This window comes from Miniimonas arenae (assembly GCF_006351005.1).
Taxonomy (GTDB): Bacteria; Actinomycetota; Actinomycetes; order Actinomycetales; family Beutenbergiaceae; genus Miniimonas; species Miniimonas arenae.
Map to the genome: position 1 here is coordinate 1 of NZ_VENP01000008.1, position 57,449 is coordinate 57,449.

Annotated in this window: 50 protein-coding genes, 1 other RNA gene and 1 pseudogene (1 of these 52 running past the window's edge); 33 read left to right on the plus strand and 19 right to left on the minus strand. The window is 74.7% G+C overall.

The window, feature by feature from the left end; genetic code table 11:
• From FH969_RS03560 to FH969_RS03620, 13 genes and pseudogenes are all read left to right on the plus strand, one after another.
• Positions 1-1,304, plus strand: a pseudogene (locus tag FH969_RS03560) (hypothetical protein); the annotation flags it as partial.
• Positions 1,304-2,362 (plus strand): HAD-IIA family hydrolase, encoded by a 1,059-nt coding sequence (locus tag FH969_RS03565; RefSeq protein WP_108719727.1) that lies wholly within the window; start codon positions 1,304-1,306, stop codon positions 2,360-2,362. The pseudogene FH969_RS03560 and the gene FH969_RS03565, both read left to right, overlap by 1 nt.
• Complete coding sequence (locus FH969_RS03570) at positions 2,359-2,634, plus strand: hypothetical protein (RefSeq protein WP_108719728.1); 276 nt, start codon at positions 2,359-2,361, stop codon at positions 2,632-2,634. The genes FH969_RS03565 and FH969_RS03570 overlap by 4 nt, the downstream gene beginning before the upstream one ends.
• The gene (locus tag FH969_RS03575) at positions 2,634-3,470 is read left to right on the plus strand and encodes a TlyA family RNA methyltransferase (RefSeq protein WP_108719729.1); all 837 of its coding nucleotides are present in this window, start codon (positions 2,634-2,636) and stop codon (positions 3,468-3,470) included. The genes FH969_RS03570 and FH969_RS03575 overlap by 1 nt, the downstream gene beginning before the upstream one ends.
• Positions 3,470-4,339, plus strand: coding sequence for an NAD kinase (locus FH969_RS03580; RefSeq protein WP_108720293.1), 870 nt, complete (start codon positions 3,470-3,472; stop codon positions 4,337-4,339). The genes FH969_RS03575 and FH969_RS03580 overlap by 1 nt, the downstream gene beginning before the upstream one ends.
• Positions 4,336-6,078 carry a DNA repair protein RecN gene (gene recN / locus FH969_RS03585; RefSeq protein ID WP_108719730.1) on the plus strand — a complete coding sequence of 581 codons (1,743 nt, stop codon included), beginning with the start codon at positions 4,336-4,338 and terminating at the stop codon, positions 6,076-6,078. The genes FH969_RS03580 and recN overlap by 4 nt, the downstream gene beginning before the upstream one ends.
• Positions 6,075-7,253 (plus strand): putative cytokinetic ring protein SteA, encoded by a 1,179-nt coding sequence (steA, locus tag FH969_RS03590; RefSeq protein WP_139986166.1) that lies wholly within the window; start codon positions 6,075-6,077, stop codon positions 7,251-7,253. Before recN ends, steA begins: the two co-directional genes overlap by 4 nt.
• A gap of 3 nt (positions 7,254-7,256) precedes the next feature.
• Positions 7,257-8,507 carry a copper transporter gene (locus FH969_RS03595; protein ID WP_139986167.1) on the plus strand — a complete coding sequence of 417 codons (1,251 nt, stop codon included), beginning with the start codon at positions 7,257-7,259 and terminating at the stop codon, positions 8,505-8,507.
• Entirely contained in the window at positions 8,504-9,328 is an 825-nt protein-coding gene (locus tag FH969_RS03600; RefSeq protein ID WP_139986168.1) for a hypothetical protein, read from the plus strand. Before FH969_RS03595 ends, FH969_RS03600 begins: the two co-directional genes overlap by 4 nt.
• A gap of 16 nt (positions 9,329-9,344) precedes the next feature.
• Complete coding sequence (murJ, locus tag FH969_RS03605; RefSeq protein ID WP_139986169.1) at positions 9,345-11,060, plus strand: murein biosynthesis integral membrane protein MurJ; 1,716 nt, start codon at positions 9,345-9,347, stop codon at positions 11,058-11,060.
• Positions 11,060-12,166, plus strand: a complete 1,107-nt coding sequence (locus FH969_RS03610; protein ID WP_139986170.1) for a glycosyltransferase family 4 protein — start codon at positions 11,060-11,062, stop codon at positions 12,164-12,166. Before murJ ends, FH969_RS03610 begins: the two co-directional genes overlap by 1 nt.
• A gap of 14 nt (positions 12,167-12,180) precedes the next feature.
• A complete protein-coding gene (locus FH969_RS03615; RefSeq protein ID WP_234417993.1) occupies positions 12,181-13,884 on the plus strand; it encodes a CTP synthase in 1,704 nt (567 codons plus the stop codon).
• Positions 13,881-14,537 carry an NUDIX domain-containing protein gene (locus tag FH969_RS03620; protein WP_139986171.1) on the plus strand — a complete coding sequence of 219 codons (657 nt, stop codon included), beginning with the start codon at positions 13,881-13,883 and terminating at the stop codon, positions 14,535-14,537. The genes FH969_RS03615 and FH969_RS03620 overlap by 4 nt, the downstream gene beginning before the upstream one ends.
• 16 nt (positions 14,538-14,553) lie before the next feature.
• Here the strand turns inward: FH969_RS03620 and FH969_RS03625 are convergent, their stop codons facing one another.
• From FH969_RS03625 to FH969_RS03650, 6 genes are all read right to left on the minus strand, one after another.
• A complete protein-coding gene (locus FH969_RS03625; RefSeq protein ID WP_139986172.1) occupies positions 14,554-15,789 on the minus strand; it encodes an alpha/beta fold hydrolase in 1,236 nt (411 codons plus the stop codon).
• Between the two features lie 69 nt (positions 15,790-15,858).
• A complete protein-coding gene (locus FH969_RS03630) occupies positions 15,859-18,129 on the minus strand; it encodes a glycoside hydrolase family 3 N-terminal domain-containing protein (protein WP_139986173.1) in 2,271 nt (756 codons plus the stop codon).
• A 2-nt stretch (positions 18,130-18,131) separates the two neighbouring features.
• Entirely contained in the window at positions 18,132-19,160 is a 1,029-nt protein-coding gene (locus FH969_RS03635; protein WP_139986174.1) for a COX15/CtaA family protein, read from the minus strand.
• 191 nt (positions 19,161-19,351) lie between these two features.
• Positions 19,352-23,251, minus strand: coding sequence for a S8 family serine peptidase (locus tag FH969_RS15925; protein WP_139986175.1), 3,900 nt, complete (start codon positions 23,249-23,251; stop codon positions 19,352-19,354).
• Positions 23,252-23,468: 217 nt separating this feature from the next.
• Complete coding sequence (locus FH969_RS03645) at positions 23,469-24,209, minus strand: ABC transporter permease (protein ID WP_139986176.1); 741 nt, start codon at positions 24,207-24,209, stop codon at positions 23,469-23,471.
• Positions 24,206-25,192, minus strand: coding sequence for an ABC transporter ATP-binding protein (locus FH969_RS03650; RefSeq protein WP_108719741.1), 987 nt, complete (start codon positions 25,190-25,192; stop codon positions 24,206-24,208). Before FH969_RS03650 ends, FH969_RS03645 begins: the two co-directional genes overlap by 4 nt.
• Before the next feature lie 286 nt (positions 25,193-25,478).
• Between FH969_RS03650 and FH969_RS03655 the strand changes: the two genes are divergently transcribed.
• The 8 genes from FH969_RS03655 to FH969_RS03690 all read left to right on the plus strand — a co-directional run bounded on the left by FH969_RS03655 (position 25,479) and on the right by FH969_RS03690 (position 32,423).
• Entirely contained in the window at positions 25,479-26,354 is an 876-nt protein-coding gene (locus FH969_RS03655; protein ID WP_218975254.1) for a helix-turn-helix transcriptional regulator, read from the plus strand.
• Positions 26,351-27,811, plus strand: a complete 1,461-nt coding sequence (sufB, locus tag FH969_RS03660) for a Fe-S cluster assembly protein SufB (protein ID WP_218975255.1) — start codon at positions 26,351-26,353, stop codon at positions 27,809-27,811. Before FH969_RS03655 ends, sufB begins: the two co-directional genes overlap by 4 nt.
• Positions 27,811-29,004, plus strand: coding sequence for a Fe-S cluster assembly protein SufD (sufD, locus tag FH969_RS03665; protein ID WP_139986177.1), 1,194 nt, complete (start codon positions 27,811-27,813; stop codon positions 29,002-29,004). The genes sufB and sufD overlap by 1 nt, the downstream gene beginning before the upstream one ends.
• 7 nt (positions 29,005-29,011) lie before the next feature.
• Entirely contained in the window at positions 29,012-29,365 is a 354-nt protein-coding gene (locus FH969_RS03670) for a non-heme iron oxygenase ferredoxin subunit (protein WP_108719744.1), read from the plus strand.
• 63 nt (positions 29,366-29,428) lie between these two features.
• Entirely contained in the window at positions 29,429-30,187 is a 759-nt protein-coding gene (gene sufC / locus FH969_RS03675) for a Fe-S cluster assembly ATPase SufC (protein ID WP_108719745.1), read from the plus strand.
• A 35-nt stretch (positions 30,188-30,222) separates the two neighbouring features.
• Positions 30,223-31,542: an aminotransferase class V-fold PLP-dependent enzyme gene (locus tag FH969_RS03680; RefSeq protein WP_139986178.1), complete on the plus strand. Its 1,320-nt coding sequence runs from the start codon at positions 30,223-30,225 to the stop codon at positions 31,540-31,542.
• The gene (gene sufU, locus FH969_RS03685; protein ID WP_139986179.1) at positions 31,539-32,027 is read left to right on the plus strand and encodes a Fe-S cluster assembly sulfur transfer protein SufU; all 489 of its coding nucleotides are present in this window, start codon (positions 31,539-31,541) and stop codon (positions 32,025-32,027) included. Before FH969_RS03680 ends, sufU begins: the two co-directional genes overlap by 4 nt.
• Before the next feature lie 48 nt (positions 32,028-32,075).
• Positions 32,076-32,423, plus strand: coding sequence for a metal-sulfur cluster assembly factor (locus FH969_RS03690; protein ID WP_218975258.1), 348 nt, complete (start codon positions 32,076-32,078; stop codon positions 32,421-32,423).
• A gap of 67 nt (positions 32,424-32,490) precedes the next feature.
• Here the strand turns inward: FH969_RS03690 and FH969_RS03695 are convergent, their stop codons facing one another.
• A complete protein-coding gene (locus FH969_RS03695) occupies positions 32,491-33,162 on the minus strand; it encodes a VOC family protein (RefSeq protein ID WP_108719749.1) in 672 nt (223 codons plus the stop codon).
• Between the two features lie 147 nt (positions 33,163-33,309).
• Here FH969_RS03695 and FH969_RS03700 point away from each other — a divergent pair, with 147 nt between their 5' ends.
• A complete protein-coding gene (locus tag FH969_RS03700; protein WP_139986181.1) occupies positions 33,310-34,197 on the plus strand; it encodes a Nif3-like dinuclear metal center hexameric protein in 888 nt (295 codons plus the stop codon).
• Positions 34,194-34,928, plus strand: coding sequence for a zinc ribbon domain-containing protein (locus FH969_RS03705; protein ID WP_139986182.1), 735 nt, complete (start codon positions 34,194-34,196; stop codon positions 34,926-34,928). Before FH969_RS03700 ends, FH969_RS03705 begins: the two co-directional genes overlap by 4 nt.
• Positions 34,929-35,006: 78 nt before the next feature.
• Here FH969_RS03705 and yaaA read toward each other — a convergent pair whose 3' ends face one another.
• From yaaA to ppgK, 6 genes are all read right to left on the minus strand, one after another.
• Positions 35,007-35,738 carry a peroxide stress protein YaaA gene (yaaA, locus tag FH969_RS03710; protein WP_139986183.1) on the minus strand — a complete coding sequence of 244 codons (732 nt, stop codon included), beginning with the start codon at positions 35,736-35,738 and terminating at the stop codon, positions 35,007-35,009.
• A gap of 22 nt (positions 35,739-35,760) precedes the next feature.
• Positions 35,761-36,150, minus strand: an RNA gene (gene rnpB, locus FH969_RS03715) — RNase P RNA component class A.
• A 42-nt stretch (positions 36,151-36,192) separates the two neighbouring features.
• Complete coding sequence (locus FH969_RS03720) at positions 36,193-36,495, minus strand: hypothetical protein (RefSeq protein WP_139986184.1); 303 nt, start codon at positions 36,493-36,495, stop codon at positions 36,193-36,195.
• Positions 36,496-36,695: 200 nt separating this feature from the next.
• A complete protein-coding gene (locus FH969_RS03725) occupies positions 36,696-36,905 on the minus strand; it encodes a CsbD family protein (protein WP_139986185.1) in 210 nt (69 codons plus the stop codon).
• Positions 36,906-36,974: 69 nt separating this feature from the next.
• Complete coding sequence (locus FH969_RS03730) at positions 36,975-37,403, minus strand: hypothetical protein (RefSeq protein WP_139986186.1); 429 nt, start codon at positions 37,401-37,403, stop codon at positions 36,975-36,977.
• A gap of 7 nt (positions 37,404-37,410) precedes the next feature.
• Positions 37,411-38,172, minus strand: a complete 762-nt coding sequence (gene ppgK, locus FH969_RS03735) for a polyphosphate--glucose phosphotransferase (RefSeq protein ID WP_139986187.1) — start codon at positions 38,170-38,172, stop codon at positions 37,411-37,413.
• Between the two features lie 93 nt (positions 38,173-38,265).
• Here ppgK and FH969_RS03740 point away from each other — a divergent pair, with 93 nt between their 5' ends.
• Positions 38,266-38,487, plus strand: coding sequence for a hypothetical protein (locus FH969_RS03740; protein WP_180359652.1), 222 nt, complete (start codon positions 38,266-38,268; stop codon positions 38,485-38,487).
• A 19-nt stretch (positions 38,488-38,506) separates the two neighbouring features.
• Here FH969_RS03740 and panB read toward each other — a convergent pair whose 3' ends face one another.
• On the minus strand, positions 38,507-39,358 hold the full coding sequence (panB, locus tag FH969_RS03745; protein WP_139986188.1) for a 3-methyl-2-oxobutanoate hydroxymethyltransferase: 852 nt from the start codon (positions 39,356-39,358) through the stop codon (positions 38,507-38,509).
• A gap of 132 nt (positions 39,359-39,490) precedes the next feature.
• On the opposite strand from panB, the gene glnA reads away from it, so the two are divergent.
• Together glnA and FH969_RS03755 are read left to right on the plus strand one after the other, a co-directional pair.
• On the plus strand, positions 39,491-40,828 hold the full coding sequence (glnA, locus tag FH969_RS03750; protein WP_139986189.1) for a type I glutamate--ammonia ligase: 1,338 nt from the start codon (positions 39,491-39,493) through the stop codon (positions 40,826-40,828).
• Between the two features lie 146 nt (positions 40,829-40,974).
• Complete coding sequence (locus FH969_RS03755; protein WP_139986190.1) at positions 40,975-44,094, plus strand: bifunctional [glutamine synthetase] adenylyltransferase/[glutamine synthetase]-adenylyl-L-tyrosine phosphorylase; 3,120 nt, start codon at positions 40,975-40,977, stop codon at positions 44,092-44,094.
• A 72-nt stretch (positions 44,095-44,166) separates the two neighbouring features.
• Here the strand turns inward: FH969_RS03755 and FH969_RS03760 are convergent, their stop codons facing one another.
• The 3 genes from FH969_RS03760 to FH969_RS03775 are packed head-to-tail and all read right to left on the minus strand — an operon-like array spanning position 44,167 to position 47,699.
• Positions 44,167-45,249 carry a threonine aldolase family protein gene (locus tag FH969_RS03760; protein WP_139986191.1) on the minus strand — a complete coding sequence of 361 codons (1,083 nt, stop codon included), beginning with the start codon at positions 45,247-45,249 and terminating at the stop codon, positions 44,167-44,169.
• Between the two features lie 4 nt (positions 45,250-45,253).
• Positions 45,254-46,123: an SDR family NAD(P)-dependent oxidoreductase gene (locus tag FH969_RS15615; RefSeq protein ID WP_246071687.1), complete on the minus strand. Its 870-nt coding sequence runs from the start codon at positions 46,121-46,123 to the stop codon at positions 45,254-45,256.
• 40 nt (positions 46,124-46,163) lie between these two features.
• Positions 46,164-47,699 carry a DUF6421 family protein gene (locus FH969_RS03775; protein WP_246071688.1) on the minus strand — a complete coding sequence of 512 codons (1,536 nt, stop codon included), beginning with the start codon at positions 47,697-47,699 and terminating at the stop codon, positions 46,164-46,166.
• 271 nt (positions 47,700-47,970) lie between these two features.
• Here FH969_RS03775 and FH969_RS03780 point away from each other — a divergent pair, with 271 nt between their 5' ends.
• Positions 47,971-48,708: an alpha/beta fold hydrolase gene (locus tag FH969_RS03780; protein WP_234417572.1), complete on the plus strand. Its 738-nt coding sequence runs from the start codon at positions 47,971-47,973 to the stop codon at positions 48,706-48,708.
• Positions 48,709-48,855: 147 nt separating this feature from the next.
• Here FH969_RS03780 and pip read toward each other — a convergent pair whose 3' ends face one another.
• Together pip and FH969_RS03790 are read right to left on the minus strand one after the other, a co-directional pair.
• A complete protein-coding gene (gene pip / locus FH969_RS03785; protein WP_139986192.1) occupies positions 48,856-49,815 on the minus strand; it encodes a prolyl aminopeptidase in 960 nt (319 codons plus the stop codon).
• Positions 49,816-50,529: 714 nt separating this feature from the next.
• Positions 50,530-51,450, minus strand: a complete 921-nt coding sequence (locus FH969_RS03790) for an alpha/beta fold hydrolase (RefSeq protein ID WP_139986193.1) — start codon at positions 51,448-51,450, stop codon at positions 50,530-50,532.
• 196 nt (positions 51,451-51,646) lie between these two features.
• On the opposite strand from FH969_RS03790, the gene FH969_RS03795 reads away from it, so the two are divergent.
• From FH969_RS03795 to FH969_RS03820, 6 genes are all read left to right on the plus strand, one after another.
• Positions 51,647-52,324: a hypothetical protein gene (locus FH969_RS03795; protein WP_108719764.1), complete on the plus strand. Its 678-nt coding sequence runs from the start codon at positions 51,647-51,649 to the stop codon at positions 52,322-52,324.
• 145 nt (positions 52,325-52,469) lie between these two features.
• Entirely contained in the window at positions 52,470-54,545 is a 2,076-nt protein-coding gene (locus FH969_RS03800; RefSeq protein ID WP_139986194.1) for a sensor histidine kinase, read from the plus strand.
• A gap of 155 nt (positions 54,546-54,700) precedes the next feature.
• On the plus strand, positions 54,701-55,342 hold the full coding sequence (locus tag FH969_RS03805) for a response regulator (RefSeq protein ID WP_246071689.1): 642 nt from the start codon (positions 54,701-54,703) through the stop codon (positions 55,340-55,342).
• Between the two features lie 21 nt (positions 55,343-55,363).
• Entirely contained in the window at positions 55,364-56,146 is a 783-nt protein-coding gene (locus FH969_RS03810) for a 2,3-bisphosphoglycerate-dependent phosphoglycerate mutase (RefSeq protein ID WP_139986195.1), read from the plus strand.
• A gap of 60 nt (positions 56,147-56,206) precedes the next feature.
• Positions 56,207-56,629, plus strand: coding sequence for an organic hydroperoxide resistance protein (locus FH969_RS03815; protein WP_108719766.1), 423 nt, complete (start codon positions 56,207-56,209; stop codon positions 56,627-56,629).
• An 80-nt stretch (positions 56,630-56,709) separates the two neighbouring features.
• Positions 56,710-57,449: the 5' portion of a glucose-1-phosphate adenylyltransferase family protein gene (locus FH969_RS03820; RefSeq protein WP_139986196.1), read on the plus strand. It continues 412 nt past the right edge of the window; the window shows 740 of its 1,152 coding nt (coding positions 1-740); its start codon is at positions 56,710-56,712; its stop codon lies off the right edge, out of view.

The window sequence follows — 57,449 nt, forward strand, 5'->3', positions numbered from 1 at the left end:
AGCGTGACGGTGAGCGTCGGCCGTACCAGTCCCGTGGTGAGCGTGACGGCGACCGGCGTCCCCCGTACGAGAAGCGCGACGGCGACCGTCGCCCATACCAGTCCCGCGGCTCGGGCGATGGCGAGCGCCGCCCCTATCAGCCGCGTGGTGAGCGCCCCAGCGGATCGAGCGCACGGTCGTCGTTCGCGCGCTCGGGCGAACGCGCGGTGCGTCCCGGTCAGGACCGGCGCGCGGAGCGCCCGCAGGAGCCCTTCCTCCCGGAAGAGATCGAGTTCTCGATGCTCGACCGCGAGGTGCGACGCTCCCTGCGCGGGCTGACGAAGGAGAACGCCGAGCGCGTCGGCCTGCACCTCGTGATGGCTGGGCGCCTGCTCGACGTCGACCCCGAGCTTGCGTACGAGCACGCCCAGGCCGCGGGTCGGCGCGCGGCGCGAATCGACGTCGTGCGCGAGGCGATGGCGCTGACGGCCTATGCCACCGGTCGCTACGCCGAGACGCTGCGCGAGATCCGCACGGCTCGTCGCCTCAGCGGGGTCGACGGGCATCGGGCCCTCGAGGCGGACGCCGAGCGTGGCCTCGGACGCCCCGAGCGGGCGATCGCCATCGTCCGTGAGGCCGCGGGCAAGGTCACCACGGCGGAGTCCATCGAGCTGACGATCGTGGAGGCGGGGGCCCGGATCGACATGGGCGAGGCCGAGGTCGCGCTGCTGCTGCTCGACGAGCTGACGGTGCCCGCCCGCTTCGGTGAGCTCGCCGCACGGGTCGAGGCGGCGAAGGAGCCGGCGCTGCGCGCGCTCGGTCGTGCGGACGAGGCCGACGCCGTGGCCGCAGCGACCGAGGACGTCGGCGTGATCGAGGTCGACGAGGACGTCGAGGTGTTCGACCTCGACGAGTCGGAGGACGCGGACGGCGACCAGATCGACGACGTCGACGCGTCGGAGGACGAGTCCGACGAGGTCTTCGAGCCCGTGGCCGTGTCGGCCGACGAGCCCGACGACGCCAGCGGCGTCGCGGGCGAGCCCGATGAGGCGGACGACAGCGCCGGCGAGCCCGATGACACGACCGACGCGGACGACGAGCTCCACAGCGCCGACTCCGCGTCCGACCTCGCTGACGCTCCGGTGGAGGTGCTGGAGGTGGACGAGGAGTCGGAGGATGTCCCTGACGACGTCGACATCTCCGTGGCCCCCGGGACGGACGATCCCGACCCCGTCGAGGCCCAGGCCACCGAGGACGTGCCCGAGTCGGCGGACGTCTCCGCCGAGGGCCCGGTCACGGAGGACGAGGAAGGGCGACTGTTCTGATGGTCGAGTCCACGCTCGCCTCGAGCGAGATCCCCCTCGTCCGGGCGCACGACGCGGTTCTGCTCGACCTGGACGGCGTCGTGTACCGCGGCGCGCTCGCCGTCGAGCATGCGGCTGGCGCGATCGCCGCGGTCGCCGCGGCGGGCGCCTCGCCCGTCTACGTCACGAACAACGCGGCACGCCCGCCGTCGGTCGTCGCGGACCAGCTCACCTCGCTCGGCATCCCGACCGATCCCGCGCACGTCATGACGGCGTCGCTCGCCGCCGCAGCGATGCTGCGCAAGACGCTGCCCGCGGGCGCGACGGTGCTCTGCGTCGGCGGCCCCGGCCTGCACGAGGCCGTCGGCTCGGCGGGGTTCCGCGTGGTCACGTCCGCGCAGGAGAGGCCCGACGCCGTCGCGCAGGGCTTCGGACCGCAGGTCGGCTGGGCCGAGCTGACCGAGGCGGCGTACGCCGTCGCCGCCGGTGCGCGCTACGTGGCGACGAACCTCGACGCGACCCTGCCGACCGAGCGCGGGATGGCCGTGGGCAACGGCTCGCTCGTCGCCGCCGTCGTCAACGCCACCGGTGTCCGCCCGACCAGCTCGGGCAAGCCGGAGGCCGGCATCTTCCACGAGGCGGCCGATCTCGTGCGGGCGACCCGGCCGATCGCCGTCGGCGACCGGCTGGACACCGACCTCGCCGGCGCCCGCGCCGCCGGGATTCCCGGACTGCACGTCCTCACGGGCGTCAGTCAGGTCCCGGACCTGCTCGTGGCCGGAGCGCACGAGCGCCCGGCGTACCTCGCCACGGACCTGCGTGGCCTGCTCGAGGTGCACCCCGCCGTCGTGCGCGACGGCGAGGGGTACCGCTGCGGCGACGCCCGCGCCATCGCGGTTGGTGACGCCTGGGGTGTCGTGCGCGAGGGCACGCTCGTGCCGGGCGAACGACTCGCCGACCTGACGCTCGACGAGCTGCGTGCGCTGTGCGTCGCGGTGTGGGCGGCCGCCGACGCCGGGACGCCGGTCGAGCGGTCCGCGCTCGCGGCGGTGCCCGCCACGGTGACGCCGGCGCCATGACCGAGCCCGGCGAGGTCGAGCGGCCGAGGCCGGGGGACTGGCTCTCCCGACCCAGGCCGCCGCGCGCTCTCGACCCCGGCGGTGACGCGCTCGAGTCGGACGGCGGCGACGCCCTCGATCTGGACGACGCGGACCTGACGCAGCGCGCCGACGTCGCCGAGCTCGTCCCCACCCCGGAGTCGCTCGAGGAACGACCGGTGCGCGAGCACGTCGCCGTGTTCGAGGAGGTCCACCGCTCCCTCGTCGAGCTGCTCGACGACGCGGAGCGCTGATGGCGCGGCTCGACGTCGAGCTCACCGAGCGCGGGCTCGCCGCCTCGCGCTCGATGGCGCAACGGCTCGTCGCCGAGCGCCGGGTGCACGTCGCCGGACGCGTCGCCGAGCGAGCCTCCGCCCGGGTCGACCCCTCGACGCCGATCACGGTCGAGGCGGGGGAGGACTACGTCTCGCGCGCCGCCCACAAGCTGGCCGGCGCGCTCGACCGGCTCGCCGAGGCGCCGTGCGGGGCGCCGGTGCTCGCGGGTCGCCGCGTGCTCGACGCGGGCGCGTCGACCGGGGGCTTCACGCAGGTGGCGCTCCGGCGCGGAGCGGCGCACGTGGTGGCCGTCGACGTCGGCTCGGGGCAGCTGGACGCCCGGCTGCGTGGCCGGCCCGACGTGAGCGTGCTCGAGCACACCAACGTCCGTACGCTCGACCCCGCCCTCGTGGCGCCCGCGCCCGACGTGCTCGTCGCGGACCTCTCCTTCATCTCGCTCACCCTCGTGCTCGCTCCGCTCGCGGCGGCGCTCGCGCCCACCGCGGACGCGCTGCTGCTGGTCAAGCCCCAGTTCGAGGTCGGCCGCGACCGGCTCGGCAGCGGCGGGGTCGTGACGGACGAGGCGGCGCGCGCCGACGCCGTGGAGCGCGTGCTCGCCGCCAGCTCGGCCGAGGGCCTGCGCGCCCTGGCCGCGTTGCCGAGCCCGCTCGCCGGCACGCACGGCAACCACGAGATCGTGGTCTGGCTGCGCCGGGACGAGGCCGGGGTGCCGCTCGAGGCCGACGCCGAGCACCGTCGCCTGGCGCTCGGTGCCGCGGCCGGGGAGCTCGTGGTCGCAGAATGGGGGTCGTGATGTCTTCACCGCGCCGGGTCCTCGTCGTGTCCCACACCCACGAGCGCGCACTCGCCGCGCGGGCGGAGCTCGAGGGACAGCTCGTCGAGCACGGCCTCAGCGCGCTGCGCGAGGAGGACCTCGACACCGGGCCCGACGGCGCCGTCGTCCTGCCCGAGGGGGTCGAGGTCGCCGTCGTGCTCGGCGGGGACGGCACGATCCTGCGGGCCGTCGAGCTCGTCCGGGGGACCGGCGTCCCGGTCGTGGGTATCAACCTCGGGCACGTCGGGTTCCTCGCGGAGCTGGACGAGTCCGAGATCGGCGACGCGGTCGCGCAGATCGCCCGCCGCGACTACACGGTGGAGCACCGGATGACGGTCGACGTCCTCGTGCGCACCGCGGACGGCACGGAGCACCGGACGTGGGCCATCAACGAGGCGTCGGTCGAGAAGGACCGCCCCGAGCGCATGATCGAGCTCGCCATCGGGGTCGACGGGCGTGGCCTGGAGACCTTCGGGTGCGACGGGATCGTGCTCGCGACGCCCACGGGCTCGACCGCCTACGCGTTCTCCGCGGGTGGGCCGGTGGTCTGGCCCGACGTCGAGGCGCTGCTGCTCGTCCCGCTGAGCGCGCACGCGCTGTTCGCCCGGCCGCTCGTCGTCGGGCCGGACAGCGTGCTGGAGGTCGAGCTCCTCGAGCGGACCGGGACGTGGGCCACCATGTGGTGCGACGGTCGGCGCACCGTGCCCGTCTCCCCGGGCAGCCGGGTCGAGGTGCGCCGCGGCGCCGAGCCGGTCGCGCTCGCCCGCCTGCGCCCGGGCCCGTTCACCTCGCGCCTGGTGCGCAAGTTCGCCCTCCCCGTGGTCGGCTGGCGCGGGAGCCGGCCGTGATCGAGGAGATCGCGATTCGCGACCTCGGCGTGATCGCGAGCGCGCGCCTCGAGCCGACCGCCGGGTTCACCGCCGTGACGGGCGAGACCGGGGCGGGCAAGACGATGCTGCTCACCGCGCTCGGTCTGCTGCTGGGCGGGCGCTCCGACGCCGCCCTCGTGCGCGCCGGCGCCGAGCGCGCCGAGGTCGAAGGTCGGTTCGTCAAGTTGCCGCAGGCCGTGGTGGAGCGCACCGCCGACGCCGGTGGCGAGCTGGACGACGGCGCGCTCATCCTGGCCCGGACGGTGTCGGGCGGCCGGTCGCGCGCCCACCTGGGCGGTCGCAGCGTGCCGCAGGGCGTGCTCGCCGAGCTGGCCGAGCACCTCGTCACCGTGCACGGTCAGTCCGACCAGGTGCAGCTGCGCTCGCCGAGCCGGCAGCGCGAGGTGGTCGACGCCTTCGCGGGACCGGACCAGCCCGAGCTGCTCGCCCAGGTGCGCGCCGCGCACGCCCGCGTGCGCGAGCTCGCCGCGGCGGTGCAGGACGCACGTGCCGGCGAGCGGACCCGCACCCTGGAGATCGCGACGCTGCGCAGCGCGCTCGAGGAGATCGACGCCGCCGAGATCCTGCCCGGCGAGGACGAGGAGCTGCGGTCGGAGGCGAGCCGGCTCGACAACGTCGAGACGCTCCGGCTCGCCGCGCACGACGCGGCCACCGCGCTGGGCGGGGATCCGAGCGAGGGGGCGGACGGCGCCGTCGTGCTCCTCGAACGCGCCGCCCGCGCGCTGCAGCGGGCTGGTGAGCACGACGGGACGCTCGCCCTCCTCGGTACCCAGGTTCTGGACGCCGCCTACGCCGCGGCCGAGCTCGACGCCGAGGTCGGCCGGTACGTGGGCGGCCTCGAGGCCGACCCCGCGCGGCTGGACGCCGTGCACGCGCGCCGCGCGCAGCTCGCCCAGCTCGCCCGCAGCTACGGCACGGCGTTCGGCGACCCGCACCCCGACGACCCGCCGCCGGGCAGCAGCGATGCCGTGCTCGCCTGGGCCGAGGGCGCGCGGGCCCGGCTCGCCGCCCTCACCGGACCCGGCCACGACCTCGACGCCCTCGGCGCCGCGCTGCAGGAGGCCGAGCGGGAGCGCGCGGAGGTGAACGCGCGGCTCACGGCCGCACGTCGCGCCGCGGGCGTCGCGCTCGCCGGCGCCGTGACCGAGGAGCTGCACGGGCTCGCGATGCCCGACGCCGAGGTGTCTGTCGCCGTCGAGCCAGCCGACCCCGGCGCCACCGGCGCCGACGCGGTGACGATCCTGCTCGCCCCGCACCGCGGCGCACCCCCGCGGCCCCTGGGCCAGGGTGCCTCCGGCGGCGAGCTCTCCCGGGTGATGCTCGCGCTCGAGGTCGCGCTCGCGGAGCACCGCGGGACGGCCGACGGCGCCACGTTCGTCTTCGACGAGGTCGACGCCGGCATCGGGGGCCGCACGGCCGCACAGGTCGGCGCTCGTCTCGCGCGGCTGGCCCGGACGGCGCAGGTGCTCGTGGTCACCCACCTCGCGCAGGTGGCGGCGTACGCCGACCGCCAGGTCGTCGTCGCGAAGGACCCGGCCGCGGCCGACGGCGCCGTGACGACCGTGCGGGTCGTGGCCGGCGAGGAGCGCACCGAGGAGCTGGCCCGGATGCTGTCGGGAGAGACGAGCGCCACGGCACGTCAGCACGCCGCCGACCTGCTCGCACGCTCGGACGTGGGACGATGGGCGACGCCATGAGACTCTCCGTACGCCGCGAACCCGTCGCCGAGGACGTGGTCGCCGGACCGGCACGCGTGGACCGACGCACCAAGTCCCTCACGAAGCGCCTGGCGGAGGGCGACGTCGCCGTCATCGACCACCAGGACATCGACCGCGTCTCCGCCGAGGCGCTCGTGGCCTGCCGTCCCGCGGCCGTGCTCAACGCGGCCGCCTCGACCTCCGGGCGCTACCCGAACCTCGGCCCGCAGATCCTCGTCGACGCCGGTGTGGTGCTCGTCGACGGCCTCGGACCGGACGTGATGGCGGTCAAGGACGGCACGCGGCTCACGATCCACGACGGTGAGGTGCGCCACGGCACCAAGCTGGTGGCGCAGGGGGTGCGCCAGGACGAGCAGACGGTGGAGACCGCGATGGCGGCCGCCCGTGAGGGTCTCTCGGACCAGCTCGAGGCGTTCGCGGCGAACACGCTCGACTACATGGTCAAGGAGCGCGACCTGCTGCTCGACGGCATCGGCGTTCCGAAGGTCAGCACGCCGATCGAGGGCCGCGGGGTGCTCATCGTGGTGCGCGGGTACCACTACAAGGAAGACCTCGCGATGCTGCGGTCGTGGATCCGGCAGAGCCGGCCCGTCCTCGTGGGCGTCGACGGCGGTGCGGACGCGATCCTCGAGGCCGGCTGGACCCCGGACCTCATCGTGGGCGACATGGACTCCGTGTCGGACAAGGCGCTGACGTGCGGTGCGGAGATCGTGGTGCACGCCTACCGGGACGGGCGCGCCCCCGGCCAGGCGCGGGTGGAGCGGCTCGGCGCACCGCACGTCGTGTTCCCGGCGACCGGTACGAGCGAGGACGTCGCGATGCTCCTCGCGGACGACATGGGCGCCGAGATCATCGTCGCGATCGGCACGCACGCCACCCTCATCGAGTTCCTCGACAAGGGCCGCAACGGCATGGCGAGCACGTTCCTCACCCGGCTCCGGGTCGGCGGCAAGCTCGTGGACGCCAAGGGCGTCTCGCGGCTCTACCGGCCCTCGATCTCGACGTGGCAGCTCGTGCTGCTCGTCCTGGCCGGCCTCGCGGCCCTCACCGTCGCCCTCGCGGTGACCCCTGCGGGCCAGGCCGGCCTGGAGATCCTCCTGGCCCGCTGGGACGACTTCACGTCCTTCGTCCGATCCCTGTTCTCTGGAGGCTGAGGCGTGGTCGACTTCCGCTACCACCTCGTGTCGCTCATCTCGGTCTTCCTCGCGCTCGCCGTCGGGATCGTGCTCGGTGCCGGGCCGCTGCGCGACACCATCTCCGACCAGCTCACCGGCCAGGTGGAGCAGCTGCGCTCGGAGAAGGACGCGCTGCGCGTCCAGCTCGACGAGGCGCAGGGTCAGCTCGCCGACGACGAGGCCTTCCTCGCCGCGTCCGCCCCGGACCTGCTCGCCGAGCGGCTGCCGTCCTACCGGGTGGCGCTCGTGCTGCTCCCGGACGTGCCGCAGGCGAGCGTCGAGACCGTCACGGAGCGGCTGGGCCAGGCGGGCGCAAGCGTGACCGCCCGCGTCGAGCTGACCTCGCTCTGGGCGGACCCGAGCCAGACCGCGGTGCGCTCCCAGGTCGCCGGGGCCGTGCGGGACGAGGTGAGCGCCGTCGCGCCCGTCGACACCGACGCCGACGACGCCCACGTGCTCGCGGCGGCCCTCGCCGTCGCCCTCACGGACGCGGACGCGCTCGACCCGAGCTCGCCGTCGCAGGCCGCGAAGGACGTCCTCACGCGCCTGACCGGGGGGTCGGAGCCGCTCGCGACCGCGCCGGAGGCAGGCACCGCCGACCTCGTCCTCGTGCTGACCCCGCAGGCGGTGCAGCAGCCCGCCGACGCGACGCCGGACCCCGAGATCACCGCGATGAGCACGGGGTGGGGCGGCGCGCTGGCGCCGCTCGGCTCCTACGCCGACGCCGTGGTGGCCGGCTATGCCACGCTGCCCGACGACATCGTGCCCGCCGTCCGGTCCGCCGGCGGCGTCACCACCGTCGACGGCCTCGACACTCTGGTCGGTCAGCTCACGGTGCCGCTCGCACTGGCCGCGGTGGCCGCGGGCGAGGAGGACGGCGACTACGGCTTCGGCACGGGCGCGACGTCGGTCGCGCCGCCGTCGGTCACGCTCACCGCGCCGGTGCGCGGGACCTCCGGCGGGGACGGCTCGGGCGCCACCGACGGCGCGACGGACGGCGCGACGGACGGCGCCGCCACGGACGGCGCCACCGACGCCTCCACCACGGAGGGTGCGGGCGAGGGCGCCCCGGAGGGCTCCGAGAACGCCGACGACGCCGGCACGGACCAGGCGGCGACGGACCAGGCGGCGACGGAGCAGGCGGCGACGGAGCAGGCACTCACCGACCAGGCGGCCACCGTCGGGCACGGCGACGCCGCGCGCCGCGGCCCCGTTCTGGCGGACGCCGCATGAGGCGGATCATCGCGGTCGTCAACGGCGCGGCCTGGGTGCGGGGCGGCCTCGCGGAGCTGCGGCGTGATCCGCGGCCCGAGCTCGAGCGCACCAACTTCCGCGGCCGCACCGTGAGCCTCGGCGGTGGCGTGGCCGCGGCGGTCGGCACGCTCGCGGGCACGCTGAGCGCCGGCGGGCGGGACGCGACGGCGGGCGTCGTCGCGGTGCTCCCGGCTGCGGCGCTCGGGGCCTGGGACGACCTCGGCGAGGCGCCCGAGGACCGCGCCACCAAGGGCCTGCGCGGACACCTGCGCGCGCTGCGCGAGGGTCGCCTGACCACCGGAGCGGCCAAGCTCGCGGGCATCACGACGGCGGGCCTCGCCGCCGGCGCGATCCTCGCCGCGGGCCGTGGTCGCCTCGCCGGGACCGGGCTGCTCGACGCCGTGACCAGCGGCGCGCTCGTGGCCGGCACCGCGAACCTCGTCAACCTGCTCGACCTGCGGCCCGGCCGCGCGCTCAAGGTGACCGCGATCGTCGCGGCGCCGCTCGCCGTCGTGGGCGGCCCGGGCTCCGCCGTCGCGGCCGGCGTGGCGGGCGCCGCGGGGGGCGCGCTGCCGAGCGACCTCGCGGAGACCACGATGCTCGGCGACACCGGTGCGAACGCGCTCGGCGCCGCCCTCGGCGTGGCGCTGGCGGCGCACCCGCTCCCGGCCGTGCGCCTGGGTGCGCTCGCCGTCGTCGTCGCGGGCACGCTCGCGAGCGAGAAGGTGAGCTTCTCCGCCGTCATCGAGCGCACCCCGGCCCTGCGCGCGCTCGACGGCGCGGGCCGGCTGGGCGCCTGAGGCGGACGGGGCGGTCGTGAGCACCGGGCGGCTGGCTCGGCTGACGTCCGGCGTCGCCGGCGCGGCCGCCGTCATCACCGCGCTCACGCTGCTCGCACGCGTGACCGGCTTCGCCCGCTGGTTCGCGCTCAACGCCTGGGTCGGCCCCAACGCGGTCGGCAGCGCGTACGCGACCGCGAACACCGTCCCCAACGTCCTCTACGAGGTCGCCGCCGGCGGCGCCCTCGCCGGCACCGTCGTCCCGCTGCTGGCCGGTGCGCTGGCCCGGCACCTGCGCGCCGACGTCGACCGGGTCTCCTCGGCCCTGCTGAGCTGGGCGCTGCTCGTGCTCGTCCCGGTCGGGGCGTTCACCTGGCTCGCGGCGCCGTGGGTGGTCCAGGCGCTGCTGTCCTCGGGTGCGCCGGCGGACCAGCGGGAGCTCGCGGCGACGCTGCTGCGGATCTTCGCGTGGCAGATCCCGCTGTACGGCGTCGGCGTCGTGCTGTCCGGGGTGCTCCAGGCGCACCGCCGGTTCGTCGGGCCGGCGCTGGCACCGTTTCTGTCGAGCGTCGTGGTCATCGCGTCCTACTACGTGGTCGGGCGGCTCGTGCCCGCGGGGACCGAGCCCGGCCAGCTCTCGGGCGCCGCCGTCGCGTGGCTCGGCTGGGGCACCACGGCGGGGGTGGTGGCGCTCAGCCTGCCGCTGCTGGTGCCGGTGCACCGCGCCGGCGTGCGCCTGCGCCCGACGCTGCACTTCCCGCCCGGCGTCGCGCGCCGCGCCCGCGCGCTCGCCCTCGCGGGAGCGGGCGGGCTGCTCGCGCAGCAGGTCAGCGTCGTGGTCACCGTGCGGCTGGCGAATGCCTGGGGCGGCGCGGGCGCGCTCAACGTCAACCAGTACGCGACGGCGGTGGTGCTGCTGCCGTACGCGGTGCTCGCGATCCCGCTCGCGACCGCGATGTTCCCGCGCCTCGCGCAGCACGCCGCGACCGGACGTGGGGACGAGCTCGCGCGGGACACGGCACGGTCCACCCGCGTCCTCGTGCTCGTGTCCGTCGCCGGGGCCGCGGCTCTCGTCGCGGCCGCGTGGCGGGTGCAGGACGTCTTCGCGGCGGTCGCGCGCGGCGGCAGCGTGGACGGGATGGCGCAGGCTGTCGTTGCCGGGGCCCCAAGCGTCCTCGGGCTCGCGCTCATGTACCACCTCAGCCGCGTGCTGTTCGCGACCGAGCACGCGCGGCACGCGCTGGTGGGGACGAGCGTCGGCTGGGTCGCGGTCGCGGTCGCGGGCACGGCCTGGCTGCTCGTCGCGACCACCGTGCCCGACGGCGGGGACGCGACGGCCGTGCTGCGCGCGCTCGGCGCGGCCTCCAGCGTCGGCACGCTGATCGGCGCGGCCGTGCTGGCGGTGGCCGTCCGCGGCGTCGTCGGGCCGCACGCGCTCACCGGACTCGCCCGCACCGCGACCGTGGCCGTGGCCGGCGGCGTGGTGGGTGCGGGAGCCGGGCTCGCCGTCGCGGGTCTCGCCCCGGACGGCGGCGTCGTCGTCGCGGTGCTGCTCGGGCTGCTCGGCGGCGGACTCGCGGCGGCGATCACCGCCGGGGGAGTGCTCGTGGGCGACCGCAGCACGATGACGGCGCTGCGGACCGCGCGGCGCCGGCCCGGCGCCGCCGACACGACCCAGACCGACGAGAACCCTGAGCCCGCTGGACCCGCTGGACCCGCTCAACCAACCTCGATCGAGACAGGTGAGTCCTGATGCGCATCCTGCAGGTCGTCGGCCACGCGGCCGGCGGCATCGGCGTCCACGTGCGTGACCTCGTCGCCGGGCTGACCGGCGCCGGTGAGCGCGTGGAGGTCGTGGCGCCCTCGGACACGGCGCAGCGGTTCGGCTTCGCCGACGCCGCGGTGCGCGCGTGGCCGCAGTGGTCGCGGCCGGTCGAGGCGGACCAGGCGATGCGGCGCCTGCGATCGCTCGTGGCCACCGCCGACGTGGTGCACGCCCACGGCCACCAGGCCGGGCTCGCCGCGGTGCTGGCCGCGTTCGGCGGCGCCGTGCCCGTCGTCGTGAGCTGGCACAACACGGCGCCCACGGGCGGTGTCGGCGGCGTCGTGGCCGGGCTCGGCGAGCGGCTCCAGGTGCGCCGAGCGAGCATGGTGACCGGCGCGTCCCAGGACCTCGTCGAGCGTGCGCGTGAGCTCGGTGCCGCGCGCGCCGAGCTCGCGCCCGTCGCCGCGCCCGCGGCCGGCTCGTGGCGCGGGACGAGGCAGGAGGCGCGGGCCGCCGTCGCGCGCGTGCTGGGGCTGTCGTCGGCCGGCGACGGGGAGGTCTGGGCGCTCACCGTGTCGCGGATGGCGCCGCAGAAGGACCTGCCGGTGCTCGCGGCCGCCGCGCGGCGGCTCGCGAGCGAGCCCGCCCTGCGCTGGATCGTCGTGGGCGACGGCGAGGAGTCCGTCCGCGCCGACCTCGCCGCCCGCACGGCGAGGCTCCCGGTCCACCTGGTCGGCGCCCGCGACGACGTCGCGACGTTCATGGCCGCGGCCGACCTGCTCGTCGTGCCGAGCCGGTGGGAGGCCCGCGCGCTCGTCGTGCAGGAGGCCCTCGCCGCCGGACTGCCCGTCGTCGCGACCGACGTCGGCGGCCTGCCCGAGCTCGTCACGGGGTGCGGCCTGCTCGTGCCGGTCGGCGACGACGCGGCGCTGGCGGCCGCCGTCGCCCATCTCGTGCACGACGGCGCGCGGCGCCTCGAGCTGGGCGCGCTCGCCCGCGAGCGGTTCACGCAGCTGCCGACCTCGCCCGACGTCACGGCCGCGTGGCGCGCGCGGTACGCGGCGCTCACGGGAGGTGCCCAGGAGACCTGTTAGGGTGGAACTCCGTGGTGGAACACTCGCGAAGGACCCTGACCGCAGGCGCTTCTCACGGCGTCACGAAGCACATCTTCGTCACGGGGGGTGTCGTCTCCTCCCTCGGCAAGGGCCTCAGTGCCTCCTCCCTCGGCCAGCTCCTGCGGGCCCGCGGACTGCGCGTGACCATGCAGAAGCTCGACCCTTACCTCAACGTGGACCCGGGAACGATGAACCCGTTCCAGCACGGCGAGGTGTTCGTCACCGAGGACGGTGGCGAGACTGACCTCGACATCGGCCACTACGAGCGCTTCCTCGACGTCGACCTCGACAAGGACGCGAACGTCACGACCGGTCAGGTCTACTCCACGGTGATCGCGAAGGAGCGTCGCGGGGAGTACCTCGGCGACACCGTCCAGGTCATCCCGCACATCACCGACGAGATCAAGGCGCGGATGCGTGCACGCGCCCTCGACGACGACGCCCCGGACGTCATCATCACCGAGATCGGCGGCACGGTCGGCGACATCGAGTCGCAGCCGTTCCTCGAGGCGGCGCGCCAGGTGCGCCAGGACGTCGGCCGCGACCACGTGTTCTTCCTGCACGTCTCGCTCGTGCCGTACATCGGGCCGAGCAAGGAGCTCAAGACCAAGCCGACGCAGCACTCCGTGGCCGCGCTGCGCAGCATCGGCATCCAGCCCGACGCGATCGTGTGCCGCTCCGACCGCCCGCTGCCCGAGGGCGTCAAGGGGAAGATCGCCGCGATGTGCGACGTCGACGCCGACGCGGTCGTCAACGCGATCGACGCGCCGAGCATCTACGACATCCCCAAGGTGCTGCACTCCGAGGGCCTGGACGCCTATGTGGTGCGCCGCCTCGGCCTGCCGTTCCGGGACGTGGACTGGACGAACTGGGGCACCGTGCTCGAGCGCGTGCACCACCCCGCGCACGACGTCGAGGTGGCGCTCGTGGGCAAGTACGTCGGGCTGCCGGACGCCTACCTGTCGGTGACCGAGGCGCTGCGCGCCGGCGGCTTCGCGCACGACGCCAAGGTCCGCATCCGCTGGGTCGAGTCCGACACGTGCGAGACCCCCGAGGGTGCGCGCCGCGCGCTCGAGGGCGCCGACGCCGTGCTCGTGCCCGGGGGCTTCGGCGTGCGCGGCATCGAGGGCAAGCTCGGCGCCCTGACGTGGGCCCGCACCCACCAGGTGCCGACCCTCGGCATCTGCCTCGGTCTGCAGTGCATGGTGATCGAGTACGCGCGCACGCAGCTGGGCCTCGCGCAGGCCTCCTCCTCGGAGTTCCACCCCGACACCCCGGACCCCGTGGTCGCGACGATGGCCGAGCAGCTGGCGTTCGTCGGCGGCGAGGGCGACCTGGGCGGCACGATGCGGCTGGGCTCCTACCCGGCCGTGCTCGTGAGCGGGTCGGTCGCCGCGCAGGCGTACGGGACCGAGCGCGTCACCGAGCGGCACCGTCACCGCTACGAGGTCAACAACGCCTACCGCGCGCGCCTGGAGGAGGCCGGCCTGGTCATCTCGGGCACGTCTCCGGACTCCTCGCTCGTGGAGTTCGTCGAGCTGCCGCGCGAGGTGCACCCCTACTACGTGGCCACCCAGGCGCACCCCGAGTTCAAGTCGCGGCCCACGAAGGCCCACCCTCTCTTCGCGGGGCTCGTCGACGCCGCGCTCGCGCGTCAGCGGGAGACGCGCCTGCTCGAGGTGGAGCCCGCCCGATGAGCGAGGCCGCCGGCGGGACGCAGGCGTTCGGAGACGCCCTCGTCGCACGACCCGTGCGCGCCGAGCGCACCGTGTTCTCCGGGCGGGTGTTCGACGTCGTGAGCCGGGACGTCGACCTGGGCGAGGCCGGCGTGGTGACGCGCGAGATGGTGCACCACCCGGGCGCCGTCGCCGTCGTGGCCCTCGACGAGCACGATCGCGTGCTGCTGATCCGGCAGTACCGGGTCCCGGTGGGCGCCTACCTGTGGGAGGTTCCCGCGGGCCTGCTAGACGGTGGCGACGAGGAGACCCTGCTCGGTGCGGCCAAGCGCGAGCTCGCCGAGGAGACCGACCTGGCCGCCGACCGCTGGGACGTGCTCGTCGACTACGCGACGACGCCCGGTGCCTCCGACGAGGTGCTGCGCGTGTTCCTCGCCCGCGAGCTGCACGACGCCGAGGCGACGGACTTCGTGCGCGAGGGCGAGGAGGCGGAGATCGAGATCGATCGGGTCCCGCTCGCCGGGGCGGCGGACGCCGTCCTCGCGGGGCGGGTGCACAACCCGAGCGCGTGCGTGGGGCTGCTTGCCGCGGCCCGCGCGGCCGGGGACGGGTTCGCCTCGCTGCGTCCCGTCGACGCGCCGTTCGCGCTGCGGCCCGGCGTCCGACCGGCCTGAGTCGACGGGTCCGCCGTCAGACCCCGACCCGGTCGAGGAACTCCACGAGGTCGGGCAGCCCCAGGTAGGCGATCGTGCCGTGCGTGGCGATCGAGACCGTGCGGTAGGTGACGTCCATCCGGAGCGACCGGGCGCGGGCGACGTAGGCCTCGGTGTCGGAGGGGCGCACCAGCTCGTCGTCGAGCCCCTGCAGCACGAGCAGCGGCGCCGCGAACGCCGAGGAGCCGGCCGAGTTCTCCGCGAGCAGCGTGGCCCACGGCTCGGTGGTCGTCGGGTCCGCGACGACGAACCTCCCCACGACGGGATCGGCGATCCGGTGCAGCTCCTCGACGTGTGTGAGCAGGCACAGCGCGTTCATCTGAGGCTGGATCGCGACGGCCTCGGGCGTGAGGACGTCGCTGAGGTTCGCGCCGCGGTCGGCGTAGATCTCGGCGAACGCGCTGAACGCGTACGAGCCGATCGTCACCCCCGACACGTCGTCGAGGTGCGTGCGCATGAGCGCCGCCAGGTCGGCCGCCGGGGCCGCGGCCGCGACCGCGCGGACGTCGAGCTCGGGGGCGTACTGCTGCGCGAGCTCGGCCGCGAACAGCACCGCCTGCCCGCCCTGGGAGTGGCCCCACAGCACGACGTCGGAGCTCGCCTCCGCGCCGGGGATCGCCTGCGCGGCCCGGACCGCGTCGAGCACGTTGTGTCCCTCGGTCACGCCGATGAGGTAGGAGTCGGGTCCGTCTGTGCCCATGCCGGTGTAGTCCGTCGCGACGACGGTGTAGCCGCGGTCCAGGAGCACGCGCATGCCCTCGATGCCCAGGTACGGGTCGACGAAGAGGGACGGCGCGCACGCGCGTGCGGAACCGGTGGTGGGGTGGCCCCACGAGACCACGGTGCGTCCGCCGTCGGGAGCAGGCCCGAGGGGGGTGACGACCACGCCGGTCGCGACGACCGGGTCGCCGTTCAGGTCGGTCGACCGGTACATGATGCGCCAGCCCCGCGCATCCACCGGGACGCCCACCAGGGTCTCGCTCTTCACGATCGACCCGGGGGCACCCGGCAGCGCGTCGGTCGGCTGGGCGTAGAACGACTGGACGTCGCCCCGCTCCACGAGGTCGCCGACGATCCGCAGCGCGGTCGCGGCGACGAGCGCACCGACGAGGGCGAGGACCGCGGCGAGGGCGGTGACGGTCCAGCGGCGGGCCCGCCCGTGCCGACGGGGCTCGGGCGGTCGAGCCGGCTCCTCGCCCGGGTCGGCCCTCATGCGAGCACCCTAGGGCCTGCGGGCTCGCCGGGTGGTCGCTCCCGGAGCCGGTCGGACGTCTGCCTGCCGTCAGACGACGTCGAGCACGACGGCGGAGGCGTCCGCGCGCGGCCACCCCACCGTGAGCACCACCCGCCCGGGGTCGACCCGGAACGCGTGGTCGCGACCGTGGTAGCCGAACGCGTGCGCGGGCACGCGGAAGGTGACGGGAACGCTCGCGCCCGCGGGCACCGTCACGACCTGGACGTCCACGAGCTCGCGGACCGGCCTGGTCACCTCGGCGACCTCGTCGCGCAGGAACAGCAGGACGGGCTCGCGTACCTCGCGGTCGCTGCGGTTGGTGACCTCGAGCGTCACGACCGCCTCGCCGTCGCGCGTCACCTCGCCCGACGCCGCGGTGAGCGAGCCGTAGGCCAACGCGGACGCCCCGGCACCGAAGGGCACGCCGGCGCTGCTCGGCGCGTCGATGTAGCGGCCACGTCCCCGCGCCTCGTCGGGCAGCGGACGGCCGCTCGGCCGCTCGGCGTGCGTGATCGGCAGGTGTCCCACCGATCGCGGCAGCGACATCGGCAGCCGCCCGGTCGCGGGCACCCCGCGCACCAGCACGTCCGCGAGGGCCTCACCGGCCTCGGTGCCCGGGTGCCAGGCGAGCACGACGGCGTCCGCCAGGTCGAGCACCTCCCCGAGCGCCAGCGGACGCCCGGTCAGCACGACGACGACCAGCCGAGACCCGAGCGCCGCGATGCCGCGCAGCACCTCCAGCTGACCCGGGGGGAGCCCGACGTCGCTCGTCGAGCCGTCCTCGCCGGAACGCGCCGCGTGCTCGCCGACGAACGCCACCGTGAGGTCGGCGTCCCGGGCCAGGCGGAGCGTGCGGTCGGCGAACGCGCCGTCGTCGACCAGGACGCGACGCACGGTGGGCTCGGCGACGACGCCGACCGCGTCGCCGTCGGCGTCCGCGCCGCCCGCGTCCCCGGCTCCCGCCGTCAGCTCGGCCAGCTCGGCAAGCTCGCCCAGCGCGCGGACCACCGCGGGGGCGACGGCGCTCACCTGCTCGGGATCGCCGTCGAGCACCCACGTGCCCAGGAGCGACGCGCGCTCGCGGGTGTAGGCGCCGGTGAGCAGCACGGTGTCGGTGGGGCGCGGGCGCAGGGGAAGCATGCCGTCGTTCCTGAGCACGACGAACGAGCGCGCCGCCGCCTCGCGGGCGAGGGCGCGATCCAGCCCGAGGCCGTGGCTGCCGGCGAGGTCGCCGCGGCCCGGGAGCGAGGCGCAGTCGGGGTCGAGCAGCCCGAGGCGCACCTTGAGGCGCAGGACCCGGCGCGCGGCGTCGCGGACGAGCTCGAGGTCGACCTCGCCGCCCTCGACCAGGGCGGCGAGGTGGGCCGCGTAGGCGCCCGAGACCATGTCGACGTCGACGCCGGCCTCGATCGCGAGCCGTGCCGCGTCCCGCAGATCGGCCGCGACGCCGTGCTCGACGAGCTCGCCGATGCCGTTCCAGTCCGCGACCACGACGCCGTCGAAGCCCCACTCGCCCTTGAGCACCTCACGCAGGAGGTGGTGGTGGCTGTGCATCGGGACGCCGTCGACGTCGCAGAAGGCGGCCATCACGGTGCCCACCCCCGCGTCCACCGCCGCGCGGAACGGCACCAGGTGCCGGTTGCGCAGGGTGATCTCGCCGACCTCGGCGGTGGCGTAGTCGCGGCCGCCGCGGGACAGGCCGTACCCGACGTAGTGCTTGGCGCACGCGGTCACCAGTCCCGAGGCCTGGAAGCCGCGCACAGCGGCCGCGCCCAGGCGCGCGGTGAGCAGGGGCGACTCGCCGAACGACTCCGCCACGCGGCCCCAGCGGGGGTCGTCGACGACGTCGAGCATCGGTGCGAACGTCCAGGTCAGCCCGTCGGCGCTCGCCTCGAGCGCGGCGCGGGCCGCGACGTCGTGCACCACCTGCTCGTCGAACGTCGCGGCCTGGCCCAGCGGGATCGGCGCCACCGTCCGGTGCCCGTGGATCACGTCGCGCGCGATCAGCAGCGGGATCCCGAGCCGGGAGGACTCGATCGCGGCGCGCTGCAGGTCGTCGACGCGGTCACGGCTGACCCCGCCGTCGCGCACGTTGCCTGCCGTGGCGCCGCTGGCGTGCAGCGTCGAGCCGATCGCGCCGGCCGCGAGGAGCGCGGCGTCGCGCTCGAGGTCGACGTTCGCGGGCTGGTGCAGCTGGCCGACGAGCTCGGGCAGGGTCATCGCGTCCAGCAGTGCCGCGACGCGCTCCTCGACGGGGCGCGCCGGGTCGGCCCACGGGCGGTCCGACCGGGTGCGCGGGTCCTCGCCGTGGTGCGGCATGATCAGCTCCGCACGCGGAGCGCGAGCACCGCGAAGGTCGTCGCGGACACGAGAAGCGCCGAGCCGAGCAGGTGCAGCGCGACCAGCGGGACCGGAAGCCCGGTGAAGTACTGCGCGTACCCGATCGCGCCCTGCAGGAGCGTCACGGCGAGCAGGACCCACCACTGGCGCAGGGCGCGCGCACGAGCCGTGTCGAGTGCCGAGCCCGGGTCCGGGGCGGCGTTGTCGGTGCGCCCGCCGGCGACGGCGCGGGTGACGACCACGAGGGTGGCGACCAGGGCCGCGACGAACAGCCAGACCGTCCAGGCGTGCGCCTTGGCCAGCACGACCGGGTCGAGCGCGAAGCGGTAACCGACCTCGTCGTCGCCGGAGTGCGGGCCCGAACCCGTGGTGAGGATGCCGAGGACCACGACGGCGAGCGTGAGCACCGCGAACACGGCCGGCACCGCGCGCAACCAGCGTCCGCTCGTGCCCGACGGAATGAGCACCGGCTCCGGGGCGTCGTCGCCCTCGCGCAGGCGCACCACGAGCACCGTGGACGCCCAGACCAGGACGGCGGAGACGAGGAAGTGGAAGCCGACGACGCCGGGGTGCAGGTGCAGCAGGACCGTGATGCCGCCGATGAGCGCCTGGGCCAGCACGCCGAGCAGCGGCGTGAGCGCGAGCAGCCGCAGCGACCGGCTCCGGGTCCGCAGCGCCGGCGCGTTCCACACGGCGGCCGCCAGCAGCAGGGCGACCACGAGGAGCACACCGGTCAGCGTGCGGTTCCCGAACTCGACGAACGGGTGGTAGGTGGCCTCGGGGTGCAGGACCGGGCTGAACTCGCCCGGCTCGCACTGCGGCCAGGTGGAGCAGCCCAGGCCCGACCCGGTGAGCCGGACGACCCCCCCGGTGAGGATGATGCCGATCTGGCAGACGAGGTTCGCCGTCGCGAGGACACGCGTCACCCGCGGGGTGAGACGCTCGCGCCAGGAGGTCGTCGGCGGCGAAGACGGCGGGCTGACGGGCGCTGCGGGGGTCGGGCTGGGCACCGCACCAGCCTACGTGGCGACGCGCCGCCGGACCCGCGATCGCACGAGCCCGACGACGCCCGATGACGCACGACGGCGGGCGCCGACGCACGACGGCGGGCGTCCGGAGAACCGGACGCCCGCCGTCGTGCCGTGCGGGGGTGACCCGCGGAGCCCGGCGGTGGTGCGGCGGACCGCACCACCGCCGTCGGTCACCGCAGGCGGAAGGTCACCGTGGTCGTGTTCCCGGCCACGTCGTACACGACGAGCGTGTTGGTGCCGCGGATCGCCCCGAACGCACCCGGACGGACGAAGTTGAGGTCCGACCACGTGTTGTTGCTGAGGTCCTTGACGACCCCGTTGACGGAGACCTTGTCGATCTTGCCGGCGTCGTACAGCTTGAAGCTCACGAGGCTGTACACCCCGCGCGAGCCGAACGTGTACGGCCAGCCCTTCACGGACACAGTCGGCTTGGTGGAGTCGATCGTGAACGAGAAGGTCTTCGTCTGGGAGGTGTTGCCCGCCAGGTCCTGCGCGTTGTACTTCACCGTGTACTTGCCCGAGGGCAGCTGCACGGTCGCGGTGTGACTGCCGGAGGTCTCGCCGTTGAACGCGGTCTGCGTGCTCTTGACGAGCTTGCCGTCCCGGTAGACGTTGGCCACGATCTTCTTGAGGCCACCTGCGTCGGTCGCGTCGACCCGCAGGTCGAGCGCCTTGAACGGCCCGGCCGAGGCGGGCGAGACCAGGGTGACCTCTGGCTTCACCTTGTCGACCGGGGGTGCCGGGAGGACGTCCACGACGTCGAGCGCGGTCGCCTGGCTGCCGACCTTGTTGTGCAGCGACAGCAGCAGCACGTCCACCCCGGTGTCGGCGACGTCGACCTTGCCCTGGGCCGTCGCGGCGGGCGTGATCGTCGCGACGGGCCGGTGCACGGAGATCCCCGTGACCGGTGCGCCCACGAAGACCGGACCCTGGCCACCGCCGAACCGGAGGTTGGTCGCGCCGTCGTACGTGACGTCGGCGATCTCGTCGACCACGTCGCTGGCGAGCCACGACGTGCCCTGGACGGTGTACGTGAACGTGGCCGTCGCGCCGTCGGTGAGCCCGATCGAGGCGAGCGAGACCGGGAGCACCGCGACGGTGGAGTCGTAGGTGTTGCTGTCGATCGACCCGTCGAGGTTGTTGAGCAGCTCCAGGCCCGTGTTCTTCCCGTTCTTGTCCCAGACGCCCACGACGGTCGTGTCGACGTAGTCGGAGCCGACCTGGTACTTCTGCACTCCGACCGTGTACGGGCTGTTGGCGCCGCCCGTGTCGATCTCGATCGCGATCTTGTTCGAGCCGCCGAGCGTCGCCCACGGGCCCTGCGTCTGCACGCCGAACGCGAGGTAGTCGTCGGTGGCCTGGTAGGAGAACGGCGCGACACCCACGGCGGCGAGGTCGGCCGCGCGCAGGCTCGGCGTGAGGTCACCCTCGATCGCGGGCGACGTCGCGCCGAGCTGGAACGGCGCCACCAGGGAGAGGTAGCCGTCCTGGTTCACGCCGGTGCCCGTGAGCTCGAGCGTCGCGTCGTTGGACAGGGCGCTGGAGAACACGACGCGCGACGCCGAGAGCGCCGACGCCGGCTTGGTGACGGCCGAGACCGGCACGCGGAGCGCACCGTCCACGTCCGGCGCGCCGGACAGCTCCAGCCAGCCCTGCGGCGTGGCGAGGAACTCGCGCTCGAGGCCGAGGCCCTGGTCGGCCAGCAGCGTCGGGTCAGCCGTCTTGGCCAGGGCCCTCGGGTCCGGGATGGACAGCGTCACGTCGACCGTGGCCGTGCCGCCCGCGGGGACCGTCACGGAGCTGGCGGAGACGGTGTAGGTGACGCCTGCGACCTCGGTCTGCGGCACGTACGCCACCCCGAGCGTGACGGCGGACGCACCGCTGTTCGCGATCTCCACCTTCTTCGTGAGCGAGACCGGACCGGTCGCCTCGATGACCCCGTAGCTCAGCGACACCCCGGTCGGGTTGTCGGCGGAGTACGCGACGACCGACGTGCCGACGGCGTTCGCGGCGTCCACGCGTCCGGAACCGACGCGCTGGGGTCCGAACACGTCACCGTCGAGGGTGACGTCGTGGTTCGCACCGTTCATGACCGCGGCCTTGACCTTGGCCGCGGACCAGTCCGGGTGCGCCGCGCGCGTGAGCGCCGCGATGCCCGTCGTGTGCGGCGCCGCCATCGACGTGCCGCTCTTGATGCTCGAGCCGTTCCCGGAGCCGACGGCGACCGACGAGATCGTGGTGCCGGGCGCCGCGACGTCGGGCTTGGCGACGCCGAGCGAGCCGTGCACGCCACGCGAGGAGGAGTCGTTGAGCGTGTCCGCGACCGACGGGGCGGTGACGGAGAGGCCGAGCGTGTCGTCGTAGGTGATCCACGTCGGCTCGTTCAGCGCGATGACGCCGGTGGCGGGGTCGTACGTGAGGAGGTCCTCGGTCCCCGGACCGGTGAGCTGGAACGTCGGGATCGTCACGGCGCCGGTCAGACCGGCGGAGAAGACCTCGCTGCGACCGGTGAACACGATCCCGGCCGCCCCGGCGGCGGCGGCGTTGTTGGTCCGGGCTGCCGAGCCGCAGGGCAGGGCTGCCGCGTCGTCCCAGGCGACGACCACGGTCTTGCCCGCGACCTTCGCCTTGTCCTGGTCCGTGTAGGCCACGCAGCCGGAGTTGTAGGCGAGCGTCCCGGGCGTGAGCGTCGTGATCTCGGACGGGCCGACGGGACCGTTCGGGAACAGGTACGCGATGGAGTACTGCCCGGCGTAGAGCTCGTCGGGTGCGTCGGCGCTCCCGGTGCGGATCTGCGCGGCCGCGAGGTCGAACTGGTTGCCGACGGAGTTCGCCACGGTGAGGGCGCCGTTGGCGTTGCCCGGGGAGCCGCCGATGTCGAACACGTCGCCGGAGTTGCCCGACGAGATGACGACGACCTTGCCGGCGTCGACGAGCTGGTTGACGAGCTCGTTCTCCGGGTCGTCCGCGGGCGACCAGGTGGAGCCGACGCTCAGGTTGACGACCGTGACCTTGGCGGCCACCTCGTTCGTCGGGTCGAGCAGCCAGTCGAGCGCCGCGCCGACGTACTCGGTCGAGCCCGCGCAGCCGAACACCTTGAGCGCCACGAGGTCGGCCGCGGGCGCCGAGCCGGGGCCCACCTGCATGCCGAGGAGGTCCTCGCCGCTCAGCGCGGTGTAGTCGCCCTGGAACGTGGTGCCGTCCGCGGACACGCCGTAACCGGCCGCCGTGCCGGCGACGTGGGAGCCGTGGCCGTCGCCGATCGGGACGCTGGCCGGCACGTCGGTGCACACCGCCGGGCTCTCGTCCATGGGGTTGGGGTCCGGCGCGGCCGGGGTGTCGGTGTAGCCACCCGTGTAGGCGCGGCCGACGAAGTCCCACCCGCCGATCACCTTGCCCTGCGGCCACGTCACGTCACGCGTGAAGAAGTCGCCCGCGCTCGCGAGGTCGGCCGGGTAGGCGAGGTCGCTGTCGGGGTTGAAGGAGGCGTGCGAGTAGTCGATGCCGGTGTCGATCACGGCGATCGTCTGGCCCTCGCCCGTGACTCCGAGGTCCTGCCAGACCTGCGCGGTGCGCGTGAACACGTCGCTGCCGCCGTTGCTCGTGATCTCCATCGACGTGATCGGGCGGATCGAGACGACGTCGTCCCGGTCGGCGAGCGCGGCGAGCGCGCCCGCGTCGGCGCGGACCGCCACGCCGGCGAGCCCGTTCACCGTGGTGTACAGCTCCTCGACGTCGCCGTCGATGTCGGCCACGACGTCGCCGGCGGTCGAGGCGATCTCGTCCGCGGCGCCGTCGGCCTGGCGCTGCTGGCTCGCGTTCGGCGTGGCGGTGGGCGCGACGTCGCGCGTGGTCGGAAGGTCGAGCTGAACGAATGCCGTCACCGTGCCGGAGTCGGTGAGCAGCTGGTTCTTCTCGAGGGTGCCGGCGTCGGGGCGCTCGACGGCGCCCGCGCTCGGGAGGGCGGTGGGGTCGGCGGCCGCGCCGACCGCGGTTCCGGCGACGAGGGCAGCGACTGCGGCGGCGGCGACGGAGGGGAGCCAGCGCCTGGACGTGCGAGGTGAGGTCACACGATCCTCCAGATTCACTTGTGGTGAGGGCGTCGAGGGATCAGGGCACGACGTCGTGCCCGGAGCGGACACGATCCGCACGATAAGTCACCACGTGCACGTTGTGTGAAGGGGTGGTGACGGGGCGGTTTCGTCGGTCACCGCCGCCGCGGGCGGCGGGCCAGGAATGACGCCGATCCCGTTCTATAACGATTCGGTCACGACGCCCGGTCCGGCGCTACTCGGTCGGGCGGAACCAGCGCGCCGCCGCGGCGAGGCACGCGACCGTCCACGCCGCCAGCACGACGAGGGCGACCTCGGCGAACGCGCCGTCGACCAGGGCCGCGCGCATCGCATCGCCGAGCGCGCCCGAGGGCAGCCACGAGGCGAGCGGCACGGCGAACCGCGTGTCGCCGTCGGCGGGCAGGACGAGGCCGCCGATCGCTGCCAGCGCGAGCCAGAGGAGGTTCGCGACGGCGAGCACCGCCTCGGCGCGCAGCCGCGCCGCCACGAGGAGCCCGAGCGAGGTGAAGCAGATCGAGCCGAGCACCCAGGTGAGCAGCGCGGCGCCGAGCCCGCCGAGGTCCGGACGCCAGCCGACGGCGACGGCGAGGCCGGACAGCGCGACGACCTGCAGCACCTGCACCGCGAGCACTGCGAGCACCTTGCCGAGCACGATCCCGCGCGGACCCAGCGGAGTGGTGGACAGCTGGCGCAGCACGCCCCATCGGCGGTCGAACGCGGTCGCGATGGCCTGCGACGTGAACGAGGAGGACATGATCGCCAGGGCGAGGACGCCCGGGGCGATGAGGTCGATGCGGTTCGTGCCGTCCAGCGGCAGCGACACGACGGTGGCCACGCCGAGCCCGAGCAGCGCGAGCGCCGGCAGCACGACGGCGACGAGCAGCTGCTCGCCGTTGCGCAGGATGCCGATCGCCTCGAACCGCGCGTAGGCGAGGACGCGACGGGTCGCGGTCATGCCGCGCTCCCGTCCGAGGCGCCGGCGCCCGGGCGCCCGGGGGAGCCGGCGTCGTCGAGCTCGTGGCGGCCGGTGAGCGCCAGGTAGGCGTGCTCGAGCGTGCCGCCCCCGGCGCGCAGCGTGAGGATCGCCAGTCCGGCGTCGGCGCACCACGCGGCGACCCGGGCGGTGACGTGCGGGCCGTCGGACCCCAGGTCGCGCACGAGCACGGCGTCGCCGTCGCGCTCGACGGCGCCGGCGGCCGCCGCGCGGCCGAGCGCCGCCAGCTCGCCGGGCGCCGGGCGCCGGGCGAACGTGATCTGCAGGGTGTCTGTCGCCGCGTACCGCGCCACGAGGTCCTGCGGCGTGCCGGCCGCGACGAGCCGACCGCGGTCCAGGACGTGCACGACGTCCGCGAGCTCCTCGGCCTCCTGCAGGAGATGGGTCGTGAGCACGACGGCGGTGCCCGACTCCCGCAGGTCGCGCACCAGCGACCACACGTCGCGCCGGGCGTGCGGGTCCAGGCCCGCGCTCGGCTCGTCGAGGAAGGCGAGGTCGGGACGGGCGGCGATCGCGACGGCGAACGCGAGCCGCTGGCGCTGCCCCCCGGACAGGCGTCGGACGGGCGTGCGCTCGACGGCGGCGAGGTCGAGCAGGTCGACGAGCTCGCGGGGCGAGCGCGCCCCCGGTCGGACGGCGCACGCCAGTGCGAGCACGTCGCGGACGCTGCGCGCCATCGGAAGCCCGCCGTCCTGCAGCATCACGCCCGTCCTCGCGCGTGCCTGCGTCGACCCGGGGGCGTGACCGAGCACCCGGATCGTGCCGGAGGCGGGGCGCCGCAGGCCCTCGGCGCACTCGATCGTGGTGGTCTTGCCGGCGCCGTTCGGTCCGAGGACCGCCGTGATGCGACCCGCCTCGGCCTGGAACGTGAGGTCGTCCACCACGCGGCGGCCGTCGTAGGTGACGACGAGATCGGTCACCTCGAGGGCGGCGGGTGCGGGCACGGTTGTCGATCCTAGTGGCGTCCTGGCGGCGAGACCCGTGGTGCCCCCTGCGGCGCAGGGCCGCCTTCCGGCGGCTGCTGGTGGCCTCTCGCGTGAGGGCGGCCGGTGGGGCGCGCCGCGGCGTTCGGCGACCTGTGCGGCGCGACCGGCGCACGTGACCCGCCTCAGCCTGCGGTGTGGTGAGGCTGGCCTTGCTAGCGGGAATGGATTTACCGCATGACACTGTTACCAAAGTCCGGGAGTTTGCACGGCCCCGTCGTGCCCGTCGTCGCTGGAGGTGGTCGTCGTGTCCTCACCTCGTGCGGCGTCCCCGCTCCCGCTCACCACGACCGGTGCCGGCCCGCACGGTGTGGTCACCCGCGGCGCGCTGACCGACGCGGCGACGCACCCCGAAGCAGACGACGCCGGTACGCGCGACCGCGTGCGCACGCTCGTCGTCGAGCACGGCCCGATCGACGCCGCGGGGATCGCGGCGATCGTCGACCTCACCCCCGCAGGCGTCCGCCGTCACCTCACCGCGCTCGTGGCGGCCGGCGAGATCGCCGAGCGTCCCGCCGTCGGGAACGTGCCACGCGGGCGCGGACGCCCGCCGCGCGAGTACGTCGCGACGGCGGCCGCACAGCTGCACCTGCCCGACGGCTCCGGCGCGCTCGCCGCGCAGGCGCTGGCCCACATCGCGGCGCACCTCGGGCGCGACGGCGTCGCGTCCTTCGCGCAGGAGCGGCTCGTCGAGATCGAGCGCGCCTACCGCCCCGTCGTCGAGGCCGCCGGTCCCGACGTCGCCGCCCGAGCCGCCGCGCTCGCGGACGCGATGTCCGCGGACGGCTACGCCGCGTCGACCCGGTCGACCTCGCGCGGCGGCCTCACGCTGCTGCAGCTGTGCCAGGGTCACTGCCCGGTGCGGACGGCCGCGGCCGAGTTCCCCGAGCTCTGCGACGCCGAGACCCGCCTCATCGCGCGGCTGCTCGGCGTGCACGTGCAGCGCCTGGCCACGATCGCCGCGGGCGGGCACGCCTGCACGACGGCGATCCCCGTGCCGACGGTTGCCACCCGCGCGGCCCCGGAGGCGCCGACCCCGGACACGTCCGCCCCCACCACCCACTCCGCGACGCCCCGACCGGCGCAGTCGCGCACCAGCCACCACGAGGAAGGAACCGCATGACGACTCCGACCACGGACGTGGGCATCGTGCCGAACGGCACCGCCCAGCCGATGACCCAGGAAGAGACGATCGCGTCGATCGGCAACTACGGCTACGGCTGGCACGACCGGGACGTCGCCGGCGCCACCGCGCGCCGCGGCCTGAACGAGGACGTGGTCCGCGAGATCTCGCGGCTCAAGAACGAACCGGAGTGGATGCTGCAGCGCCGTCTGCGCGGCCTCACGCTGTTCGGGCGCAAGCCGATGCCGCAGTGGGGTGCCGACCTGTCGGGCATCGACTTCGACAACATCAAGTACTTCGTGCGCTCCACCGAGAAGCAGGCCGCCTCCTGGGACGAGCTGCCCGAGGACATCAAGAACACGTACGACCGGCTCGGCATCCCCGAGGCGGAGAAGCAGCGCCTCGTCGCCGGGGTCGCCGCGCAGTACGAGTCCGAGGTCGTCTACCACCAGATCAACGCCGAGCTCGAGAAGCAGGGCGTGATCTTCCTCGACACCGACACGGGCCTGCGTGAGCACCCGGAGATCTTCGAGGAGTACTTCGGCTCGGTGATCCCGACCGGGGACAACAAGTTCGCCGCGCTCAACACCGCAGTGTGGTCGGGCGGCTCGTTCGTCTACGTCCCCAAGGGCGTGCACGTCGAGATCCCGCTCCAGGCCTACTTCCGGATCAACACCGAGAACATGGGCCAGTTCGAGCGGACGCTGATCATCGCCGACGAGGGCTCCTACGTGCACTACGTCGAGGGCTGCACCGCGCCGATCTACTCCAGCGACTCGCTGCACTCCGCCGTGGTGGAGATCATCGTGAAGAAGGACGCGCGGGTGCGCTACACGACGATCCAGAACTGGTCGAACAACGTGTACAACCTCGTGACCAAGCGCGCGACGGCCGAGCAGGGCGCCACCATGGAGTGGATCGACGGCAACATCGGGTCCAAGGTGACGATGAAGTACCCGGCCGTCTACCTCATGGGCGAGCATGCCCGTGGCGAGACGCTCTCGATCGCGTTCGCCGGCACCGACCAGCACCAGGACACCGGCTCGAAGATGGTGCACATGGCGCCGCACACGTCGTCCTCGATCGTGTCGAAGTCGGTGGCCCGCGGCGGCGGCCGCGCGTCCTACCGCGGACTGGTCCAGGTGCTCGAGGGCGCCGAGGCGAGCAAGTCGAACGTGCTGTGCGACGCGCTGCTGGTCGACACCGAGTCCCGCTCGGACACCTACCCGTACGTCGACGTCCGCGTGGACGACGTGCACATGGGTCACGAGGCGACGGTGTCCAAGGTGAGCGAGGACCAGCTGTTCTACCTCATGTCCCGGGGCATGGAGGAGACCGAGGCCATGGCGATGATCGTGCGCGGGTTCGTCGAGCCCATCGCGCGCGATCTCCCGATGGAGTACGCCCTCGAGCTCAACCGCCTCATCGAGCTGCAGATGGAAGGGGCCGTCGGCTGATGACGACCACCGATGTCATGTCCACCGACCACACGCGCGCCACGGCCGACGCCTCGCACACCCACGGCGGCCCGGCCGTTCCCGAGGCGTCGCGCGCCGCTCGCCTGGCGACGTTCGACGTCGAGGCGTTCGGCGAGATCACCGGCTCGGAGGAGGAGTGGCGGTTCTCGCCCGTCGACCACCTCGCGCCCGTGCTGCGCGACGTCGCCGCGGACGGTCACCTCGAGTGGACCGTGCCGACGCTGCCCGACGGCGTGACGCTGGACGAGGTCGACGCGCAGACGGCGCGTGAGCGCTCGGTGCGCGCCCCCGGCGACCGCGCGAGCGCGCTCGCCGTCCGGCACTCCGGCGGCGCGATGCGCCTGGCCGTGGCCCGCAACGCCGAGGTCACCGAGCCCGTCGAGATCACCCTGACCGGGCGCGGCGACGACGTGCGCGGTCACCTCCTCGTCGAGGTCGGCGAGGGCGCGCAGGTCACGCTCGTCATCGACCGTGTCGGCACGGCGACGTACTCCGAGTTCATCTCGGTCGACATCGCCGCCAACGCCCACCTCGACCTCGTGCTGCTCCAGCGCTGGGACGCCGGCGCGGTGCACGCGGGCGAGGTCGTGGCGCGGCTGGGCCGGGACGCGCGGCTGCGCGGCACCGTGGTCAGCCTCGGCGGCACCGCGGTGCGTCTCAACACCTCCGCGGCGTTCGCGGCCGAGGGCGGGGACGTGGAGCTCTTCGGGCTCTACTTCGCCGACTCCGGTCAGCACCTCGAGCACCAGCTGTTCGTGGACCACGCGGCGCCGCGGTGCCGCTCGCGGGTCACCTACAAGGGTGCGCTCCAGGGAGCCGGGGCGCGCAGCGTGTGGATCGGCGACGTGCTGATCCGCAAGGAGGCCGAGGGCACCGACACCTACGAGCTCAACCGCAACCTCGTGCTCACCGAGGGCGCCCGCGCCGACTCGGTGCCGAACCTCGAGATCGAGACGGGTGAGATCGAGGGCGCCGGTCACGCGAGCGCGACCGGACGCTTCGACGACGAGCAGCTCTTCTACCTGCGCGCGCGCGGCATCCCCGAGGAGACCGCACGCCGGCTCGTGGTGCGCGGCTTCTTCGCCGAGCTCATCCAGCAGATCCGCGTGCCCGCCGTCGAGCAGCGCCTCGTCGAGGCGATCGAGCACGAGCTCGAGGAGACCGGCCTGTGAGCACCCCGTGACGGCGCAGAGCGCGGCGTTCCTCGACGACCTCGCCCCCGGCAGCGCGATGACCGTCTCGGTCACCGCCGCCGACGGGTCCGACCTGCTCCTGGCGCTCGTGCGCGCGCAGGACGGCTCGGTGTACGCCCTGGACGACGAGTGCTCGCACGGGCGCGCGTCGCTGGGCGACGGCGACGTCCTCACCGAGCGCGGCGTGTGCAGCGTCGAGTGCTGGAAGCACGGCTCCCGGTTCGACGTCACGACCGGGCGGCCGCTCGGCCCGCCGGCGAGCCAGCCCGTCACGACCTACCCCGTCACCATCGACGGCGAGATCGTCCTCGTGGACGTCGACTCGCCCGTCCGCACCTGACCGGCCGCACGCGCCCGGTCGACCCGAGACCTCCCGAACCCACCGCACCTGAGAGAGAAGGCCATGGCCACCCTCGAGATCAAGAACCTGCACGTCAGCGTCGAGACGAACGACGGCCCCAAGCCGATCCTGCGCGGCGTCGACCTCACCGTGAACAGCGGTGAGACCCACGCGATCATGGGCCCGAACGGCTCCGGCAAGTCCACGCTCGCCTACTCCATCGCCGGTCACCCGAAGTACCAGGTCACCGACGGCGAGATCCTGCTCGACGGCGAGAACGTGCTCGACATGAGCGTCGACGAGCGCGCCCGCGCGGGGCTCTTCCTCGCGATGCAGTACCCCGTCGAGGTGCCGGGCGTCACGGTCGCGAACTTCCTGCGCACCGCGAAGACGGCGATCGACGGTAAGGCGCCCGCGCTGCGCACGTGGACCGGTGAGGTCAAGACCGCGATGGACAAGCTGCGGATGGACCCCGAGTTCGCGCAGCGCAACGTCAACGAGGGCTTCTCCGGCGGTGAGAAGAAGCGCCACGAGATCCTCCAGATGGAGCTGCTGCGACCCGCCTTCGCCGTGCTCGACGAGACCGACTCCGGCCTCGACGTCGACGCGCTGCGCATCGTGTCCGAGGGCGTCAACCGCCTCAAGGGCTCCAGCGAGGTTGGCGTGCTGCTCATCACCCACTACACGCGCATCCTGCGCTACATCCACCCCGACTTCGTGCACGTGTTCGTCAACGGCCGGGTGGCCGAGGAGGGTGGCCCGGAGCTCGCCGAGCGCCTCGAGGAGGAGGGCTACGACCGCTTCCTCGCCTCGGCGCTCTGAGGCGACCGAGCCTCGATCAGCGGGAAGGAGACGACATGACGACCACGACGGCGAACCCCGACGTCGCGACGTCCGCGCGCGAGCGCGCGGCTGAGCTCGCGCGCGTGCGCGCCGACTTCCCGCTGCTCACCCGGCAGGTGAACGGCCACGACCTCGTCTACCTCGACTGGGGGGCGACGTCGCAGAAGCCCGAGTGCGTCATCGACGCCGAGCAGGACTTCTATCTCACCGCCAACGCCGCGGTGCACCGTGGAGCGCACACCCTGGCGGCTGAGGCCACCGAGCTGTTCGAGGACGCGCGCCGCGTCGTCGCCGACTTCGTGGGGGCCGACGACGACGAGATCGTCTGGACGTCCAACGCGACGGCGGCGATCAACCTCGTCGCGTACGCCATGTCGAACGCGACGGCAGGGCGGGGCGGGGTCGCCGCGCAGCGGTTCGCGCTCGCGTCGGGGGACGAGATCGTGGTCTCCGAGCTGGAGCACCACGCCAACCTCGTGCCGTGGCAGGAGCTCGCCGCCCGCACCGGCGCCGTGATCCGGCCGCTGCCCGCGACCGACGAGGGCCGGCTCGACGTCGGCGCGCTCGAGACCGTCGTGGGCGAGCGCACCCGGCTCGTTGCCGTGACGCACGCGTCGAACGTGACCGGTGCCGTGACCGACGTCGCCGCCGTCGTGGACCGCGCGCACGCCGTCGGGGCCCTCGTCGTGCTCGACGCGTGCCAGTCGGTGCCGCACCTCGGGGTCGACCTGCACGCGCTCGACGTCGACTTCGCGGCGTTCTCCGGCCACAAGATGCTCGGCCCGACCGGGATCGGCGTGCTGTACGGGCGGCGTGCGCTGCTCGAGGCGCTGCCGCCCGTGACGACCGGCGGCTCGATGGTCGAGGTCGTGACGATGACCGAGGCCACCTACCTGCCACCGCCGCAGCGGTTCGAGGCGGGCACCCAGATGGTGGCGCAGACCGTCGGCCTGCGCGCCGCGGCCCAGTTCCTCTCCGACCTGGGGATGGACGCCGTCGCCGCGCACGAGCAGGAGCTCACCGCGCACCTGCTCGCCGGGATCGCCCAGGTGCCGCACGTGCGGGTGCTCGGGCCGACGCAGGCGGTTGACCGGCTCGGCGTCGTGGCCTTCGAGGTCGACGGCGTGCACCCGCACGACGTCGGCCAGGTGCTCGACGCGGCCGGCGTGGCCGTGCGCGTCGGTCACCACTGCGCCCAGCCCATCCACCGGCGGCTCGGCGTCGCGTCCTCGACGCGCGCCTCGGTGGGCGTCGCGACCACGACCGCGGAGCTCGACGTGTTCCTCGACGCGCTCGCGGGCGTGCGCGCCTACTTCGGCCTGGCCACGTCATGAGCGGTCTCGAGCAGCTCTACCAGCAGGTCATCCTCGACCACGCGCGCGAGCGGCATGGCGAGGGCCTCCTCGACGCCGACCCGGGCGCCGCAATGGTGGGGGAGTCGTTCCAGGTGAACCCCACGTGCGGCGACGAGGTGAGGCTGCGCGTGCAGCTCGCGGACGCGCCCGACGGCGGATCGCCCGTCATCGAGCACGTCTCGTGGGACGGGGTCGGCTGCTCGATCTCGCGCGCGTCGCTGTCCGTCCTGACCGACCTCGTGGAGAAGGGCTCGGTGCGCGACGCCGACGCGCTGTCGGAGACCTTCCGCGCGCTCATGAGCAACCGCGGCGCCCCGCTGCCGCTGGAGCAGGAGGAGACTCTGGGGGACGCCGCGGTGTTCGTCGGCGTCGCCCGTTTCCCCGCCCGGATCAAGTGCGCGCTGCTGGGCTGGATGGCCCTGCGCGACGCCGTCGCCAAGGCCCTCACCGGCCCCACCGCGTAGGAGGACAGTCCCGTGACCACCGAGTCCAGTACCAGCACCAACCAGAACGTGGCCGCTGCGCCGGCCCCGCCCGCAGCGCCCGTCACCGTGCCGAACGTCGCCGACGTCGAGGAGGCGCTGCGCGACGTCATCGACCCCGAGCTCGGCATCAACGTCGTGGACCTCGGGCTGATCTACGGCGTGGTCATCGACCCCGACGGGTCCGCGACCGTGGACATGACGCTCACCTCCGCGGCGTGTCCGCTCACGGACGTGATCGAGGACCAGGCGGCCCAGGCCGTCGACGGCCTGCTCACCGCACTGCGGATCAACTGGGTGTGGATGCCGCCGTGGGGCCCGGACAAGATCACCGAGTCCGGCCGCGAGCAGCTGCGGGCCATCGGTTTCAACGTCTGAGGCGCGGAGCCCGACGCGCGTTCGCTTGCGCGCGTTCCCTGACGAGCGGTCGGCTCGTGCCGGCGAGTCACTCCGACGTGTCGGGCCACCCCGCGATGTCGACCCCGTGGTTCTCCGGGGACGCCAGCGACCACCACGCGGGCGCGTAGGAGTCATCGGCCATCCGGCCACCGGCGGCGAGTGCCGCCGCCACGCGCGCCTGCGCCTGGTCGGCGGGCACGAACACGTCGAGATGAGTCCGCCCCCGGCCGGGCGCGTCGCCGGTGATCGGGTTGAACGCCAGCTGGGGACCGCAGCGCAGCGGGTCGACGGCGTCGGTGTCGCCCAGCGGGTCGTAGCCGAGCGCGGCCTGGAAGAACGGCCGTGAGTCGGCGCCGGAGTGCTGGGCCACGTACACGTTGATCGTCTGGACCCGCGCCGGATCCGGCGCGAGGTCGAGCTCGGCGGCCGCCCGCGAGACCGCGGCAGCGAACTCGACCACGGCCGCCGCGATCGTGTTCTCATCGCCGGACGGGATCCGTACGACGACCCCTTCGGGCCGCACGTCGATGTCGGGACGCACGCCCGACCGCTCGGCTGCCGCGACGATCGGACCCACGAGGCCCGCCGCGTGGACGAGGGACGTGGCGCGGAACACGGCCTGCGGACCGGTGCCGGTGACTCGCCAGTCCGCCACGCCGTCGCGCCGGTGGAACTCGACGGCGGAGATCCGGTCCGAACCGTTCGTCGCGCCGTCCATGGGAGCTCCCTCGAGCGCGATCCGCTGCCTCCGCCCGGACGAGCGAGGACGCCGCGCGTGCGTCACGGTACTCGCCGGTCGGTCGCTCGCCCAGGCCAGCTGTGCCGATGCCGCCCTGCGCAGGCCACGCCGTCGTAGGCTCGCAGCGTGCTGCTCAGCGATCTCCTGTCCGACCTCGAGGACCGCTACCCGCCGTCGACGGCGGCCGAGTGGGACGCCGTCGGCCTCCTCGTCGGCGACCCGGCGCATGAGGTGCACCGCGTCCTGCTCGCCGTCGAGGCCACCGAGCTCACCGCGGCCGAGGCCGTCGAGCTCGACGCCGACCTGCTGCTCGTCCACCACCCGCTGCTGCTGCGCGGGGTCACGACGATCGCGGAGACGACCGCGAAGGGTCGCGTGCTCACCGGCCTCGTCCGCGGGGGCTGCGCGCTGTACGCGGCCCACACGAACGCCGACGACGCCCCGGGTGGGGTGTCCGAGGCGCTGGCGCTCGCCGTCGGGCTCGATCCCGCGACCCTCCGACCGCTGGTGCCGGCGACGCACCCCGCGGCGCTGCCGGGCTCCGGCACCGGGCGGGTGGGCGAGCTCGCCGAGCCGCTGACGCTGGACGCCTTCGCGCGCCGGGTTGCGGCGGCGCTGCCCGCCACGGCGCAGGGCGTGCGGATCGCGGGGGACCGCGACGCGCTCGTGCGGACGGTGGCGGTGTGCGGCGGCAGCGGCGACTCGTTCCTGTCAGCGGCGCGCGAGGCCGGTGTCGACGTCTACCTCACCGCCGACCTGCGCCACCACCCGGCCACGGACTTCCGCGCGCACGCCGAGAAGCCGTACCTGCTCGACGCCGCCCACTGGGCGAGCGAGTGGGTGTGGCTGCCCGGCCTCGCCGACCAGCTGCGGGCGGATGCCGAGGCGCGGGGCGCTAGGTTGGAGGTCCACGTCAGCACGGCCCGCACCGATGCCTGGGCCGCGTCCGTGGGCGCCGATCCGGCCGCCACCGCGGCGGCCGAGGCGACCGATCGACCTGAGAGGCCCGCGTGACCACTGCCCCCCGACTCGACCAGCGCCGGCTCCTGGACGTCCAGGCGCTCGACACGCAGCTCGCCAAGCTCGCGCACGCCCGCCGGTCCCACCCCTCGATCGCCGCGCTCGCCGAGCTCGACGCCCGCGCGGGTGACCTGAGCCGGTCCCGCCTCCTGGCCGAGACCGAGGTGAAGGACCTGCGCCGCGAGGTCGCGAAGGCCGAGGGCGACGTCGAGCAGGTGCGCACGCGACGCACGCGCGACCAGGCCAGGCTCGACGCCGGGCAGTTCGGGGCGAAGGACTCGGTCGCCGTGATCGCCGAGCTCGAGGCGCTGGCCCGGCGTCAGAGCGTTCTCGAGGACGTCGAGATCGAGGTGATGGAGCGGCTCGAGTCCGCCGAGAGCGCGCTGGCCGCCGTGGACGCGCAGGCCGAGGCGCTGCGCGCCGACGTCGAGCGCACCACCGCCGAGCGCGACGCCGCGCTGGCCGAGCTGGACCGGCAGCACGACGAGATCGCCGGGCGACGCGCGGTCGCCGTCGAGGGGATCGACGCCGGGCTGCTCGCTCTCTACGAGAAGGTCCGGAAGCAGAACTCCGGCCTCGCGGTGCTGGGGCTGCGCGGCTCGACGACCGAGCCGCTGCGGCTGGACCTGTCCCTCTCGGAAGTCTCGGCGATCAGGTCCGCCGGCGCGGACGAGGTGGTGCGCTCCGAGGAGGACGGCTACATCCTCGTCCGGCTGGACGACTGAGCCCGCACCGCTCGCCGGTTCGCCGGCCTGAGCATGCGCTGGGGTGCTCGGGCGCCGCTCCGACGGCGCGCCGGCGGCTCAGGCGACGACAAGCGTGAGGATCGAGGGCTGACCGGGGCGAGCTGCGCCGTCGTGCTCGACGGCGAGCACCGCACCCGAGGCGACCAGCCCCCGTGCGGCGCGCACGAGGGAGCGGGCGTCGTCCGGCTCGGCGCCACGCCGCGTGAGCAGGTGGTGGGTGAGCACGCCGCGCCAGTGCTTGGCGAAGTGGCTCACGACGCGCCGTGCCCCGTCCGCGGCCTGCTGCTCCACCTTGACCGCGACCCACGTCGCGTCCAGCGGCGGGCGCCACAGCGGCAGGAACTCCGAGGACCGCGCGTCGACCACGAGCCGACCGGCGGCGAGCGGCGCGAGCGCCGCCTCGAGGTGCGGGCGCCAGTACGGGCCGAGGCCACCGATCCCCGGGACCGTGCCCATGGCGAGCCGGCTGGCCGGCACCCGGTCCTGGGGGCGCACGACGCCGAGCAGCGGCGACGCGACGAGGACGCTCTCGCGGGTCCGGGCAGCCGCCGCACCGCGCGAGCGCAGCAGCACCGGAAGCTCGGCGGCGGCGAAGAGGACCCCGGTGAGGACGGCCGCGGCGGGGGCCGTGGGGGAGCTCGCGACGTCGTGCCGACCGCCCGCGAGCGCGTCGAGGAGGGCGCGCCGCGACGGGGCCAGCGAGGGCAGGGTGAGCGCGTCGAGGTCGAGGGGAGATGCGCCGTCGGGTCCGGGGGTCTGGCCACGCGAGGGCGGGAGGACCAGGAGCACCCCGAGAGTCTAGTCGGGCCGGGGGATGAGCCGGCCGGTACGCCGGGTTCTGTCCCCGCCGTCGGTCGCCCGACGGCGGGTGGCGACCATCCATCTCGGGCGTACGTCGCCGCACGCCTCCAGCGGCCTACCCGGGAGCATCGAGCGGGCAGCTCGCTCCCTGTCTGGCCTTGCTCCGGGTGGGGTTTACCGAGCCGCACCGGTCACCCGGTGCGCTGGTGAGCTCTTACCTCACCGTTTCACCCTTACTCGTCGTGCCCCGAGGGGCGCGACGGGCGGTCTGTTCTCTGTGGCACTGTCCCGCGGGTCACCCCGGGTGGGCGTTACCCACCACCCTGCCCTGTGGAGCCCGGACGTTCCTCGGCCCCCGCACGCCGAGGCGATCGGGGGACGCGGCCGCCTGGCCGGCTCATCCGCACCCGAGTGTAGGCCAGCGCCCGACGGCGAGCGGACGTCAGTCCTCCGCCTTCGCCTCGCTGATCACGAGGCTCGCCGGGCGGTAGGCGACCCCCATTGCCGAGGCGAGTGCCCCGAACGCGGTGCCGATGCCGCCAGCGGTCGCGATGAGCTTGTCCGCGACGTCCGGGAACCAGACCCCGGCGAGGGTCATCACGAGGACCGACCCGACGGTGACGGCGAGCCCCACGACGTAGACGAGCGTGCGGGTCCGGGGTGAGAAGACGGGCGGTTGGACTCCGTCGGACGCCGCGGCGGCGCGGACCCGGCGGCGACGGCTGGGTGTGGACGTGGTGGTCACGACTGCCTCCCTCGGGTCCCGGCGCCGGATGCGCCCGGTTATCCGAAGGGGAGACGGCGGCCCGGCTCGTGATACCTGCCCACGGCGGGCTCCGGCCGAGCCGCGGGCGCACCGTCACGGCCGCCCCGGCAGACCCGCCCGGACGCACGAGTGCCCCGGTCGCCGCTGGGGCGACCGGGGCACCGGGTCGTAGGCGAGGATCAGTGCTTGTCGAAGGCGTTCTTCACCTTGTCCGCCACGTTCGACGCGGCGTCCTTGATGTCCTCGCCGGCCTCCTTGAGGGACGCCTTGAGCTGATCGGACTTGCCCTCGGCCTCGAGCTGCTCGTCGTCGGTCGCCTTGCCGACGGTCTCCTTGACGTTGCCGCTCGCGTCCTGGGCCTTGGCCTCGAACTTGTCATCGATACCCATGGGGTCTCCTTCCGTCGGGACGACCCACGGTATGCGCCTGCCCTGGCGGATGTAAAGCCCGGTTCAGGTTCAGCCCTGGTCCTGGACGAGCTGGCGTACGTGCGGCAGCGCCGCGAGCAGCACGGCCTCGTCCTGCGTCCCCGGATCGAGGGCGACGGCGTGCACCCCGTCCGCCACGAACTCCAGCAGGTACTCGGTCGCGTCCCCGGGCGGGATCGCGAGCAGCCGCCCCGCCTCGGCCTCGTCCAGGCCCGAGGCGACGCCGAAGTCCGACGCGGCCTGCGGCGTCGTGAACACGCAGATGAAGCCGCGACCGTCCTGCTCCAGCGCGAACGGCGTTACCTGGTCGCCGTAGCCGCGCGCGAGGAAGTACCACTGCTCCAGCGCGTAGGCCGCACGCCAGGCGGCGAGGTGCTGCTCGCCGTCGGGCTGCGCGCCGCCTGCGAGGTCGGGCTGCGCGCCGCCTGCGAGGTCGGGCTGCGCGCCGTCGCTCGTCACGGCCGCGCTACGACGCGGACCGCGCGGCGAGCGCGGCCGCGCCCACGATGCCCGCCGCGTTGCGCAGCTTGGCCGGCACGATGCGGGTCTGCAGGTCCAGCAGCGGCAGGAACTGGCTGTGCTTCTTGCTCACGCCGCCGCCCACCACGAACAGGTCGGGGGAGAACAGGAACTCCAGGTGGGAGAAGTACCGCTGCAGGCGGGGCGCCCACTCCTCGAACGTCCAGCCCTCGCGCTCGCGGACGCCGGAGGAGGCCTGCGTCTCGGCGTCGTGGCCGTCGACCTCGAGGTGGCCGAGCTCGGCGTTCGGCACGAGCACGCCGTCGTAGATCATCGCGGTGCCGATCCCGGTACCCAGCGTCACGACGAGCACGAGGCCCTTGACGTCCTTGGCGGCGCCGTAGGCGACCTCCGCGAAGCCGGCGGCGTCGGCGTCGTTCGCGACGAGCGTCGGGTGCCCGGTGGCCTCGCGCGCCACCTCGGCGACGTCCGTGCCGATCCAGGACTTGTCCACGTTCGCCGCGGAGTACGCGACGCCGCGCTTGATGATGGCGGGGAACGTGAGGCCGATCGGCGCGTTCCTGGGCAGGTCGAACGAGCCCACCAGCTCCCCGAGCACGCGCGCGACGGCCTCGGGCGTCGAGGGCTGCGGGGTCTCGATCCGGAGCCGGTCCTTGGCGAACTCGCCGGAGTGCAGGTTCACGGGCGCGCCCTTGATGCCCGACCCTCCGATGTCGATGCCGAAGGCGAGCGACTGCTTCTTGGACATGGGACGGGCCCTCCTGTGGGTTCCTGACCGAGCGGTGTGCGGGCATGACGACAGCGACGCCGTCGTGCGAGTATGGGAAGTCTAGGAGGATCGATGACCCAGGACGCACCCCGCGACGACGCGGACCTGACCGAGAACGGCTACTACTACAACCTCACGTCTGGCGAGGTCGAGAAGGGCCTGGTGTCCCCCTGGACACAGCGCATGGGTCCCTACCGCACCGCCGCCGAGGCGTCTGCGGCGCTCGAGACCGCGCGCAAGCGGTCGCAGTCGTGGGACGCCGAGGACCGGCGCTGGGCCGGGTCGGACGAGTAGGGCCCGACGGCGAGCTCGCCTACTCGCCGTACGTGTGCTCGGGCCCGGGGAACGAGCCGTTGCGCACCGCGGCACCGTAGGCGCGGGTCGCCTCGGCCAGCGCGGCGCCCACCTCGCCGAAGCGCCGTGAGAAGCGCGGCGCCCAGTCCGCCATGCCGGCCATGTCGAGCCAGACGAGCACCTGGCCGTCGCAGCCGGCGCCCGCGCCGATCCCGATCGTGGGGATCGCCAGGCGCGCCGTGACGCGGGCGGCCAGCGGCGCGGGGACCATCTCGAGCACGAGGGCGACGGCGCCCGCGTCGGCCAGCGCGACGGCGTCGGCGAGCAGCGCGTCGGCCGCGTCCTCGCCGCGACCCTGCACCCGCTTGCCGCCGAGGATGTTCTCGGCCTGCGGCGTGAGGCCCAGGTGCCCCACGACGGGGATGCCGCTGCGGGTGAGGAGCCGGACCTGCTCGGTCACGTGCCGGCCGCCCTCGAGCTTGACGGCGTTCGCGCCGCCCTCCTTGAGCAGGCGAACCGACGTGGCGTGCGCCTGCGCCGGTGAGGCCTCGTAGGAGCCGAACGGCAGGTCGGCGACGACGAGCGCGCGCTTCGTGGCCCGCGCCACCGAGCGGGTGGCCACCACCATCTCGTCGACCGTGACGGGGATCGTGTTGCGGTGACCGAGCATGTTGTCGCCGATGGAGTCGCCGACGAGCAGCAGATCCACGCCCTGCTCGTCGAAGATCCGGGCGGTCACGCCGTCGTAGGCGGTGAGCATCACGAGGCGCTCGCCGCGCTCCTTGAGCGCCCGCAGGTCGGGCACGCGGACGGGGCGGGTGCTGGCGGGGGAGGGCGACGGCGCTGCCGCCGCCGAGGGGCTGCCGGGCATGGCTGCCAGCCTAGTCGCGCCGTCCGCCGCGCTGTTCGCCGCGCCCGGCGCCGTGACTAGTCGGGGTTGCGCCCGGGTTCGCTCCCGGTTCCGCCATGATAGGAACGAACCGACGGTCGGCGAGGGAGAGCGATGGACAAGCAGCAGGAGTACGTGCTCCGAGCGATCGAGGAGCGCGACATCCGCTTCATCCGCCTGTGGTTCACGGACGTGCTCGGGATGCTCAAGTCGGTGGCGATCGCCCCGGCCGAGCTGGAGAGCGCGTTCGCCGAGGGGATCGGGTTCGACGGCAGCGCCATCGAGGGCCTCTCGCGCGTGTCGGAGTCCGACATGCTCGCGCGCCCCGACCCCGCCACGTTCCAGGTGCTGCCGTGGCGCGGCGACCACCGCGGCACGGCGCGGATGTTCTGCGACATCCTCACGCCCGACGGCGAGCCGGCCGCCGCGGACTCGCGCAACGTGCTCAAGCGCAACCTCGCCAAGGCGGCCGACCTCGGCTTCTCCTACTACACGCACCCCGAGGTGGAGTTCTACCTCTTCCACACCCCGGAGAGCGCCGAGGGTCCGCTCGTGCCGGTGGACGACGCCGGGTACTTCGACCACGTCGCCCGTGGCACGGGGCACGACTTCCGCCGCGCGACGATCGGCCTGCTGGAGTCGATGGGCATCTCGGTGGAGTACTCCCACCACGAGGGCGGCCCGGGGCAGAACGAGATCGACCTGCGCTACGCGGACGCCCTGTCCACGGCCGACAACATCATGACCTTCCGCACCGTGGTCAAGGAGGTCGCGCTCGACCAGGGCATCATGGCGTCCTTCATGCCGAAGCCGCTGTCGGGACAGCCCGGCTCGGGCATGCACACCCACCTGTCGCTCTTCGAGGGCGACTCGAACGCGTTCTACGACCCCGCGGGGCAGTACGAGCTGTCCAACACGGCGCGCAAGTTCATCGCGGGCATGCTGCGCCACTCCGCGGAGATCACGGCCGTGACGAACCAGTTCGTCAACTCCTACAAGCGCCTGTGGGGCGGCGGCGAGGCGCCGAGCTACGTGTGCTGGGGGCACAACAACCGTTCCGCCCTCATCCGCGTGCCGATGTACAAGCCGGGCAAGGGGCAGTCCGCCCGGGTGGAGTACCGCGCGCTGGACTCCGCGGCCAACCCGTACCTCGCGTACGCCGTGCTCCTCGCGGCGGGCCTCAAGGGCATCCAGGAGGACTACGAGCTGCCCGAGGAGGCCGAGGACAACGTCTGGGACCTCACCGACGCCGAGCGTCGGGCCCTGGGGATCGCGCCGCTGCCGAACAACCTCCAGGACGCCCTCGACACCATGGAGCGCTCCGAGCTCCTCGCCGAGACGCTCGGCGAGAGCGTGTTCGAGGTCTTCCTGCGCAACAAGCGCCGCGAGTGGGTGGAGTACCGCGCCCAGGTGACGCCGTACGAGATCGCCAAGCTCTTGCGCGCGCTCTGAGCGCCGGCGACGACGCTGCGGCCAGGACCGATGCTCGCGGGTCGGCCGCGCCGGCGACTCGCGCCGGCCACGACGGCTCGACCCGCGCAGGCAACGACGGCTCGACTCGCGCTGCGACCCGCACTGCGACCGGAGGAGGTGGGTCCGTGACCCGACAGGCCTCGACGTCCACGCGCCTGATCCGGCTCGGCTTCCGCGAGGTGTGTCGTGCCGAGTCCCTGCTCGCCGACCCCGTCGTGCAGGAGGTGGCCGGGCCCGACGGTGAGGGCGACCTCCTCGAGGCGGTCGGCGCGACGGCGGACCCGGACCTCGCGCTGCTCGCGCTCGTGCGGATCCTCGAGTCGTCGACGCCGGCCCAGCGCGCCCACGTGCGCGAGGTGCTGCGCGAGGCGGGCGAACCGGCGCAGCGGCTGCTCGCCGTCGTCGGCGCGTCCGCCGCCCTGGGCGACACGCTCGCGGCGCACCCGGACGACGTCGCGCTCGTGACGGGGGAGACCGGCCCCGGGATCCTCGCCGAGGCGGCGCAGGACGTGCGTGCCACGCTGCTGCGCGCGGTCGGGGCCGACCCCGACGCCGAGGTCCCGGTCGCGGGATCGGCCGCGGACGTGGAGCGGCCCACGGACGCGATGCGGCGGGCCTACCGCCAGCAGCTGCTGCGGATCGCCGCGTCCGACCTCACCCGCCCCGACCCGCTGTCCACGCTGCCCGGCGTCGCGGCGGCGCTCGCCGACCTCGCCGCGGCGGCGCTCGAGGCGGCGCTGGCCGTCTCCCGCGCGGAGGTCGCCGACTCCGAGCTCGTGCGGCTCGCGGTGTTCGGGATGGGCAAGACGGGCGGCCGCGAGCTCAACTACATCTCCGACGTCGACGTCATCTTCGTGGCCGAGCCCGTGCTCGGCCAGGACGGCGAGCCCGTCGTGGCGGAGGACCGCGCGCTGCGGATCGCCACGCGCCTCGCGTCCGGCACGGCGCGGGCGTGCTCGGGTCCCAGCCGGGAGCCGGCGCTGTGGGAGGTCGACGCGGCCCTGCGGCCCGAGGGCAAGCAGGGCCCGCTCGTGCGGACGCTGGCCAGCCACGTCGCCTACTACGAGCGGTGGGCGAAGACCTGGGAGTTCCAGGCGCTGCTCAAGGCCCGGTGCGTCGCGGGCGACCGCGCGCTCGGGGACGCCTACCTCGAGGCGCTGCAGCCGATGGTGTGGACCGCGGTGCAGCGCGAGCACTTCGTGGAGGACGCGCAGGCGATGCGGCGTCGCGTCGAGCAGCACATCCCGCGCAAGGAGGCCGACCGCCAGCTCAAGCTCGGCACCGGCGGGCTGCGCGACGTCGAGTTCACCGTGCAGCTGCTTCAGCTCGTGCACGGCCGCCTCGCGCCCGGCATCCGGCACCGCAACACGCTCGCGGCGCTGTCGGCGCTCGCGCAGGAGGGGTTCGTCGGGCGCGCGGACGCCGCGCGCCTCGGGGTCTGCTACCGCTTCCTGCGCCTCATGGAGCACCGCATCCAGCTCTACCGGCTGCGACGCACCCACCTCGTGCCGACCGACGAGCGCGACCTGGCCCGGCTGGGTCGCTCGATGCGGATCGTGCCGGACGAGGAGAGCGACGTCGTGGCCGAGCTGCTCGTGCGCTGGCGGCACACCCGTCGCGACGTGCGGCGCCTGCACGAGGAGCTCTTCTACCGTCCGCTGCTGCCCGCCACCGCGCAGCTGTCTGCGGCGGACGCCTCGCTCGCGCCCGAGGCCGCCCGGGCGCGCCTGGCCGCGCTCGGCTACCGGGCGCCGGACGCCGCACTCCAGCACATCGCCGCGCTCACCGAGGGCGTCTCGCGCCGCTCGGCGATCCAGCGTCAGCTGCTGCCGGTGATGCTCGGCTGGTTCACCGAGGGGCCCGACCCCGACGGCGGGCTGCTGGCGTTCCGCACCCTCTCGGAGGAGATGGGCGCGACGCCCTGGTACCTCAAGCTGCTGCGCGACTCCGGCGTAGCCGCGCACAACCTCGCGCAGGTGCTGTCGTCCTCGCGCTACGCCGCGGAGCACTTGCGGCGGTCCCCGGACGCGGTGAAGTGGCTCGCGGAGGACGGCGACCTCGCGCCGCACGGACCCGAGGCGCTCGAGGCGGAGATGGACGCGGTGCTGCGGCGTCGCTCGCTCGAGGACTCCCAGGCCGCCGCGACGCACGTGCGCTACCTGCGGCGTCGGGAGCTGGCCCGCACGGCCGTGTCGGACGTGCTCACGCACCTGGAGCTGGACATCACCCCCGGCATCTCGTGGGCCGCGGACGCCGCGCTGCGCGGGGCGCTGCGGATCGCCGCCGCCGAGGTGGGCGCCGAGCAGGGGTACGCCGAGGCGCCGACGGCGATGCTCGTCGTCGCGATGGGCCGGCTCGGCGGGCAGGAGCTCGGCTACGCCTCCGACGCGGACGTCATGTTCGTGCACGACCCCGTTCCCGGCGCCGACCCGCAGAAGGCGCAGACCTACGCGCTCGCGGTGGCGCAGCGGATCGGGCACCTGCTCGGTCAGACCGGTCCGGAGCCCGCGCTGGAGGTGGACGCGTCGCTGCGGCCCGAGGGGCGCAACGGTCCGCTCGCGCGCTCGTTCGCCGCGTACGAGGAGTACTACGGGCGCTGGTCGGCGGGCTGGGAGCGGCAGGCGCTGCTGCGCGCGCGCCCGGTCGCCGGCGACGACGCCCTCGCGCAGCGCTTCGTGGCGCTGATCGACCCGGTCCGTTACGCCGGCGGCGGGCTGGACGACCACGAGCTGCGCGAGTTCCGACGGATCAAGGCGCGGGTGGAGAACGAGCGGCTGCCCCGCGGCGTGCCGCCGAACCGGCACCTCAAGCTCGGCCGCGGTGGCATCGCCGACGTCGAGTGGACCGTGCAGTACCTGCAGCTGCTGCACGCGCACGAGGTGCCGGGGATGCGCACGCCGCGCACGCTGGAGGCCCTCCGGTCCGGCGCCGAGGCCGGGGTGGTCTCCGCCGCCGATGCCGAGCTGCTGCAGCGCGCCTGGCGTCTCGGCGTGCGCACCCGCGACGCGCTCGTGCTCGCCACGGGCCGCACGACCGGGCCGAAGTTGGACGTGCTGCCGTCGGAGCGGCGCGAGCTCGCCGCCGCGGCGCAGCTGCTGGGGTACGGGCCGGCCGCGGGCGGCCAGCTCGAGGAGGACTACCTGCGCACGGCGCGGCGCGCCCGCGCCGTGGTCGAGCGGATCTTCTACGGCCAGGCGGTGCCGGTGCGGACGGCGCCCGCGCGGCCGGGGCCCGGGCGGCGCTGAGGGTCACCCACTCCGCGATATGGAAAGAAGCCCTCCGCGATACGAAAAGAAGCCCTCGGAGACGGGGAGGGGTCAGGGGGTGGCGAGCTCCTCGCGGACCGCCACCAGGAACGCGTCGACGTCCTCGGGCCGGGTGTCGAACGCGCACATCCAGCGCACCTCGCCCGCTGCGGCGTCCCAGTCGTAGAACCGGTACCGGGCGCGCACCCGGTCGGCCACCGCGGGCGGCAGCGTCGCGAACACGGCGTTGGCCTGGGTCGGCTGCGTGAGGCCGAGCCCGGGCAGCTCGCCCGTAGCGATCCCCGCCTCCAGCCCGGCGCGCAGCCGCTGCGCCATCGCGTTCGCGTGGCTCGCGTTGCGCAGCCACAGGTCGCCGTCGTAGAGCGCGAGCAGCTGCGCCGAGACGAACCGCATCTTGCTCGCGAGCTGCATCGAGAGCTTGCGCACGAACGGCATCGCGGCGATCCCGCCGACCAGCGCGTCGGGGTCGATCACCACGACCGCCTCGGCCGCGAGCGCGCCGTTCTTCGTCCCGCCCAGACTCACGACGTCGACACCCGCGTCCGTGGTGAACGCCGCCAGCCCCGTGCCGAGCGTCGCGCCCGCGTTGGCCAGGCGCGCGCCGTCGACGTGCAGGCGCATCCCGCGCTCGTGCGCGTCGTCGGCGAGCGCACGGATCTCGTCCGGCGTGTAGCACGTGCCGAGCTCGGAGGTCTGGGTGATCGACACGACGAGCGGCTGTGCGCGGTGCTCGTCGCCCCAGCCCCACGCCTCGCGGTCCACGAGCTCGGGCGTGAGCTTGCCGTCCGGGGTCGGCACGGGCAGCAGCTTGAGGGAGCCCATCCGCTCGGGTGCGCCGCCCTCGTCGACGACGATGTGCGCCGTCGACGCGCACACCACGGCGCCCCAGCGCGGCAGCATCGCCTGCAGCGCGACGACGTTCGCGCCGGTGCCGTTGAAGACCGGCCAGGCGCTCGCCGTCGGGCCGAAGTGGCCGCGCACCACGTCGTCCAGCCGCTCGGTGTAGGCGTCACCGCCGTAGGCGACCTGGTGCCCCTCGTTCGCCGCGGCGAGAGCGGCGAGCACCTCCGGGTGCAGGCCCGAGTAGTTGTCGGAGGCGAACGTGCGCAGGTCGAGGTCGTGGCGGGGGTTCACGCCCCTATTCTCCCCGGGCCGCGTCCGTGCCCAGGTCCACGACGCTCCCGTTCACCTCGGACGCGGACACGGCCCACAGCTGCACGACGGCGCGGGCCAGCTCCTCCTCCAGGCCCGCCAGGGCGCGCACGCGGAAGATGACGGCCGCGCCGCGGGGCGGCGCGGACTGCGCCGGTGCGCCGCCCGACGGTGCGCCGCCCGACGGTGCGCCGCCCGACGGTGCGCCGCCCGACGGTGCGTCGCCCGACGGTGCGCCGCCCGACGGTGCGCCGCCCGACGGTGCGCCGCCGGTCGAGCCGGCGGACGGCGCGGGTCCGCCGGGGCCGGCGGGCACGTGCGCGAAGCCGTGCGTGAGCGAGGCGACCCACGACTCGGCAGCCGCCTTGAGCGCGGTGTACGCGGCGCTGCCCGCCGTGGGTCGCGCCACCGAGGTCGAGGAGACGAGGGCGACGCGACCCGCGGGCGAGGCGAGCAGGTCGGGCCAGAACGCCGTCGTGGTCAGGCGCAGCGCCGTGAACGCCGGCTCCAGCGCCCGGTAGACCTCCTCGGTCTGGCCGGCGACGCCCCCGCCGCCGCGCCAGCCGCCGACGAGCGGCAGCACGCCGTCCACCGGGCCGAGCACGGCGTGCACGCGCGGCACCAGGGCGTCGACCGCGGCGGTGTCGGTGAGGTCGCACGCGTAGGAGGCTGCGCCGTCGGGCGCGGGTGGTGCCGAGCGGGAGACGAGGGCGACCCGGGCGCCCGCGTCCAGGAGCGCGCGGGCGACCGCCCGGCCGGCCGTGCTGCCCGCTCCCGCGAGCAGCACGGTCCGGCCGGCGACGCCGGCAACGCCGGCGGCGGTGGTGCCGGCGGCGTCTTTGGCGTCGGTGGTCACAGTCTGGTCATGGTCGCGTCACGGCCGGCCCACGCGCCGCTCACCCGTCCGTCCCGGTGATCCCGACGCACGCGTCGATGACCGGCCGCAGCTTGCGCCCGAGCGCCTCGTGGAACATCGAGAGGGGGAACTCGTCGTCGAGCACGGCGTCGGTGTATCCCTTCGGCGGGCCCGCGAGCACCTCGCGCGGCAGGCCGGCGGCCCACACCGAGGCCGGGTGCGGCGCGAGCACGCCGCGGACCAGGTCGTACGCGGCGAGCCAGTGCACGACCTTCGGGCGGTCGATCGAGGTCCAGTAGAGCTCCTCGATCGCGTCGCCCAGGGCGATGACGGCGTCGCGCGCGTCCTGCCAGTCGATCCGCAGCGTGACGTCGGTCCACTCCACGACGTGCCGCTGGTGCAGCCACGCGAACAGCAGCTGGCCGCCGAGGCCGTCGTAGTTGCGCACCCGCGAGCCGGTGAGCGCGAAGCGGAAGATCCGGTCGAGTACCACCGCGTACTGCACACCGCGCGCGTGCCGCCCGGCGCACAGCTCGACCTCGGTGAGGTCCTCACCCGCCACCAACCGGGCCTGCACCCGCTCCTCGATCGCGACGGCCTCGCGGAACGCGGTGAGGTCACAGCGCAGCTCCTCGAGGGAGTAGAGGAAGTACGGCATGCGCTGCTTGATCATGAACGGGTCGAACGGCAGGTCGCCGCGCATGTGCGTGCGGTCGTGGATGAGGTCCCACATCACGAAGACGTGCTCGGCCTCGTGCTGGTCCGCCAGGAGGATCGCGAGGTCGTCCGGCACGTCGAGCCGGGTGATCTCCGCCGCGGCCGTGACCACGCGGCGGAACCGCGCCGCCTCGCGGTCCTGGAAGATCGCGCCCCACGTGAACTGCGGGATCTCGCGCATCGCGACGGTCTCCGGGAAGAGCACCGCCGAGTTCGTGGCGTACCCCGCGGTGAAGTCGACCAGGCGCAGCGAGACGAACAGCGCGTTGTCGTAGTGGCTCGCCTCGAGCTCCGCCACGGACTCGGGCCAGATGCCCTCGACGATCAGCGCCTCCAGGTGCCGGTCGGGCGAGCCGTTCTGGGTCACCATCGGGAACACGACGAGGTGGCGCAGACCGTCCACCCGGAGCGGGGCGGGGGCGAACGCGACGAGGGAGTCGAGGAAGTCCGGCACCCCCAGGCCCTCGGCCGACCACCGCCGCAGGTCCGCCGGCAGCGCGGCGAGATACTCGCCGTCGTGCGGGAAGCGCGGGGCGAGACGCTCGACGGCGAGCGCCACCGTCTCGACGAGGGCGGCGGCGCGCGCGTGGTCGGCGGGGGCGGGCACCGAGCCGTCCTTGTCCTGCAGCTCCTGCAGCGCACCGGCCGCGGCCTTGAGCTCGAGCCAGGCTGGGTCGTGCTCGACGTCGCGGGCGAGCGCGAGCAGGTCGCGCACCTCCGGCTCGGGACCGGGGGTGGTGCCCCGCACGGCGGTGAGGCGGTCCTCGAGGACCTCGGGCTCACCGATGACGGACGTGACGTTCACCTCGAGGGCTGCGTACTGGGCTGCGCCGGGACGTGGGTCGGGCGTCTGCGACATGGGGCACCTCCGATCCGAAGACGTGCACCGCGGGCTGCGGTGCGGAACCGTCAGCGTAGCGAGGGCGTCCAGCATGTGGACACATGCCGGAAACATGGCGATCTCTCCACCGGGTCTCCTCGTTCGGGCGTCACCCGCCCGGCGTCCTCCCAGGAAGCCCGCGTACCGTGGGAGGACCCGACCGCGCCGATCGGGTCCCCGGCCGACCGGGACGACCCGGTCACGGCCGGTCGTCCGTGACAGCCGGTCGTCCGCCACAGCGAGGAGCACCATGCCCGCACCCGTCGTGCTCGTGCACGGCACGCGTTCGTCGTCCCTGGTCTGGGCCGCGCAGGAACGCGCGCTGCGCCGTCGGGGGATCGAGAGCATCGCCGTCGACCTGCCCGGTCACGGCGCGCGGCGGGACGAGCGCTTCACGCTGGCGGGTGCGATCGACGCCCTCGACGAGGCCGTGGCGCGGTGCGCCGAGCCGCCGCTCCTGGTCGGCCTCTCGCTCGGCGGGTACACCGCGCTGCACTACGCGGGCACGCACGCCGACCGGATCGCCGGCGTCATGGCGGTCGCGTGCTCCACGCCGCCGAACCGCCCGTTCGTCCCCGCCTTCCGGATGGCCGCGCACCACGTCACGCGGGCGTTCGGGCTCGGCGGCGGGACGTGGCACGTCGTCACCGACGTGCTGCGCGAGGTCATGGCGTGCGACCCGCTCGGCGTGCTGCGCACCACCGCGCTGCCGGTGTGGCTCGTGAGCGGGAGCCGTGACCCGATGCGCGTCGGCGCGCCGCTCTACCGGTGGGCCAACCCCCGCGCCCGGTGGATCGTGATCCCCCGCGCGGGGCACGACGCCAACCTGCACCAGCCCGAGGCCTTCAACTCCCGGCTGCTGCGCGCGGTGGGCGAGCTGGCCGCGGCCGCCCGCGCCGCCGTGCCGCCGCTGCCGTCCCTGCCGTCCCTGCCAGCGATGCCGGCGCTGCCGACGTTCGGGTCGGTCGGCGCGGGCGCGGCTGCCTGACCCGTCCCGGCCGGTGACTGGTCCGTCGGCCGGTTGCTGCCGGCCGCTGCCTCGCCGTCCGCTCTCCCCATCGCTGCCCGACCGGCTGTTCTCCGACAGCCGGCGGAGCGGCCGTCGACCCAGCCGTCGTCGGGCCGGGGTAGCGGATCAGCCGGCGAACCGGTCCGTCGCGGTGACGAGCGCGTCGAGGATGCCGGGCTCGTCGAAGGCGTGCCCGGCGTCGGGGACCATGACGAGCTCGGCCCGCGGCCACGCCCGGTGCAGGTCCCACGCCGTCATCGCGGGCGTGCACAGGTCGTAGCGCCCCTGCACGATGACGCCCGGGACGTCCCGCAGCGCGCCCGCACCGGCGATGAGCTGCCCCTCCTCGAGCCAGCCCGCGTGCACGAAGAAGTGGTTCTCGATGCGGGCGAACGCGAGCGCGTGCGCCGGGTCCCGCATGGCGGCCACGAGCGCGGGACGTGGCAGCAGGGTCAGGGTCGAGGCCTCCCACGTGGTCCAGGCGAGCGCGGCCGGACCGTGCACCGCCGGGTCCGGGTCCGTGAGCAGGCGGTGGTAGGCCTGGATCAGGCTGCCGCGCCGCTGCTCGGCGGGGATCGGCGCGAGGAAGTCCTCCCACAGGTCGGGGACGAGCGCCGCGGCGCCACCCTCGTAGAACCACTCCAGCTCCGCCCGCCGCAGCGTGAAGATCCCGCGCAGCACGAGCTCGGTGACCCGCTCGGGGTGCGTCTGCGCGTACGCGAGAGCGAGCGTCGAACCCCACGAGCCGCCGAAGACCAGCCACCGCTCGACGCCCAGGTGCTCGCGCAGCCGCTCGAGATCCGCGACCAGCGTCCACGTCGTGTTCGTCGCGAGGTCGGCGTCGGGCTCGCTCGCGTGCGGCGTGGAGCGTCCGCACATTCGCTGGTCCAGCAGGACGATCCGGTACCGGGCGGGGTCGAACAGGCGCCGGTGCGCCGGTGTGCTGCCGCCGCCGGGGCCGCCGTGCAGGAACACGACGGGCTTGCCGTCCGGGCTCCCGCTGGTCTCCCACGCGATCTCGTGCCCGTCGCCGACGTCGAGCATCCCGCTCGCGTACGGCTCGATCGGCGGGTAGAACGTGCGCATCCGACGAGGCTACGCGCGTGTGTGCCTGCGCTCGCCGTCGCGCCGGGGTAGGGCGCGCCGTCGTGCAGGGGTGCGGCTCGCCGTCGTGCGCCCAGAACGGCCCACTGCGGCGAGAACGGTCCTCGGTGGGCCGTTCTCGTCGCTAGGGGCCGTTCTGGCGGTCGGTCTCGTAGGGGCGCCGGGCCGTTCTGGTCGTTGTGGGCCGTTCTGGTGGCGGGGGTCGTTGGGTCGGAGGGCTGGTTCTCGCTGCGGGCCCTGCCCGGATGCCTCGCGCGCCCAGAACGGCCCACTGCGGCGAGAACGGTCCTCGGTGGGCCGTTCTCGTCGCTAAGGGCCGTTCTGGCGGTCGGTTTCGTAAGGACGCCGGGCCGTTCTGGTCGCTGTGGGCCGTTCTGGCGGTCGGTCTCGTAGGGGCGCCGGGCCGTTCTGGTCGTTGTGGGCCGTTCTGGCGGTCGGTTTCGTAAGGGCGCCCGGCCGTTCTGGTCGCTGTGGGCCGTCCCGAGCGTGGGGCGGTGGGGGCGGAGAGTTGGTTCTCGCTGCGGGCCTGGCGGCCCGGGCGCTTCGCGCGCCCAGAACGGCCCACCGCGGCGAGAACGGTCCTCGGCGGGCCGTTCTCGTCGCCTCGGGCCGTTCTGGGCGTGGGGCGGTGCGTGCGGGGGCGGTTCTGATGGTGCCGCTCGCCGTCGCGGGCGTGGTGCGCCTCGCCGTCGTGCCTCAGCCCGCGAGGACCTCGAGCAGGCGGTCGGCGAACGCGGTCGGCGGGCCGGCCGCGCCCATCTGCGGGCCCATGAAGCCGCCGTGGTCGCCGGGGAACGGCGCGGCCGCGACGCCGAGCTCGGACGCCAGCGCCTCCGCGGCGCGGTGCGCGAGCTGGCCCGTCGACTCGACACCCGCGGCCGGCACGATCCGCGTACCGACGGCGCGCAGCGCCTCGAGATCCGGCACGAAGGCGGTGCACGTGCGCAGGTTCTGGGCGAGGAGGGCGTCGTCGCGCGAGCCGTCGTCCTCGGCGGGCATGCCGAACGCGGCCGGCGGCGGGAACGCCTGCGCGCTGAACGCAGGGGTGAGCTCGCCCGTGTGCCCGACGAGCAGGATGAACCGCACCATTCCCGCACCGGCGCCCTCGCGGGCGTAGGTCGCGACGATGTGCTCGACGGCGGCGCTCGCGGCCTCGCGGTCGGGCAGCAGGGCGAGCAGCGGGGGCTCGTGCGCGACGAGCGTGGCGACGAGGTCTGGGTGCTGCTGCACGAGAGCGAGCGCGTTGACCGCGCCGCCGGAGGACGCGAAGACGTCGACCGCGTGGTGACCATCTGAGCCGTCGGCGGGCTCGCCGTCGGCCGACCGCGTCGCGGCGAGCACCTCCTCGACGAGCGCGCCGAGATCCGCGGCGTGATCGCGGGGGGTGAGCTCGCCGGCGCCGTCGGAGCGCATGCTGCGCTCGACGCCGCGCGGGTCGTAGGTGACGACGAGCCGGTCGCCGCGCGCGACGAGCAGCTCCACCAGGTCCGTGAACCCGCTCGCGCCCATCGGCGAGCCGATCACGAGGAGGGGACGGGCCGACCACGGGGCCGTCGGGTCCCCGTGCAGGTCGAAGGCGATGGTGGCGCCCTCGCGGGCCAGGTGCTTCTCGGTCATGCGGGGTAGACCGGTGAACGCGGCACCGCTCATCGGTTGGTGCGCCGCCGGCGGCCGAACGCGCCGTCCGGCGCGTCCCGGCGCACCTGCCCGACGGATCGGGCGCACCGCCCTGGTGCCCGGGACGCCGCCCGGCCGAGCGTGTCCCCGTCGCCGCCGCAGGGGCGGGGACGTACTTCATCCGAGGGGACACGTCATGACCACTGCGCTGTCGCAGCAGAACACCGCCCGACCTGAGCTCGCCCGACCCTCCCGCGCCTGGGCGTGGACCGGGGTGGCGGCGGGCGTCCTGGGCATCGCCACGATCCAGGCCTCGATGGCCACGTCGGTGGACTGGGAGGCGACCGCCGGCGACGCCGAGGCGATGCTCGCCGACGCCGCGAGCAAGCAGGGGGCGTTCTTCGTCTTCCACACGTTCGCGGTGCTCACGTTGCTCGTGATCCCCGTGTTCGCGGCGGGGCTCAAGCGCCGCCTCGACCAGCAGGCGCCCGCGGGGGCGCTGCACGGCGCCGTCGCGGCGACCGGACTCGTGCTCACGGCCGCCGCCCTCCTGCTCGGGAGCGGGCTGGACACCCAGTTCGCGTTCGGGCTCGCCGAGCCCGAGCTGTACGTCCCCGAGTCCGCAGCGTTCTACACCGACTGGACCGCGACGATCCCGTGGCTGTGGGTCGGCGCGGGACTCTCCGCGATCGCGCTCGCCCTCGCCTCGCTCCGGCACGGCGCGGCGCCGCGCTGGCTGGGCGTGACCTCGCTCGTGCTGGGCGTGATCACGGTCGTCGCCGGGGCGTCGCCGCTGCAGTACATGGCCGGGTTCACCGGCCCGGTCTGGCTGCTCGTGGCGTCTCTCGGCTTCGCGCTCGGGGACCGGCGCTGAGGCCAGGTCCGGCGGGGCGGGCGAGGGCCGGGGACCCGTGGGGGGCGTCCCAGGCCGGCGCTGCGCGCCGGTCGGACGAGCCACCCGGCGACGGCGGGGTGCGGCGGTGTCCCGCCGCGCCCCGCTCGGCTCTACGGTGCACCTCATGACCACCACCGCCCGAGCGGGAGCGCTCCCGCACGGAGGCGCGGGCGCGTCACCGCCCTCGAGGAGCGGTGGCCGGCACCCCGCCCGGCCGCGTGCGGGGGTCGCCGTGGCGATCGCCGCGGCGACGCCGGCCCTCGCCGGCGGGACGCTGCAGCTCGCGAGCGGGCTCCCGGTGACCGCGGACATCCTGTTCCTCGTTGTCGACGTCGTGGTGGGCGTGGTCTACGGCGCGGTCGCCGGGGTCATCCTGTCCCGCCGCAGCCATCCGGTCGCCTGGCTCGTCGCGCTCACCGGCGCGGGTGGCGGCGTCGCGGCCCTGGGTGGCGGCTGGGTCTCGTTCACGACGACCCACCCGGGGCTCGCGGGCCAGGACCTCGCGGTCGCGCTGATCGGGTCCGCGTGGGTGCCGGGCACCCTCGCCCTCTTCCTCGTGGTGCCCTGGCTGGTGCGCGAGACCCCGCTCGGCGTCGTCGAGCGCGTCGGGCTCGCGGCCGGCATCGCCACGACGGCGACCCTCACCGTGCAGCGCATCCTCGCCCCGATGTGGGACAACGGCCCGATCCTCGCGGCCGTGGTCGCGGTCGGACTCGTCACCGCGGCGTCGGTCGCGTGGCGGCACCGCCGCGGTCCCGTCGCCGAACGCCCCGGGCTCGGCCTGCTCGCCGCCGGAACGGCCGTGATGGCGGTGTCCTTCCTGCCGCTCGTGTTCGTGCCCTACACGGGCGGCACGCTCGTCCTGCTCGTGCCGGTCCTGCACCTGGTCGCGCAGGCGCTCTTCCCGGCGGCGCTGCTGGTCACCGTGCTGCGCACCCGGATGTGGGGGATCGACCTCGCGATCAGCCGCGCCGTCCTCGCCGGGCTGCTCACCCTCGGCCTCGTGCTCGTCTACGCCGGGCTCGTCTGGACCGCCTCGCGGGTGGTCGGCAGCAGCGCGGTCGCGCAGGTGGTCGCGGCCGTGGGCGTTGTCCTCGCGGTCGACCCGATCCGACGCCGGCTCGAGGTCGAGGTGCGCCGACTCGTCTGGGGCGACGCCACCTCGCCGGGTCGAGCCGCGCTGCGGATCGGCGCAACACTGTCGGCCGAGTCGGACGCGCACGAGATGCTCGACCGGCTCGCGTCGGCGGTCGGTGAGTCGCTGCGGCTGGAGTCGGTCGAGCTCGTGCTGGGGGAGCCGCGAGTCACCGACGGTGCCGGCCCGCTGGTCGCTGAGGTCGGGCGGTGGGGGACGCCCACCTCGGTGCCGGTGCGTCGGGAGGTCCGGCGTGGCGTCGACGGCGACAGCGGCGCGTCGGCCCTCGGCTCGCTCGCGGTGACGCCCCGCCCGGGGGAGCGCCTCGACGCGCGCACGCTCGAGGCGCTCTCGACGCTCGAGCCGGTGGTCGCCGTCGGGCTCGGACTCGTGCGCGCGACGGCGGAGGTCGTCCGCGCACGGGACGCGGCCACGGGTGCGCGGCTGGCCGAGCGACGCCTCATCCGCCGCGAGCTGCACGACGGGATCGGGCCGTGGCTTTCGGGGCTGCGGCTCGGGCTGCAGGGGGCGCGGAACGTGCTGCCGACCGACCCGCAGGCCGCCGACGCCGTGCTCGCGGCACTCCAGGCCGAGGTCGTGAAGCGGGTCGAGGACGTGCGCGCCCTGTCGCGCAGCCTGCTGCCGCCCGTGCTCGAGGAGCGAGGGCTCGGTGCCGCGCTGGGCGAGCTCGTCGCGCAGCACGCGACGGCCGGGTTCGCCGTCGAGCTCGACGTCGCGCCGACGGCGGTCACCCTGGGTGAGCTCGACCCGCGGGTCGCGGCCGCGGCCTACGCCGTCGCGTCCGAGGCCGTGCTCAATGCCTCGCGGCACTCGGGCGCGACGACGTGCCGGCTCACCGTCGCCGTCGGGAGCGGCGGCACGCTGGTCGTCGTGTGCGAGGACGCCGGGCGCGGCCGGATCGACGCGCCCGACGGCGTGGGGAGCCGCTCGATGCGCGAACGGGTGCGCGAGCTGGGTGGTGAGCTCGCCGTCGGGCCCTGCGCCGACGGCACCGGCACGCGGGTGCATGCGCGCGTGCCGCTCGTCCCGGCGGAGGCGCCGTGAGTGCCGCGGGTGCGGCGGGCCCGGCCCCGGCGGAACCGGCGGGATCCGGGACACCTGAGCCGACGGGCCCGACGGGGCCGACGGGGCCGACGGGGCCGACGGGTCCGACGGGTCCGATCGAGCCGACCGCCGCGCCGGGGACCGTCCGGGTCACGGTGGTCGACGACCATCCGGTGTTCCGGATCGGCATGACCGCGCTGCTGGACTCCCTGCCGGGGATCTCGGTGGTGGGGCAGGCGGACGGCGCGACGGCGGCGCTCGCGCTGTTCGCCGGGGGGCACGCGACGGACGTCGTGCTCATGGACCTCGACCTCGGCGACGGATCCGGCGTCGACGTGACCCGCGAGCTCGTGCGCACCCGGCCGGGCCCCGGCGTCCTCGTCGTGACGATGCACGAGGACGAGGACGCCGTGGTCGCGGCGGTCCGGGCCGGCGCGCGCGGCTACCTCGTGAAGTCGGCGCCCCCGGACGCCGTCGAGCGCGCGATCCGCGCCGTGGCCGCGGGGGAGATGATCCTGTCTCCGGCCGTCGCCGAGCGCGCGCTCGCCTACGTGCTGGGTGGCACGCGCGCGGCGCGGGTGCCCTTCCCGCAGCTCACGCAGCGCGAGCGCGAGGTGCTCGACCTCGTGGCCGCTGGCCTCGACAACGTCGCCGTCGCACGCCGGCTCGGCCTCAGCCCGAAGACCGTGCGCAACACCGTCGCGACGGTGCTCGCCAAGCTCGCGCTGCGCGACCGCTCCGCGGCTATCGTGGCTGCGCGCGCGCAGGGCCTCGGCGGGGGCGCGCTCGACGCGTGACGAGCGAGAGGACGGTGCGCGATGGCCGACGGTCGGCACCTCGGGCGCGCCGTGCTGGTCCGGCACGGTGAGAGCGTCGCGAACGCCGCGGGTCTGTTCACGGGCGTGCTCGACGTGCCGCTCTCGGACCGGGGCCGTCGTGAGGCGCACCGCGCCGCCGAGCTGATCGCCGCGACCTCGATCGTGTTCGACCTGGCGCTGTGCTCCGAGCTCACCCGCGCGCGGCAGACCGCCGAGGTGCTCGCCGTGGACCTCCCGCTGCTCCCGCCGGTGCAGCACGACTGGCGGCTGGACGAGCGCAACTACGGCGCGCTGACGAACCGCACCAAGGCGGACGTGCTCGCCGAGCAGGGCGAGGCGCAGTTCCTGGCGTGGCGCCGCTCGGTGCACGTGCCGCCGCCGCCGATGGGCGACGCGCTCTACGACGAGCTCGCCGCGACGCCGCTGTGCCGACGTCTGCCCCCGGCCGCGCTCGTGCGCACGGAGTCGTTGGCGGACGTCATGGTCCGCGTCGGCGCGCTGTGGCGCGAGCGGGTCGACCCGCTCCTGCGTGACGGGGGTGCGGTGCTCGTCGTCGGGCACGGCAACTCCCTGCGGGCGCTCTGCGCGGTGGTCGACGGCCTGACCGACCCGGAGATCCAGGACCTCGGCCTGCCGACGGGCCACCCGCTGCTGTACGAGTTCTCACCGACCGGCGCCGAGCGGGACGGGCTGCTCGTGCCGCTCGCGCGCGGCGGCAGCTACCTCGACGAGCCGCGTGCCCGAGCCGCTGCGGAGGCGCTCGCGCGGGAGGGCGGGACCTGAGCGGGCTGCCCGGGGCCCCGGCGGGCCCGCGGGCGGCGGAGGGGGACGTAGGTTGGGGGGATGGACGCCCTCTACGTCGCCGAAGCCCTGTCCACCGGTCCTGGCCGCAACGGCCGGGTCACCACGCCCGACGGTCGCCTCGACCTCCAGCTCGCCTTCCCGACCGAGCTCGGCGGCAGCGGTGAGGGCAGCAACCCCGAGCAGCTCTTCGCAGCCGGGTACGCCGCGTGCTTCCACAACGCGCTGCAGCGCGTGGCGCGCGAGCAGCACGTCGAGCTGCAGGACAGCTCGGTCGGCGCGAGGGTGGGGATGAGCCGCAACAGCTCCGGCGGCTTCCAGCTCGAGGTCGAGCTCGAGGTGGTCCTGCCCGGCATCGTGCAGGACGTGGCCCGCTCGCTCGCGGACGCCGCGCACGAGGTGTGCCCCTACTCCAACGCCACGCGGGGCAACATCCCCGTCACGGTGCTCGTCGCCGAGGACTGACCGAGGACCGGGCCGAACCAGCGAGCCGGACCACCGACGAGCACCACCGGCCAGCGCCCACCGACGAGCGAGGGAGCCTCGTGAAGCCACAGCGCCGCATCCTCTGCGTGATCCTGGCCGGCGGCAAGGGAAGCCGGCTCGGTGTCCTCACCGACCACCGGGTCAAGCCGTCCCTGCGGGTGGCGGGCAGCTACCGCCTCATCGACGTCGCGCTCTCGAACGTGGCCAACAGCGGGCTGTCCGACGTCTGGATCGTCGAGCAGTACCTGCCGCACTCGCTCAACCAGCACCTCTCCGGCGGCCGGCCGTGGGACCTGGACCGGATCCACGGCGGGCTGCACCTGCTCGCGCCGTTCACGGGAGCGACCGGTGAGGGGTTCGCCGAGGGCAACAGCGACTCGCTGTGGCGCCACCGCGAGCGGATCGCCGGCTTCGAGCCCGACCTCGTGGTCGTGCTGAGCGCGGACCACCTGTACGCACTGGACGTGCGCGACGTCGTCGCCACCCACGAGCGGCACGGCGCCGCCCTCACGATGGTCACCACGAGGACGGACGCGGACCCGTCCGACCACGGCGTGGTCGTGACCGACGACGAGGGCGTCGTCACGGAGTTCGCCTACAAGCCGGACGAGCCGGCCGACGACCTCGTCGCCGTCGAGGTGTTCTGCTTCGACGGCCCGGCGCTGCTCGAGGCGCTCGACCTGCTGCACGAGCGGCTGGGCGGGCTCGGGGACTACGGCGAGGACCTCGTGCCGTACTTCGTGGCGCAGCACCGCACGGTGGAGCACCGGCTCGAGGGCTACTGGCGCGACATGGGGAC

What these genes read in the sequence shown, in the direction of transcription:
- FH969_RS03680 (WP_139986178.1), top strand. Translation starts at nt 30,223, where the DNA reads ATGACGACCACGACGGCGAACCCCGACGTCGCGACGTCCGCGCGCGAG.
- steA (WP_139986166.1), top strand. Translation starts at nt 6,075, where the DNA reads ATGAGACTCTCCGTACGCCGCGAACCCGTCGCCGAGGACGTGGTCGCC.
- FH969_RS03645 (WP_139986176.1), bottom strand. Translation starts at nt 24,209, where the DNA reads ATGACCGCGACCCGTCGCGTCCTCGCCTACGCGCGGTTCGAGGCGATC.
- FH969_RS03725 (WP_139986185.1), bottom strand. Translation starts at nt 36,905, where the DNA reads ATGGGTATCGATGACAAGTTCGAGGCCAAGGCCCAGGACGCGAGCGGC.
- FH969_RS03625 (WP_139986172.1), bottom strand. Translation starts at nt 15,789, where the DNA reads ATGAGGGCCGACCCGGGCGAGGAGCCGGCTCGACCGCCCGAGCCCCGT.
- FH969_RS03780 (WP_234417572.1), top strand. Translation starts at nt 47,971, where the DNA reads ATGCCCGCACCCGTCGTGCTCGTGCACGGCACGCGTTCGTCGTCCCTG.
- sufU (WP_139986179.1), top strand. Translation starts at nt 31,539, where the DNA reads ATGAGCGGTCTCGAGCAGCTCTACCAGCAGGTCATCCTCGACCACGCG.
- FH969_RS03790 (WP_139986193.1), bottom strand. Translation starts at nt 51,450, where the DNA reads ATGACCGAGAAGCACCTGGCCCGCGAGGGCGCCACCATCGCCTTCGAC.
- ppgK (WP_139986187.1), bottom strand. Translation starts at nt 38,172, where the DNA reads ATGTCCAAGAAGCAGTCGCTCGCCTTCGGCATCGACATCGGAGGGTCG.
- FH969_RS03620 (WP_139986171.1), top strand. Translation starts at nt 13,881, where the DNA reads ATGAGCGAGGCCGCCGGCGGGACGCAGGCGTTCGGAGACGCCCTCGTC.
- sufB (WP_218975255.1), top strand. Translation starts at nt 26,351, where the DNA reads ATGACGACTCCGACCACGGACGTGGGCATCGTGCCGAACGGCACCGCC.
- FH969_RS03570 (WP_108719728.1), top strand. Translation starts at nt 2,359, where the DNA reads ATGACCGAGCCCGGCGAGGTCGAGCGGCCGAGGCCGGGGGACTGGCTC.
- glnA (WP_139986189.1), top strand. Translation starts at nt 39,491, where the DNA reads ATGGACAAGCAGCAGGAGTACGTGCTCCGAGCGATCGAGGAGCGCGAC.
- FH969_RS03800 (WP_139986194.1), top strand. Translation starts at nt 52,470, where the DNA reads ATGACCACCACCGCCCGAGCGGGAGCGCTCCCGCACGGAGGCGCGGGC.
- FH969_RS03575 (WP_108719729.1), top strand. Translation starts at nt 2,634, where the DNA reads ATGGCGCGGCTCGACGTCGAGCTCACCGAGCGCGGGCTCGCCGCCTCG.
- FH969_RS03695 (WP_108719749.1), bottom strand. Translation starts at nt 33,162, where the DNA reads ATGGACGGCGCGACGAACGGTTCGGACCGGATCTCCGCCGTCGAGTTC.
- FH969_RS03610 (WP_139986170.1), top strand. Translation starts at nt 11,060, where the DNA reads ATGCGCATCCTGCAGGTCGTCGGCCACGCGGCCGGCGGCATCGGCGTC.
- FH969_RS03565 (WP_108719727.1), top strand. Translation starts at nt 1,304, where the DNA reads ATGGTCGAGTCCACGCTCGCCTCGAGCGAGATCCCCCTCGTCCGGGCG.
- FH969_RS03775 (WP_246071688.1), bottom strand. Translation starts at nt 47,699, where the DNA reads ATGTCGCAGACGCCCGACCCACGTCCCGGCGCAGCCCAGTACGCAGCC.
- FH969_RS03815 (WP_108719766.1), top strand. Translation starts at nt 56,207, where the DNA reads ATGGACGCCCTCTACGTCGCCGAAGCCCTGTCCACCGGTCCTGGCCGC.
- panB (WP_139986188.1), bottom strand. Translation starts at nt 39,358, where the DNA reads ATGCCCGGCAGCCCCTCGGCGGCGGCAGCGCCGTCGCCCTCCCCCGCC.
- sufD (WP_139986177.1), top strand. Translation starts at nt 27,811, where the DNA reads ATGACGACCACCGATGTCATGTCCACCGACCACACGCGCGCCACGGCC.
- FH969_RS03740 (WP_180359652.1), top strand. Translation starts at nt 38,266, where the DNA reads ATGACCCAGGACGCACCCCGCGACGACGCGGACCTGACCGAGAACGGC.
- sufC (WP_108719745.1), top strand. Translation starts at nt 29,429, where the DNA reads ATGGCCACCCTCGAGATCAAGAACCTGCACGTCAGCGTCGAGACGAAC.
- FH969_RS03810 (WP_139986195.1), top strand. Translation starts at nt 55,364, where the DNA reads ATGGCCGACGGTCGGCACCTCGGGCGCGCCGTGCTGGTCCGGCACGGT.
- FH969_RS03600 (WP_139986168.1), top strand. Translation starts at nt 8,504, where the DNA reads ATGAGGCGGATCATCGCGGTCGTCAACGGCGCGGCCTGGGTGCGGGGC.
- FH969_RS03795 (WP_108719764.1), top strand. Translation starts at nt 51,647, where the DNA reads ATGACCACTGCGCTGTCGCAGCAGAACACCGCCCGACCTGAGCTCGCC.
- pip (WP_139986192.1), bottom strand. Translation starts at nt 49,815, where the DNA reads ATGCGCACGTTCTACCCGCCGATCGAGCCGTACGCGAGCGGGATGCTC.
- FH969_RS03630 (WP_139986173.1), bottom strand. Translation starts at nt 18,129, where the DNA reads ATGCCGCACCACGGCGAGGACCCGCGCACCCGGTCGGACCGCCCGTGG.
- FH969_RS03580 (WP_108720293.1), top strand. Translation starts at nt 3,470, where the DNA reads ATGTCTTCACCGCGCCGGGTCCTCGTCGTGTCCCACACCCACGAGCGC.